This window comes from Methanocalculus taiwanensis, from assembly GCF_024372745.1.
GTDB lineage: Archaea > Halobacteriota > Methanomicrobia > Methanomicrobiales > Methanocorpusculaceae > Methanocalculus > Methanocalculus taiwanensis.
On sequence record NZ_VOTZ01000002.1, the window covers coordinates 1 to 57,671 of the forward strand.

At 48.1% G+C, this 57,671-nt stretch carries 55 protein-coding genes and 2 tRNA genes (1 of these 57 running past the window's edge); 24 read left to right on the forward strand and 33 right to left on the reverse strand.

Annotated features, from left to right (window positions below):
* The first annotated feature begins 222 nt into the window (after positions 1-222).
* Positions 223-1,545, forward strand: coding sequence for an ATP-binding protein (locus FTO68_RS00875; RefSeq protein WP_255331469.1), 1,323 nt, complete (start codon positions 223-225; stop codon positions 1,543-1,545).
* A 91-nt stretch (positions 1,546-1,636) separates the two neighbouring features.
* Here the strand turns inward: FTO68_RS00875 and FTO68_RS00880 are convergent, their stop codons facing one another.
* Positions 1,637-3,232, reverse strand: coding sequence for a tetratricopeptide repeat protein (locus FTO68_RS00880; protein WP_255331470.1), 1,596 nt, complete (start codon positions 3,230-3,232; stop codon positions 1,637-1,639).
* A 237-nt stretch (positions 3,233-3,469) separates the two neighbouring features.
* Here FTO68_RS00880 and FTO68_RS00885 point away from each other — a divergent pair, with 237 nt between their 5' ends.
* Positions 3,470-4,951: a methanogenesis marker 14 protein gene (locus FTO68_RS00885; RefSeq protein WP_255331471.1), complete on the forward strand. Its 1,482-nt coding sequence runs from the start codon at positions 3,470-3,472 to the stop codon at positions 4,949-4,951.
* Between the two features lie 92 nt (positions 4,952-5,043).
* Here the strand turns inward: FTO68_RS00885 and FTO68_RS00890 are convergent, their stop codons facing one another.
* The 6 genes from FTO68_RS00890 to thiC form a co-directional block, all read right to left on the reverse strand.
* On the reverse strand, positions 5,044-8,505 hold the full coding sequence (locus FTO68_RS00890) for a Kelch repeat-containing protein (protein WP_255331472.1): 3,462 nt from the start codon (positions 8,503-8,505) through the stop codon (positions 5,044-5,046).
* Between the two features lie 366 nt (positions 8,506-8,871).
* On the reverse strand, positions 8,872-12,060 hold the full coding sequence (locus tag FTO68_RS00895) for a PAS domain S-box protein (protein ID WP_255331473.1): 3,189 nt from the start codon (positions 12,058-12,060) through the stop codon (positions 8,872-8,874).
* 91 nt (positions 12,061-12,151) lie between these two features.
* Positions 12,152-13,069: a beta/alpha barrel domain-containing protein gene (locus FTO68_RS00900; RefSeq protein ID WP_255331474.1), complete on the reverse strand. Its 918-nt coding sequence runs from the start codon at positions 13,067-13,069 to the stop codon at positions 12,152-12,154.
* 176 nt (positions 13,070-13,245) lie between these two features.
* Positions 13,246-13,674: an Hsp20/alpha crystallin family protein gene (locus FTO68_RS00905; RefSeq protein ID WP_255331475.1), complete on the reverse strand. Its 429-nt coding sequence runs from the start codon at positions 13,672-13,674 to the stop codon at positions 13,246-13,248.
* 18 nt (positions 13,675-13,692) lie between these two features.
* Positions 13,693-16,083, reverse strand: a complete 2,391-nt coding sequence (locus FTO68_RS00910) for a CDC48 family AAA ATPase (RefSeq protein WP_255331476.1) — start codon at positions 16,081-16,083, stop codon at positions 13,693-13,695.
* Between the two features lie 248 nt (positions 16,084-16,331).
* Positions 16,332-17,609, reverse strand: a complete 1,278-nt coding sequence (gene thiC, locus FTO68_RS00915; protein WP_255331477.1) for a phosphomethylpyrimidine synthase ThiC — start codon at positions 17,607-17,609, stop codon at positions 16,332-16,334.
* A gap of 157 nt (positions 17,610-17,766) precedes the next feature.
* Between thiC and FTO68_RS00920 the strand changes: the two genes are divergently transcribed.
* From FTO68_RS00920 to FTO68_RS00960, 9 genes are all read left to right on the forward strand, one after another.
* Positions 17,767-18,513: an anaerobic ribonucleoside-triphosphate reductase activating protein gene (locus FTO68_RS00920; RefSeq protein WP_255331478.1), complete on the forward strand. Its 747-nt coding sequence runs from the start codon at positions 17,767-17,769 to the stop codon at positions 18,511-18,513.
* Positions 18,467-19,015, forward strand: coding sequence for an AAA family ATPase (locus FTO68_RS00925; RefSeq protein WP_255331479.1), 549 nt, complete (start codon positions 18,467-18,469; stop codon positions 19,013-19,015). Before FTO68_RS00920 ends, FTO68_RS00925 begins: the two co-directional genes overlap by 47 nt.
* Positions 19,012-19,782 (forward strand): sugar phosphate isomerase/epimerase family protein, encoded by a 771-nt coding sequence (locus FTO68_RS00930; RefSeq protein ID WP_255331480.1) that lies wholly within the window; start codon positions 19,012-19,014, stop codon positions 19,780-19,782. The genes FTO68_RS00925 and FTO68_RS00930 overlap by 4 nt, the downstream gene beginning before the upstream one ends.
* Before the next feature lie 14 nt (positions 19,783-19,796).
* Positions 19,797-20,714 carry a ribonuclease Z gene (locus FTO68_RS00935; RefSeq protein ID WP_255331481.1) on the forward strand — a complete coding sequence of 306 codons (918 nt, stop codon included), beginning with the start codon at positions 19,797-19,799 and terminating at the stop codon, positions 20,712-20,714.
* Between the two features lie 22 nt (positions 20,715-20,736).
* Complete coding sequence (locus tag FTO68_RS00940; protein WP_255331482.1) at positions 20,737-21,942, forward strand: magnesium transporter; 1,206 nt, start codon at positions 20,737-20,739, stop codon at positions 21,940-21,942.
* A gap of 35 nt (positions 21,943-21,977) precedes the next feature.
* Positions 21,978-23,165 (forward strand): potassium channel family protein, encoded by a 1,188-nt coding sequence (locus FTO68_RS00945; RefSeq protein ID WP_255331483.1) that lies wholly within the window; start codon positions 21,978-21,980, stop codon positions 23,163-23,165.
* Between the two features lie 23 nt (positions 23,166-23,188).
* Complete coding sequence (locus FTO68_RS00950) at positions 23,189-25,030, forward strand: DHH family phosphoesterase (protein WP_255331484.1); 1,842 nt, start codon at positions 23,189-23,191, stop codon at positions 25,028-25,030.
* Positions 25,031-25,101: 71 nt separating this feature from the next.
* Entirely contained in the window at positions 25,102-25,353 is a 252-nt protein-coding gene (locus FTO68_RS00955) for a DUF7123 family protein (RefSeq protein WP_255331485.1), read from the forward strand.
* A 29-nt stretch (positions 25,354-25,382) separates the two neighbouring features.
* Positions 25,383-25,562 (forward strand): hypothetical protein, encoded by a 180-nt coding sequence (locus tag FTO68_RS00960; protein ID WP_255331486.1) that lies wholly within the window; start codon positions 25,383-25,385, stop codon positions 25,560-25,562.
* Between the two features lie 12 nt (positions 25,563-25,574).
* On the opposite strand, the gene FTO68_RS00965 is transcribed toward FTO68_RS00960, so the two are convergent.
* Positions 25,575-26,255: a hypothetical protein gene (locus FTO68_RS00965; protein ID WP_255331487.1), complete on the reverse strand. Its 681-nt coding sequence runs from the start codon at positions 26,253-26,255 to the stop codon at positions 25,575-25,577.
* Between the two features lie 124 nt (positions 26,256-26,379).
* Here FTO68_RS00965 and FTO68_RS00970 point away from each other — a divergent pair, with 124 nt between their 5' ends.
* Positions 26,380-26,634: a hypothetical protein gene (locus FTO68_RS00970; RefSeq protein ID WP_255331488.1), complete on the forward strand. Its 255-nt coding sequence runs from the start codon at positions 26,380-26,382 to the stop codon at positions 26,632-26,634.
* A 6-nt stretch (positions 26,635-26,640) separates the two neighbouring features.
* Here the strand turns inward: FTO68_RS00970 and FTO68_RS00975 are convergent, their stop codons facing one another.
* Positions 26,641-27,441, reverse strand: coding sequence for a CheR family methyltransferase (locus FTO68_RS00975; protein WP_255331489.1), 801 nt, complete (start codon positions 27,439-27,441; stop codon positions 26,641-26,643).
* 141 nt (positions 27,442-27,582) lie between these two features.
* Between FTO68_RS00975 and FTO68_RS00980 the strand changes: the two genes are divergently transcribed.
* The 3 genes from FTO68_RS00980 to FTO68_RS00990 all read left to right on the forward strand — a co-directional run bounded on the left by FTO68_RS00980 (position 27,583) and on the right by FTO68_RS00990 (position 30,056).
* A complete protein-coding gene (locus tag FTO68_RS00980; protein ID WP_255331490.1) occupies positions 27,583-27,933 on the forward strand; it encodes a hypothetical protein in 351 nt (116 codons plus the stop codon).
* A 2-nt stretch (positions 27,934-27,935) separates the two neighbouring features.
* Positions 27,936-29,579, forward strand: a complete 1,644-nt coding sequence (ade, locus tag FTO68_RS00985) for an adenine deaminase (protein ID WP_255331491.1) — start codon at positions 27,936-27,938, stop codon at positions 29,577-29,579.
* 72 nt (positions 29,580-29,651) lie between these two features.
* Positions 29,652-30,056 carry a pyridoxamine 5'-phosphate oxidase family protein gene (locus FTO68_RS00990; RefSeq protein ID WP_255331492.1) on the forward strand — a complete coding sequence of 135 codons (405 nt, stop codon included), beginning with the start codon at positions 29,652-29,654 and terminating at the stop codon, positions 30,054-30,056.
* A 1-nt stretch (position 30,057) separates the two neighbouring features.
* Here the strand turns inward: FTO68_RS00990 and FTO68_RS00995 are convergent, their stop codons facing one another.
* The gene (locus tag FTO68_RS00995) at positions 30,058-31,236 is read right to left on the reverse strand and encodes an argininosuccinate synthase (RefSeq protein WP_255331493.1); all 1,179 of its coding nucleotides are present in this window, start codon (positions 31,234-31,236) and stop codon (positions 30,058-30,060) included.
* A 128-nt stretch (positions 31,237-31,364) separates the two neighbouring features.
* On the opposite strand from FTO68_RS00995, the gene FTO68_RS01000 reads away from it, so the two are divergent.
* Complete coding sequence (locus FTO68_RS01000; RefSeq protein ID WP_255331494.1) at positions 31,365-31,967, forward strand: hypothetical protein; 603 nt, start codon at positions 31,365-31,367, stop codon at positions 31,965-31,967.
* 75 nt (positions 31,968-32,042) lie between these two features.
* Positions 32,043-33,362 (forward strand): hypothetical protein, encoded by a 1,320-nt coding sequence (locus tag FTO68_RS01005; protein WP_255331495.1) that lies wholly within the window; start codon positions 32,043-32,045, stop codon positions 33,360-33,362.
* A 32-nt stretch (positions 33,363-33,394) separates the two neighbouring features.
* Here FTO68_RS01005 and carB read toward each other — a convergent pair whose 3' ends face one another.
* The 7 genes from carB to FTO68_RS01040 form a co-directional block, all read right to left on the reverse strand.
* Positions 33,395-36,556: a carbamoyl-phosphate synthase large subunit gene (gene carB, locus FTO68_RS01010; protein ID WP_255331496.1), complete on the reverse strand. Its 3,162-nt coding sequence runs from the start codon at positions 36,554-36,556 to the stop codon at positions 33,395-33,397.
* The gene (carA, locus tag FTO68_RS01015) at positions 36,549-37,610 is read right to left on the reverse strand and encodes a glutamine-hydrolyzing carbamoyl-phosphate synthase small subunit (RefSeq protein ID WP_255331497.1); all 1,062 of its coding nucleotides are present in this window, start codon (positions 37,608-37,610) and stop codon (positions 36,549-36,551) included. Before carA ends, carB begins: the two co-directional genes overlap by 8 nt.
* Before the next feature lie 165 nt (positions 37,611-37,775).
* The gene (locus FTO68_RS01020; protein WP_438362292.1) at positions 37,776-39,236 is read right to left on the reverse strand and encodes a preprotein translocase subunit SecD; all 1,461 of its coding nucleotides are present in this window, start codon (positions 39,234-39,236) and stop codon (positions 37,776-37,778) included.
* Positions 39,237-39,253: 17 nt separating this feature from the next.
* Positions 39,254-40,126 carry a protein translocase subunit SecF gene (locus FTO68_RS01025; protein WP_255331499.1) on the reverse strand — a complete coding sequence of 291 codons (873 nt, stop codon included), beginning with the start codon at positions 40,124-40,126 and terminating at the stop codon, positions 39,254-39,256.
* Between the two features lie 84 nt (positions 40,127-40,210).
* Positions 40,211-40,282, reverse strand: a tRNA-Arg gene (locus tag FTO68_RS01030).
* A 70-nt stretch (positions 40,283-40,352) separates the two neighbouring features.
* A complete protein-coding gene (gene hypD, locus FTO68_RS01035) occupies positions 40,353-41,372 on the reverse strand; it encodes a hydrogenase formation protein HypD (protein WP_255331500.1) in 1,020 nt (339 codons plus the stop codon).
* Between the two features lie 83 nt (positions 41,373-41,455).
* Entirely contained in the window at positions 41,456-42,181 is a 726-nt protein-coding gene (locus FTO68_RS01040; protein WP_255331501.1) for a radical SAM protein, read from the reverse strand.
* 147 nt (positions 42,182-42,328) lie between these two features.
* Here FTO68_RS01040 and FTO68_RS01045 point away from each other — a divergent pair, with 147 nt between their 5' ends.
* Both FTO68_RS01045 and FTO68_RS01050 read left to right on the forward strand, forming a co-directional pair.
* Positions 42,329-43,036: a sugar phosphate isomerase/epimerase family protein gene (locus FTO68_RS01045; RefSeq protein ID WP_255331502.1), complete on the forward strand. Its 708-nt coding sequence runs from the start codon at positions 42,329-42,331 to the stop codon at positions 43,034-43,036.
* A gap of 294 nt (positions 43,037-43,330) precedes the next feature.
* A tRNA-Thr gene (locus FTO68_RS01050) sits at positions 43,331-43,402 on the forward strand.
* Positions 43,403-43,642: 240 nt separating this feature from the next.
* Here the strand turns inward: FTO68_RS01050 and FTO68_RS01055 are convergent.
* Together FTO68_RS01055 and FTO68_RS01060 are read right to left on the reverse strand one after the other, a co-directional pair.
* Positions 43,643-43,831: a type II toxin-antitoxin system HicB family antitoxin gene (locus FTO68_RS01055; RefSeq protein ID WP_255331503.1), complete on the reverse strand. Its 189-nt coding sequence runs from the start codon at positions 43,829-43,831 to the stop codon at positions 43,643-43,645.
* A gap of 58 nt (positions 43,832-43,889) precedes the next feature.
* A complete protein-coding gene (locus tag FTO68_RS01060; RefSeq protein ID WP_255331504.1) occupies positions 43,890-44,741 on the reverse strand; it encodes an alpha/beta fold hydrolase in 852 nt (283 codons plus the stop codon).
* A gap of 182 nt (positions 44,742-44,923) precedes the next feature.
* Here FTO68_RS01060 and FTO68_RS01065 point away from each other — a divergent pair, with 182 nt between their 5' ends.
* Positions 44,924-45,622, forward strand: coding sequence for a molybdopterin-dependent oxidoreductase (locus FTO68_RS01065; protein ID WP_255331505.1), 699 nt, complete (start codon positions 44,924-44,926; stop codon positions 45,620-45,622).
* Between the two features lie 20 nt (positions 45,623-45,642).
* Here FTO68_RS01065 and FTO68_RS01070 read toward each other — a convergent pair whose 3' ends face one another.
* Positions 45,643-45,912, reverse strand: a complete 270-nt coding sequence (locus FTO68_RS01070; protein ID WP_255331506.1) for a DUF4405 domain-containing protein — start codon at positions 45,910-45,912, stop codon at positions 45,643-45,645.
* Positions 45,913-46,097: 185 nt separating this feature from the next.
* On the opposite strand from FTO68_RS01070, the gene preA reads away from it, so the two are divergent.
* On the forward strand, positions 46,098-47,324 hold the full coding sequence (gene preA / locus FTO68_RS01075) for an NAD-dependent dihydropyrimidine dehydrogenase subunit PreA (RefSeq protein WP_255331507.1): 1,227 nt from the start codon (positions 46,098-46,100) through the stop codon (positions 47,322-47,324).
* Here the strand turns inward: preA and FTO68_RS01080 are convergent.
* Both FTO68_RS01080 and FTO68_RS01085 read right to left on the reverse strand, forming a co-directional pair.
* Positions 47,316-48,023, reverse strand: coding sequence for a DUF4013 domain-containing protein (locus FTO68_RS01080; RefSeq protein ID WP_255331508.1), 708 nt, complete (start codon positions 48,021-48,023; stop codon positions 47,316-47,318). The genes preA and FTO68_RS01080 overlap by 9 nt on opposite strands.
* Before the next feature lie 79 nt (positions 48,024-48,102).
* A complete protein-coding gene (locus tag FTO68_RS01085; RefSeq protein ID WP_255331509.1) occupies positions 48,103-48,645 on the reverse strand; it encodes a hypothetical protein in 543 nt (180 codons plus the stop codon).
* 138 nt (positions 48,646-48,783) lie between these two features.
* Between FTO68_RS01085 and FTO68_RS01090 the strand changes: the two genes are divergently transcribed.
* The gene (locus FTO68_RS01090) at positions 48,784-50,247 is read left to right on the forward strand and encodes an RNB domain-containing ribonuclease (RefSeq protein ID WP_255331510.1); all 1,464 of its coding nucleotides are present in this window, start codon (positions 48,784-48,786) and stop codon (positions 50,245-50,247) included.
* 49 nt (positions 50,248-50,296) lie between these two features.
* Here the strand turns inward: FTO68_RS01090 and FTO68_RS01095 are convergent, their stop codons facing one another.
* The 9 genes from FTO68_RS01095 to FTO68_RS01135 form a co-directional block, all read right to left on the reverse strand.
* Entirely contained in the window at positions 50,297-50,758 is a 462-nt protein-coding gene (locus tag FTO68_RS01095; protein ID WP_255331511.1) for a hypothetical protein, read from the reverse strand.
* Between the two features lie 67 nt (positions 50,759-50,825).
* Positions 50,826-51,098, reverse strand: coding sequence for a DNA-binding protein Alba (gene albA, locus FTO68_RS01100; protein WP_255331512.1), 273 nt, complete (start codon positions 51,096-51,098; stop codon positions 50,826-50,828).
* 8 nt (positions 51,099-51,106) lie between these two features.
* Positions 51,107-52,123, reverse strand: coding sequence for an aspartate-semialdehyde dehydrogenase (gene asd / locus FTO68_RS01105; RefSeq protein WP_255331513.1), 1,017 nt, complete (start codon positions 52,121-52,123; stop codon positions 51,107-51,109).
* Positions 52,124-52,209: 86 nt separating this feature from the next.
* On the reverse strand, positions 52,210-52,383 hold the full coding sequence (locus FTO68_RS01110) for a 4Fe-4S binding protein (protein WP_255331514.1): 174 nt from the start codon (positions 52,381-52,383) through the stop codon (positions 52,210-52,212).
* Between the two features lie 64 nt (positions 52,384-52,447).
* The gene (gene dapB, locus FTO68_RS01115; protein WP_255331515.1) at positions 52,448-53,206 is read right to left on the reverse strand and encodes a 4-hydroxy-tetrahydrodipicolinate reductase; all 759 of its coding nucleotides are present in this window, start codon (positions 53,204-53,206) and stop codon (positions 52,448-52,450) included.
* The gene (dapA, locus tag FTO68_RS01120) at positions 53,199-54,086 is read right to left on the reverse strand and encodes a 4-hydroxy-tetrahydrodipicolinate synthase (protein ID WP_255331516.1); all 888 of its coding nucleotides are present in this window, start codon (positions 54,084-54,086) and stop codon (positions 53,199-53,201) included. The genes dapB and dapA overlap by 8 nt, the downstream gene beginning before the upstream one ends.
* Before the next feature lie 8 nt (positions 54,087-54,094).
* Positions 54,095-54,286 carry a 30S ribosomal protein S17e gene (locus FTO68_RS01125; RefSeq protein WP_255331517.1) on the reverse strand — a complete coding sequence of 64 codons (192 nt, stop codon included), beginning with the start codon at positions 54,284-54,286 and terminating at the stop codon, positions 54,095-54,097.
* Between the two features lie 10 nt (positions 54,287-54,296).
* Positions 54,297-54,851, reverse strand: a complete 555-nt coding sequence (locus FTO68_RS01130; RefSeq protein WP_255331518.1) for a thiamine-phosphate synthase family protein — start codon at positions 54,849-54,851, stop codon at positions 54,297-54,299.
* A gap of 4 nt (positions 54,852-54,855) precedes the next feature.
* Complete coding sequence (locus tag FTO68_RS01135; RefSeq protein WP_255331519.1) at positions 54,856-55,392, reverse strand: HD domain-containing protein; 537 nt, start codon at positions 55,390-55,392, stop codon at positions 54,856-54,858.
* A gap of 93 nt (positions 55,393-55,485) precedes the next feature.
* On the opposite strand from FTO68_RS01135, the gene FTO68_RS01140 reads away from it, so the two are divergent.
* Positions 55,486-55,662 carry a hypothetical protein gene (locus FTO68_RS01140; RefSeq protein WP_255331520.1) on the forward strand — a complete coding sequence of 59 codons (177 nt, stop codon included), beginning with the start codon at positions 55,486-55,488 and terminating at the stop codon, positions 55,660-55,662.
* Positions 55,663-55,714: 52 nt separating this feature from the next.
* On the opposite strand, the gene FTO68_RS01145 is transcribed toward FTO68_RS01140, so the two are convergent.
* Positions 55,715-56,755, reverse strand: coding sequence for a DNA primase large subunit PriL (locus FTO68_RS01145; protein WP_255331521.1), 1,041 nt, complete (start codon positions 56,753-56,755; stop codon positions 55,715-55,717).
* Positions 56,755-57,498, reverse strand: coding sequence for a DNA polymerase sliding clamp (locus FTO68_RS01150; RefSeq protein ID WP_255331522.1), 744 nt, complete (start codon positions 57,496-57,498; stop codon positions 56,755-56,757). The genes FTO68_RS01145 and FTO68_RS01150 overlap by 1 nt, the downstream gene beginning before the upstream one ends.
* Before the next feature lie 126 nt (positions 57,499-57,624).
* Between FTO68_RS01150 and FTO68_RS01155 the strand changes: the two genes are divergently transcribed.
* Positions 57,625-57,671: the 5' end (the start) of an RlmE family RNA methyltransferase gene (locus tag FTO68_RS01155; RefSeq protein WP_255331523.1), read on the forward strand. Its footprint extends 559 nt past the window's final position; the window shows 47 of its 606 coding nt (coding positions 1-47); it begins with the start codon at positions 57,625-57,627; the stop codon falls past the right edge of the window.

Consider the following 57,671-nt stretch of genomic DNA (forward strand, 5'->3'; position numbering starts at 1 on the left):
GAGGGTGTCATCACCATTCTTTGGATGGATGAAACACTCAGTCAAATAATCAGCATGATTCTCTTATGGATGCGGTGAATTCAAGGAGAGGAATAGGATTATGCTTGGTTAATGTGACATTGTAGAGTTACTCACTGTTCATATCGTCTACATACGATAAAATCTCATTTTTTTATCGTTTATAAACGATAAGAATGAGAACCCGGATGACAACGATTGATCATGGATACGGTGGCGAAACTGAAAGCTGCTATTATCGAGTGGCAGGAGAGGGATCTTCCGAAGCTGTATCCCCGGCAATGCAGCATACAGCTTGATCTCCCTCTTATCAATGATATCATTGGCGTGAGGCGATGCGGCAAGACATATTTCATGTTTCAACAGATCGAAGAGCTGATCAATAACGGTGTTCCAAAATCCCAAATCCTCTATCTCGATATCGATGATGATAGATTACAGCCGCTGAATGGAGATGAACTCGACAGATTAATCGATACCTTCAGGGAACTCTATCCGCTGCAAAATGATGAGAGATTGTACTTCTTCCTGGATAAAATACATAATTGTCCCGGATGGGAACAGGGAATAAAAGGTGTCTATGACCGGAAGAAAAACCTCAAGATCATTATAAGCGGATCAAATGCATCACTTCTCTCTGAAGAGGTTGCTAGCCGCCTCACCGGGAGGCATCTTACAACCAGAATGTATCCTTTCAGTTTCAGGGAATATGTTGATCACTATGAAATTGCGATGGATCTCAACACTCTGCCTTATTCAGAGAAGAAGATAGAGATTAAGAGGCTTTTTCACGAATATCTCACTCGTGGCGGATTTCCGGAGGTGATTCTCTATCCCTCAGCAGATGAAACTGTACTTCTACAGTCTTACTTTGATGATATCATCTTCCGGGATATCGTAACCCGGCATGGAGTGAGAAATCCTGCTCTATTCAAGGAACTGGCTATCTTCTGTATTTCCAATGTGGCAAAGCCTCATACATATAATTCGCTCAGAAAGCTCTTCTCCGGATTTCAGACGATCAGTACAGATGCAATTATACGCTATCTCTCCTATCTTGAGGAGGCATTTCTGCTCTTTTCTATCAGGCACTATGATGACATGCTCAAGAAACAGGTGAATAAACCAAGAAAACTCTATTGTGTCAATCCCGGAATGATGAATGCAGTCTCTTTCCGCTTCTCTGAGGATATCGGGCGGCTGTTTGAGAATCTGGTCTTCATCCAGCTATACCGGACAGGCCATGATATCTATTACTGGCAGGATGATAGAGGGCTTGAAGTGGATTTCGTTCTGAAAACCGGTCTTAAAATATTTGAATTAATCCAGGTTTTAATCGATCTCTCTGATCCATTGACACGGGAAAGGGAGATTAAGGGTCTTCTCTCAGCAATAAACCATTTTGGGGTGACTGAAGGTCTTATCCTGACCCGGGATCTGTTTGATGAGGAGGAACAATCTGGTAAAACAATCCGCTACCTACCTCTTTGGTACTGGCTGCTTACAGAGGAAAAACCGGTGGCATGAATTCGCCGGATATCTGAACCCTCTCAACATCCACCAGGGGGGTGATAGGGAATGCACTCCTCCACCATCCCTCACTGCACAGGAATCGGATTTAACCCTGCCTTCTCATTGCCGCCTCGGCTTTTTGTGCCTTTTTCTCACTGCCTGCTGCCCTGTATGCCAGGATAAGGATCGGGTAGGGGTCAACCCCGATACGCTTCTTTTTCAGAAGCTTCTCACAGATTTCAACTGCCTTCTTTGGAGATTCAGTTTGGAGATAGATCCTTGCCAGGAAGAGTTCAGCCTCGTCCGGCTCCATCTCACCTTGATGTATGTGCGCTTCTGCCCGCTTATAATTCCTGTCCTGAACAAAGAGGTAAGACTCGATGAGCGCCAGTGCCTGCTTACACTTATGTTCCATAAACACAGTTTTCTGGTCGAAAACTTCGTCCATCCGGTCAAGATCGAGACCCAGTTCAATGAAGGTTCCGCTCATATTGAGATACTTGCCATCACTGATATGATCCCTGAGAAAGGAGAAGAAGAGTTCAATGTCCCCCAGTTCGATCACTTCTTCGGGGCTCAGTGCAAGTATCTCATCAGGTACCCTCTCCTCCAGCTCTTCTAAAGAGGTGTCTTCGTCATCAGGTTCATCTTTATAATAATCTTCGAGCAGGTCAGCTCTCTTCCTGAAATATTCGGTTTGATATTCTTGGGGTAGATCCTGTAATCTCTCAGCAGGAATCTGGCGAATAATCCAATCTGCAATGATAAGGACACTGGGGTTTGTACTCTGCATGACTCTCTCAAAATCATCAAGGAACCCCTCTTCATGCAGGATTGGATCATCGGCCCGGTTGAGGAGGTGAATTAAGGCTATCGCCTCCTCCCCGGTTGTAACCGCCTCCTCTCGCAGTAATTCGATATACTCCACAAATACCTCATCTAATCGCTCCTCACTGTCTGCAAGAAAGCCATCAATTATCTCGACACTCCCAAAAGCAGCAGCAATCACAACACAGAGAGGATCTTTTATCTCCGCATCTTCAGTATCGGATATGAAGAGCATGATCAATGAGAGGAGATTTTTGAGATACGATGGTATGGCCTCGGAAAAACTGACGAGTTCTACCTCCAGATTATCAGGGATTCCTGCTCGAAGAAGGTATCTGATACCTTCGATCTGCTCCCGGAATGACAGATTGTGGAATACTGAATATCTATAGGAATGATCCAGAATATCGTCTGTTCCGGAAGGTGGACGAAACAATGTTTCCTCCAGCAGACTATGCCATAGCTCTTCTGCCCTCTCATCATCTTTCATGAGAGTAAAACCAAGGAAGGCATATAGCCGTCGCATTAACTGTGGGTCGTCATGCCGTTTCGTGAGCTCTGCCAATAATCTTCGATCATCCTTTTCATTCCATGGACGAAAGAGGAATGCCTTTCGCATCATGCAGAGGGAGGATTCACTAAAAAAGTAATCATCAATCAATGTGCTGTACGCTGATATGCGATCCCCAATGGACTCATAGAGTGATGACAGGGCAAGGGTCACTTCACGGCAATCGGGGTACTCTTCAAAGGTTTCAGCGATGATCCCGATTAATCTGTTCTTCTCTTCTAAGGTGAGATGATCATTGGTGAGATCAAACGCCGGACCATAATAGTGAAAATGATTGGGATCGCTGAAGAAGGATCTGTTCATGCTCAGATTGTATGGGTTTCATGGATTTGCAAATATCTCAGGATATCTCCCATCGATCAACATTAGGATTGGCGTAACTATCGCGCATTCCTCCTGATATGGAGAGGGGCTTCATGCGATTATTTTGGCTACATGCCTCAATATTAGCATAATAGGCTTTATTCTTTTCATATGATAAGAAAAGATCTTATACTAGTCTGGCATCATCACTTTTATTGGATCAGGAGGTGTGTTACCTTGCTCTCAAAGAGTGTAAAACCCCATATTGTCCAGGATATCGCCGTCCCACAGATCATTAGGTTGGGGGGGATTTCTATCCCCGAATATCGTGAAGAGGCATATCATATTGTATTATCGATTGACCTTGGCAATACGACGACAGCCTGTGTAATTGTTGGAACAAATCTTGCATCAGGATTGACATATATCATAGACAAGAAGGTCTGGATGATCCATTCCATCCGACCCCCGAAAAAAGGGGAGGAGATATTTGGCAAATCTCTCGATGGCACTATCCTTTCGAGAAATGCCGTGGAGGAGCATATCCGTGATATTATTAAAGCAACCCTGAAGGAAAGCAAGATAGATCCATCGAAAGATCTGGATTATCTGGTTCATACGACCGGACTGGTGGGCCAATGGGAATCTGATAAGCATATCAATTCATATCTTGGATGCCTGAGCAAGGGGTGCATGGATGCGGGCATTCCTCCCTCGAAGATGCGCCCTCCTATGTCGAAGGATAAACTCCCCTCTGATGACTCGCAATTCAGCCTGATGGACAGGGTGATGTATGACGGTGCCGTTGCCGGGACAATACCTGCGACCGGGCTCTCCGGCAGGGTAATGATTGCAAACGATATGGAGGGCGATCTCTCGCTTGCCGGAATAAAACAAGGTGCCCTATCCACTCCTGTCGATTTCAGAAACCCTTGTGTTGGTATTGATTTTGGAACGATCATTGATGGAAGATTCACCGAGGCGGTGCCGAAAGGGCGTGACGATCCTTATGCCCGGACCACCGGGTGCATTATTGGTCTTGGAGGTGCGATCGCAGACGCACTGACAAGAGGTACAGGGGAGGTTGATCCAATCATTGGAACCGCCCGTGAATTCTTCGGGGACAATATCATCTCCGGCTATTTCTCGAAGAAGGAGTCAAAGAGAATCAGGAACTATGTCGATTCGGTCCATGAACTGATCAAAGTTGAAGAGGTGGCCCATAACCATACACATGTTGGTCTTGTTCCAATAGATCCCTCTATCGCAGAGAATATGAAGATCAAAATATTCGGTGTGGATGCGGGAGAGAACTTCAACGGGCACGATGCATTGATGGAAATCGGCATGGAGGTCTTTAGGAAGGAAGGTCGAAAAGGATTCACCGAACTGGTGGATCGCGTGATGTCGAGGACGGCCCTCCGCCTGATCAGGGTGGCTGCAGAAAAGAAGGTATTCACCGGGGATATGGCGATCGGTTTTTCGGGTAGGGCGATCATGTCCGGGAGAAAACCCGAATATGTCCTCGAAGGGGTGATTAATAGCGAACAGTATCGTGATCCAGTAGATCGAATGGTTTTTGTATCGAGTGCGCTTCCCCGTGGTGCGGCACTCATGGCACGCTGCATGAGTGGTTTGGGCAACCCAAAAAAGCCGATTGGAGGCTGCAGGGGCGAGGCATGCATTCTTGGGAGAAGAAAAAGGTTCCAGAATATGTAAGAAAATCCATAAATCCCCTCAAATAAAAGGAAGCCATATTCAACAATATTTTCTTAACCATATAGAAATTACGAATTTGACATGAGGTGTCATCAGATTACATACAATATGAAATACAGTAATATCCAGGGGATAAATAGCCCCGCCCAGATAATGGCGTTCCATTTCTTGATACTCTTACCATCCATGGGCCTACAAGGGATCATGGAAAATAAACCTTCGATCATATTTGCAATAAACCCAAGCCTCCCTATCATCAGCCATATGCCTCCTACTGGGATCATGAATAGAAAGACCGTTCCGAGCAGGATATTAACGCCAGGTCCGGCTAGCATTGTCAGCCCCTTTTCCGTTTCAGTGTGGGACTCATTTTCCATGACTTTCATATGGAGTGGCTGGCCGAAGACGTTTCCGAAGAAGACGCCAGTGACGATGCTGGCAATCGTTCCTGCGGGATAGATGCGGATGGCTGATTCGATAGCATATTTCCTGGCAATCATCATATGCGCGAGTTCATGGGCAACAAGGGCGATTCCAACGATCAGGAGATAGATAAGAATCAGCATAGGATCTAAACCGATTCTATCGGCAAACATGAACGCAGCGGCATAAATGATCGCACCGGATAGAATGACTATCAGATTATTCCTTGTCATCCCAGGTATAAGGCGGCCACCTGCTTTCTTTGATCCAGGCTGTTCGAAGGTATTTCTCTCGCCGTAAAGTTCTAGCGCCTCCTCCCCAATGAATTCTGAGACAATGTTGCCCAGTCTCTTAAGGAATGATGAGAACCATCCTGAACCAAAACTACTGCCTGCACCACCTCCTCCCCCTGAAAAGAAACCCGCGAGAGACGCTGCGCCCGCACTCGCCATTACACCAGTTGCAACCGCGGCGACGGGAGCCACATCGTGTGGTATAATGCTATCTGCCGGCACTGGAATGTGGATGTGTAAGGGGGCGCCAGAAGAGTCTCTGCCCCCGCTTCTGAGGCTTGACTTCAGTTTGTTTATAGATGATGAGATATCTTCCGAAAATGATTCTGTCATATCGATAACGGGAGCTTCCGTAGGTACTTCGGGTGGAATCTCTGCTTTTTCTTCTGATAGAATCTCCTGAGGTACGTCAGCTGGTTCCTCAGGGGGTGTTTCAACAGGAGTTTCCGGAGCAGCTGGCTGAACTGGTGGGGTAGCAGGTGCCGGAACTGATCCACCACCATTTGATGGTGGTGCCGGTGCAGGCATCATGTTCGTGACCGCCTGCCCGGTGAATGTCGCAAGGATCCCACCATCTCCTGCCGTCACATCACCAGCTGTATAATTAATGGTTATTACGTTTCCATAGGCAATAGCAGTACCATTGCACGTCAGGACGAACTTTTTTGTATCGGCATCAGGAACTGCTATAGAGAAGGTCTGATCACTCCCTCCGTTGATCTGGTACGCGAACTGGCCATGCTTCCCGGCAGGATCAGCCATCGCCTTACTAAATGTAACGGTGATTTGCGATCCGGCGGTGTTTGTTGTAGCGGAACTAACGGTTGGTAGTGATGGAGTTACATTGATGTAATCAACCTTTTCTGTTGTATTACTGCCACCGGCGTTTGTTGCGGTCAGGTTTACCGTGTAGAGGCCAGAAGCGGCATAGGTGTGTACCGGGTTCCGGGTGGTGTTTGTTGTTCCGTCACCGAAATGCCAGAGCCAGGAGGTCGGTTCAGCGGTCGAAGAATCGGTGAACGTGACCTGGAGGGGTGCGGTGCCTTCGGTCGGGGTACCGGTGAAGTTTGCCACAGGCGGGGAAGGGGGAGCTTTGGAAACGTTGATGAACGTTGTCTGGGTTGATATATTGAATCCTCCGGAATTACTCGCATTGAGTACGATTGAGAAGTTTCCTGTTCCAAAAACATGTTCTGGATTATGCTTCTCGCTGAAATACTGTGGAGTATTGTCTCCGGTTACATTGATAAATGACCAGTTCCATGCGGTAGGATTATTGGTCGATGTATCATTAAACTGGACAGCAAGCGGTGGATTCCCTTCTGTGATGTTCACGGTGAAGCTGGCAACAGGTATCTGTGCAGGCATCATGTTCATGACCGCCTGCCCGGTGAATGTCGCAAGTATCCCACCATCTCCTGCCGTCACATCACCGGCTGTATAATTAATGGTTATTGCATTTCCATAGGCAATGGTGGTGCCGTTGCATGTCAGGACGATCTTTCGTGTATCAGCATCAAGAACTGCTGCTGAGAAGGTCTGATCACCCCCTCCGTTGATCTGGTACGCGAACTGACTGTTCTTTCCGGCAGGGTCAGCCATCACCTTGCTGAATGTGACGATGATCTCTGTTCCGGCAGTGTTTGTCGTCGCATTGGTAACAATTGGTGCCACAAGTCCTGTTACTGTGACATAATCTGTTTTTCTTGTACAATTATACCCCACGGTATTGAATGCCTGCAACGCCACTGAGTAGGTACCTGTTGTATTATATATATGGGATGGATTCTGTAAAGATGACCCTGCAGGTTGCATTCGCCAGACATCGTTCTTTCGTACACTATCAAAACCCCCCATGATGACGATACTCCCATCTGGCATTGCGACTCCAGAGTGGCAATGTCGTGCCATCCAGTCTGCACCCGCATTTACCTGAATCCATGTAACGCCATTATCCGTTGATCGCCAAATATCATTCAGGGAATTGCCCTGGCTGTCCATACCTCCCATAATGACTATGCTTCTGTCTGGCATCTCAATACAGCTGAAATACTCCCTCCCCAACCATTCGGCAGCTGCGGTCTGTTCAATCCACGTGACTCCGTTATCAGTTGATCTCCAGACATCGTTCCTTTTTAAGCCATCATAACCCCCTAAAATCACAATGCTATCGTCCTTCAGTACAACACATGAGTGGCCGAGCCTTTCAGTCCATTCAGCACCTGCGGTCTGTTGAATCCACGTAACCCCGTTATCGGTTGATCTCCAGACATCATGTAAAGTCCCACCGTCATAACCACCCAGTATCACAATACTATTGTCAGTTAGTATTACGCTGCTATGGCCACTTCTCGCCGTCCATCCAGAAGCGGCTGTCTGCTGTGTCCATGTAACGCCCTTGTCGTTTGACATCCAGACGTCATTCTTAAGGCTCCCATCGTCCCCGCCCATCAGGAGGATACTGCCGTTTGGCATCACAACGCTGCTATGAACATATCTCGCCGTCCATCCGGCAGCAGCTGTCTGTTGTGTCCATGTAGCACCATTATCGTTGGAAATCCAGACGTCATTCGTATAACCGAGATCATCCTCACCACCCATGATGACAAGGCTCCCGTCTGGCAGCACTGTGACGGTATGACCGTTTCGCGCCGACCACCCGGCACTATTATTCACATTCGTCCACGCCCCAGAATAATCCTCATCGCCAAAGAACCACGCCCATCCTGTGGGTGTGTTTGCAGACAGATCGGTAAATGTGACGGTAAGGGGTGTAGCGCCTGTTGTGGGCGTACCTGTGAAGTCTGCGAGCGGAGCAAGTGCAGACACCGGATACATAAAGAACACTATCAAAAATAGAATTAACAGGATACGCATCGGCCTGCATGCAGTGTATGCACGCACCCCAACCATGAGATAAACCCTCCGCTTCGCCTAACTAATATCACTTCCTTATATTTAATCAAAGTATATATAATTTTTTATGACTTTTTTTGGATGAGAGGGCATCAAAAGAATATACCAGGTGATTTCATGAATTTGTTGGATTCGCATTGATAACTGTGGAAAAAATAGATACCCGAGGCATCACTCTCGTCACTACCAATTCTCAGATTCGATCTGTTATCAACAAAAAAAGAAGATAGGATACTACATTGGAATTAATACACCATGTTTATAGGCCAGAAAGAGGTTGTCGTATCACTATTTCTCTTCCCGCCACCCTTTCTCCGGCACACTGATCACAAACCTCGCACCCTCGCCATAGACTCCATTCTCAGAGATGGTGATGCCGGTGATACCAAGGATCTCCCTGATGAAGAAGAGACCAAGCCCGGTATTCTTACCAAAGCCACGCTCAAAGATCTTCTCCTTCTCATCATCCCTGATCCCAATACCATCATCCTCCCAGATGATCAGTATTGGTCGTGAGTTTCTGTCGGAATCCCCTAGGATGCCATCATCTTTCTTGTCCAGCTGGCAGGAGACTCTGACTCGTGTGACGTCCAATGCATATCGCTCGGTATTCTCCATTAAATTCGCAAAAACCTTTGGAAGGAGTGGATCTGCAAAGATCGAGATCTCACTGGTTTCATTGATAATCGGTATCCTTGAAGAACCAATCTGCCCAATCACATGCGAGAGCTTCTGCCAGTCTGGTGCAGCAATTCCGAGGTTCTGATATTCTCTGGTGAACGCAATCTGCCTCTGGATTCGTAGAGCCGCCATCTCAATCTTCTGTAGATATCCGGAGAGCTTTGGTTCATCTGTGATGTCTTCGGCAAGGGAGAGGTAGCCATTTAGAACCGTCAGCTGATTTGCGATATCATGCCGGGTAATACCGGTCATCAGGTTTAGTTTCCTGTTTGCATCGGCAATGGCTGCGGCACTTCTGGCAAGCTCTTCGTCTGCTTTTTTTGTGGCTGTGATGTCACGGGCGATCCCTTCAATTGATACTATCTCACCTTTATCATCATAGATGGGGACATTCCGCTGCTCCACCCAGATGATCTCACCATCTTTTCGGATATACCTGAGAACCGGATACATCATCCCTTTGTTTTCACCAGTGAGGTCCGGGAGCTGATCATCCGGGTGGATAACCCGCCTGCCAAGATCGGGATCTGCATAGAACTCCTCAGGTGAATATCCGGTGACAGTTTCCATTGCCGGGTTTGCATAGACAAAATGCGGTTCTGGGAGAAGATCAATTCTATAGATGATATCCCCGGCATTCTCGGCAAGCCGGCGGAACCGTTCTTCACTCTCACGAAGTGCCTGCTCGGTCTGCTTCTGATCAAGGATGCCAAAAGCGAGATTGCCAAGCGTAATGAGGGCATCCGCATCATCTTTTGTGTAAGGATCCTGTTTATTGGCAACAGCAAGGATTGCAGAGATCCGGTCCCCGTCAAATATCGGAACCGTGAGGAACCGCTGAATGGTAACATGTCCATCCGGACAGCCACGTTTCATCGGATGATCCAAACCATAATCATTGATGATCACTGATCTCCGGTTTCGGACAACTTCACCAAGGAGTCCGGTTTCTCCTATTATAAATACCCCGGGTGGCCTTGGCATCCTGCATGCATCCATAACTTCCTCGGACCAGGCATGGATTGTCAGTTGCGATTCATCTCCATCAAGTAAACCGATGAAGGAATACTGGCTCTCTGTCATCTCCCGGATCCCTTCAAGGGCATAGTCCAGAACATCCTGTTTTGTCTCCTCACTCTTCTGGTAGAGATCGAGAAGACTGCGTGTCCGCTTGAGGTGAATCTTAATATCCTGCTCGGCTGCCTTCCGATCTGTGATATCTGTCAGAACACCATGTACCCCAACCACCTTCCCATCCTTAATCATTGGCTGTGCGGCAGTCCTCATCCAGACAAAATGTCCGTCCTTTGCGATCACGCGGTATTCAGAGACCTTTCCCCTGCCAGAGACAGTCTTCCTGAATTCTTCTTCCCTGCCCTCTCGATCTTCAGGATGCACAAATTCGAGGAAAGATTTCCCGATCACCTCTTCCGCCACGTAACCTCCCAGCGCCTCGGTATTTGGAGTCACATAGGTCACTTTACCCTCCAAATCCAATGTATAGATGATCTCAGTCAGGTTCTCGACGAGGGCACGGTATTTTCTTTCACTCTCAATCAGGGCATCTTCTGCCAGTTTTATATCAGTGATATCCGTGAGGAGGCCGTGGATACTTCTTATTGTATCTCTCTCCTTTACCGGCCGTGCCTTCAGTTTCATCCAGAGATCTCTCCCTTTCTGATTTCTGACTGGAACTTCTGTCACGATCTCTTCTCCGGAGAGGATCTGGTTAATAAATTGCATAACTTCCCCCTTCACTTCGGGAGCTGCAAAATCTGTTAAATGCTTTCCTTTTGCCTCATACACCGGAATACCAATGACTTTTTGTACATTTGGAGAGAGATATGTGACAATGCCCTCAGGATTTAAGGTGAATATGATATCATCAAGATTTTCTACAATTGTCTTGTATTTCTCGGTATTTTCACGTACTTTGGCTTTCTCCTCAAGCAATCCGCTGATGTCCCTGACAAAGGCAAGGATGTATGCCTTCTCCATAACCACAACACGGGTAAGGAATACTTCGACATCGAAGACGGAATTCTCCGTTGGCCTCCGTGCCTGCCAGGAGAATAGTTGATCCTGCCCGGATATGACCTCCTTCCACTTCTCCTTGATATCATCCACATTGGAAGCAGGACCCGTATAATCACGGAGAGTAAATGTAAGCGCCTCTTCCCGGCCAAGGCGGTACATCCTGAGCATGGTTTCATTCACATCAAGGAGCTTGTCCTCAAGATCATGGATGAAGATCGCCTCAATTGAATGATCCATTAAGGTGCGGAAGAGATCCCGGGAATCCCGGAGTCGGTTTTCAGTTGCAATCAAATCATCAAGCTGCGAACGCATCTCCTCTTCAGCTGCCGCAAGCTCTTCGTTCTTCCTTCTCAGCTCATCCTCGGCTCTCCTCCTGTTGATGGCAAACTCAAGTTTTTTTGCAAGTTCTGCAAACTGCGATTTGGGATCCCCACCCTTCTGGAGGTAAAAATCTGCACCTTCATTAAGCGCCTCGATTACGACATCCTCCCTTCCCTTTCCGGTGAAAATAATAAAAGGGATGGGACTGCCGGCAGCACGGATAGCTTTCAAGAGTTCAATCCCATTCATTTGCGGCATCTGGTAATCTGATATGACAGCATCATAGGATCTATTTAATATATGGTTGAGCCCCTCCTCCGGCTCTGTCTCTATATCTACAATGAACTCACCAGTCTGTTCAAGAAAGAGCTTCCCAAGATCGAGGAGTGCTCTCTCATCATCAATATAGAGGACAGAGGGGGGAGAAGAGCCAGCCATTGTTTGTTTATATAATCTGCTCGTTGATTATCCTTGTGGATAGGGTAGAATGAGTATGGAGCATAAAAAAAGGGGAAGGAGGAAAAGGATGTCACTCAGCAGAATAGATCTTCCATGCCTCGTCTACCGTTGCACCTTCGACTGTGATCGCATAAATTGCTTCAGTAAACCTGACCGCTGCAGCAAGCCCTTTCTGATGGATGTTCCTACCTGTGGCATTTCCTGAGGCGCCGCCGGTATGGATCTGATCATAGAGCTCTTGTATGAATTTCTTTTCATCGATTGATGAGCCGCCGGCACAGACAACCTTTGTCCTCCCTGCTGCAAGCACTGCCTCTTTCAGGAGTTCAGAGGATGGTGTCCCTTCCTTTTTGGGGGCATTCACCTTGACATAATCCGCACCGAGTGCTGCGGCAACCCCTGCGGCACCGGCGATCAGGTGCGGATCTTTCTCATCCTTTACTGCTGCTCCGCGTGGATAAATCCAGAGCACAACAAGCATGCCGTTTTTGTGCGCATCCAGGATCACCTGCTGCGCCTCACGCATCATCTCGCTCTCATATTCTGACCCGATATAGATCGTATAGCCAACCGCTGCGATTGCAAGCCCTGTCCTGTCACGGAGATCAACAACATCCTGCACAGAGACAAGAAGCGGGCTATATGGGTCCTTCTGCTGGGTCTTGACAAGATGTGTCTTCGAATTGAGTTTTACAAGGTATGGAATGTCCGGAAAATCCATTCCATATCGGACTACAAGCCCGTATTGTGTTGCAAAGACCCCGACTTTTCCCTCGGATGCGATCCTGAACAGATGGAGGGGGCTTGAATCATCTTCATGAATCCCATCTCCAAAGAAATCATCATTAAGGTGTTCAACTTTCTGATCTCCGGCAAAGAGCATCAGGCGTCCTGTACCACGGGTTACCCTCTGGTAGTTCGCGATGAAGGTATCAACTGCCGCAAACGGTACATCAAGTGGAATCGAGAAGACATCTTCTGCAGTCATACCCAGAATATCATCCCATGCCTGATTAATGGTTGCGGAAGGTTATCGAAGGCATTCATCTGGCCAGGACATGGGCATTTAATGAAAATACGAATCTATCATCGGCATATGCCCTAAAAAACGAAAGATGTGGGGGATTGCAATAAGCAGGATAACGTGTAATCCTGCGCATTCCTTTATTCAATATGAATAATCTCGTGCCCTTTGTCTGTATCTTTCCGGCAGGTGATCTCCAGAACCCCGTTGATACAGCTCATCCTGATATTATCGGGATCAACCTGTGGGAGGTCGACCACTGCAATCGGTGACCTCCTTTCATGCGAGACAATATGAAGCCGCCCGCTTTCAAAGAAGATCCTGATCTCGTCTGGATCATATCCTGAGACATCGGTTGCGATGATCAGGTCATCATTGATCTCATAGATCTCGACTGCGTGTTCCTCTTCCTCCGATGGCATCTCGGCGATGTTCACAGGGGCGCCATTAATCACCACGCGGAATCCCATGACTCGTGGGTATGTGCCGTCGAAATCCATGGATTCTGCCATGATCTTCCGGACGGCATCGATCAGCTCCCTGTATGCATCTGATGGTTGGTCATTCATCTTTTGTGTCACACTCATCTATTCTGCTATCAGCTTTTCCAGTTCTTCTGTTTGTTGTTTGATCACATCAAACTGTTTCTTTCCTGATGTCACCTTATCGCGGAGCTTCACTGCGGCATCGGCTACTTCCTCACCTTTCTCCTGGAGATGCGCACGCTTTGCCACATTCAGTGCTTTTTCAAGGATCCTCCTCTGTTCTTCATTATAGAGGAACTCCCATGACTGCCGCTCGGCTGACTCAATTGCATCGCTGTCGAGCGAGGGCTTGACCCGTTCCTGGGCACGCCTGACATGCTCCTTTGTGACACGGATATTAGCCATTGCATCTTTCATCTCAATCTCGCTCCTGCCACCCATCTTTGCGATGAAATCACGAATGGCATAGAGCTTTGCTTCACGAACAAGGGCTTCGATATCAGCCCCGACAAAACCTTTCGTCTCTGCAACAAGGATATCCAGATCGATATCTTTGGCGAGCACACCCTCCTCGTCCCTGAGATATACCATAAAGATCTGCTTTCGGCCCTCGTCATCTGGTGGCGGGACAAAGATATGGCGCTCAAGCCGCCCTGGACGCATCAGGGCTGTATCCATCATATCAGGCCTGTTTGTGGCGCCGATCACAACCACATCCTTCAGCTCTTCCAGACCATCGAGCTCAGTTAAGATCTGGCTGACGACACTCTCGGTCACATGTGATGATCCGGTATAGCTGCCCCGTCGAGGAACTAGTGCATCAACCTCATCGAAGAAGATGATCGAAGGCGATGCCTGCCGTGCCTTTCTGAAGATCTCCCTGACACCTTTCTCGGATTCGCCAACCCATTTAGAGAGGAGTTCAGGCCCTTTAATCGAGATGAAGTTGCATTCGCTCTCGTTTGCCACTGCTTTGGCAAGCATCGTCTTTCCGGTGCCAGGCGGTCCGAAGAGGAGTATTCCCTTGGGTGGTTTTGTAGTCAGCCTCTGGAATATATCCGGGAATTTCAGCGGCCATTCCACTGCTTCACGGAGCTCCTCTTTTACATCCTCAAGCCCGCCGACATCGCTCCAGTGGATATCAGGCACCTCGACCAGCACCTCACGCATTGCACTTGGCTCAACATGTTTCAGGGCTTCATCAAAGTCCTCACGGACCACCTTTAGTTCATCAAGGAGTTCGGTCGGGATATCCTCGTCAACATTAATTCTAGGGATGATCTTCCTGAGTGCATGCATAGCCGCTTCCTTGACAAGCAGGGAGAGATCCGCGCCAACGAAACCATGGGTGATATCGGCAAAATGAGAGAGCTCGACATCCTCTGCGAGCGGAACGCCGCGGCTGTGAATCTGGAGGACCTCAAGTCTTCCCTTCTTATCGGGAATTCCGATCTCGATCTCGCGATCGAACCGTCCACCTCGCCGAAGAGCAGGATCAATTGCATCTGGAAGGTTTGTGGCGGCAATGACGATCACCTGCCCGCGGCTTTTGAGGCCATCCATCAGGGCAAGTAGCTGGGCGACAACCCGCCGTTCCACCTCCCCTTTCGTATCCTCACGTTTTGGTGCGATCGAATCTATCTCGTCGATGAAGATGATTGTGGGCGAGTTCTCCTGTGCTTCATCAAAGACCTCGCGGAGTTTCCCTTCGGATTCTCCATAGTACTTGCTCATGATCTCAGGGCCCGAAAGGGTAATGAAATGTGCATCCACCTCGCTTGCCACCGCCCGGGCAATGAGTGTCTTCCCGGTTCCGGGCGGACCATACAGCAGCACTCCTTTTGGCGGTTCGATTCCGAGCCGCTCAAAAAGTTCAGGATGCCGCAGCGGAAGCTCGATCATCTCACGGACAAGCTGAAGCTCACGTCCAAGTCCGCCAATATCCTCATAATGGATGTCAGAAAAGCCTTCTTTTCCTTTTTCTCCTTCATAGGGAGTTTCTTTCAGCTCGATCTCAGTATCTTCGGTAACAATGGCAATGCCCTTTGGACTCACTTTTGAGATGACAAAGGTGAGCGGATTTCCAAGCACATTTACCCGGACCGTCTGGCCTGCGGAGACAGATCTGCCATGAAGCATCCTTTTCAGGTATTGTTCCCCGCCAACAAGCCGGATCGGCTGGGTCGGCTGTATTACAACCTTTGTTGCATATCCTGCATCCAGCTTCTTAATCCTGACCTTATCATCTATCCCGGCACCAGCATTGCTCCTGACATTCCCGTCGATCCTGATGACGGCCCGCCCTGTATCCTCGGGAAAGCCGGGCCAGACGATGGCTGCGGCTTTTTTCCTGCCCGATATTTCAATCACATCACCTGATACCAGGTTAAGCTGTTTCATTACATCGATTGAGAGGCGGGCCATACCCCTACCTGCATCCCCGTGTGCAGCCTCTTTTACAACAAGATCCATGTAGTCCTTATCAGTTGTCATAGTGAATACCTCTGATTTACCATACGTTAGTGTACATAAGTATTTATACTTTTCCAATACCTGATTCAATCGTCAAACATATATGGCTCTGATTGATTGGTAATGCCCTTCGGAAAGAAAAAGATTCTGCTGCTCAAAAAAATGAGTCATTGTGTGGGAAAACATCCTTGTGTTCCGACTATCTTGTAAGGATGTAGTACCGGTTGCTGTGGCACTTAATCTATAAAAAAGAAGGGTATGGAATTATCTTAGAAATTGAAGTGCTTGCTTACGATCTTCAATGCACAGAAGTCACCGCACATTGTGCATGCATCTGTGTCTGCAGGGGATCTGCTGTCACGGATATGCCGTGCCCGCTCCGGATTCATTGCCACAGCAAACTGCCGTTCCCAGTCGAGATCGCGGCGTGCATGCCCCATCTCCAGATCGAGCTCCCGGGTCTTCTTCAGTTTTACCATATCACCCGCATGTGCCGCAATCCGGGATGAGATAACGCCTTCATAGACTTCTTCAGGTGTTGGAAGCGCAAGATGTTCTGCGGGTGTCACATAGCAGATAAAATCTGCACCGGCAGCCGAGGAGGCTGCGGCCCCGATTGCTGCTACACGGTCATCATATCCCGGGGCAATATCGGTCACAAGTGGTCCGAGCATATAGAAGGGCTTGTTATTTGTGACCCGTTTCTGGAGCTGGACATTGGTTGCAATCTCATCAAGCGGAATGTGACCGGGTCCCTCAACGATCGTCTGGACACCAAAGGCATTTGCCTTGTCTGCAAGTTCCGCGTTAATCAGAAGTTCCTGGATCTGGGCGCGGTCTGTGGCGTCATGGACAGCACCTGCACGCATACCGTTTCCAAAGGAGAGCGTAACCTCGTGTTCCTTCATGATCTCTAACAGATAGTCGAAACGGCGATATAAGGGATTCTCCATCTCATTGTGAAGCATCCAGGCGGTCATGAAGGCGCCTCCGCGGGATACAAGTCCGCCATGGCGTCCCTGATTCTGGAGCCGCTTCATTGTCTCCCAGTTGATCCCGGTGTGAATTGCCATGAAGTTTGTTCCAAGCTTTGCCTGATCCTCGGTTGCCTTGAAGAGGTCATCTTCATCCATATGAACAACAGCACCTTTAGTCCGTGCTGCTTCGATGAATGCCTGATACAATGGAACTGATCCAACGGAGAGGGTTGTTTTTTCGATGACCCGCCTTCGGATCTCAAGGAAGTCTCCGCCGGTTGAAAGCTCCATGAGCGTGTCGGCTCCTGCAAGCTCTGCCTGACGTGCTTTCTCGATCTCCTCCTCAATATCAACGATATCAGATGATGTTCCAATTGAGGCATTCACTTTCGTCCTGAGTCCCTGGCCAATCCCGCAGATCTTTATATCGCGGTATGGGCTGATCGGGATGGTGATATGGCCACCGGCAACTCCACGCCGGATGAAGTCTTCTGTTACGCCTTCTGCTTTTGCAACGATCCTCATCTCATCTGTGATGATGCCGCGTCTGGCATCTTCAAGTAAAGTCATAAGGATTATGGTGATGAAATACCAGATAAAACCTTTTATTTCCAAAAATGAGAGCAAAATTACTTTATTTCTTAACAATCAATATTGTTTTATCTAACTCGCATTAAATTGTTTATGCCGGTGAACATACCTTAAAGCAAATTCAGAGCATATACAGTTGAATGGCTGTGATTATGTGCAGGTGAATTATGGTGGTTTTATTCCAATCAGCACAGTAGACTGGCCAGGCCGTGCTGTCTGCACGCTCTTTCTCCGTGGATGTCCCGTCAGGTGTGACTACTGCCATAACGTACATCTGCAGAATGGCAAGGATTATCGCCCGCTTGACTGGGTATTTGAGCAGATACAATCGTCACGTATCGCAGTATCTGCTGTTGTCTTCTCTGGCGGTGAGCCGACACAACAGGGGGAAGCACTCTGTGAACTTGCACGGCGATCCAAGAAAGAGGGGTTTCTTGTCGGCCTCCATACAAACGGTGTTTTTCCTGCGGCAATACAAAAACTCCTTGATGAACGCCTGGTAGATCATCTGGCACTTGATATCAAGGCGAAATGGAACCGGTATGATAACCTTCTCCGGGAGCGGTTTTCTGCCTCTGTTAAAGAAACACTCAATATCTGCAGAAACGCATATCTTAGGGGAGAACTTCCGGAATTCCAGGTTGTAGTCACGCTGTTTAGGGGCTATGAGGATGAGGTCAAATATATATCGCGTGACACGGAGGGGCTTGAATTTGTACTCCAGCAGGGAGTCTTTGGAATGGTCCCTCCTCTCTCCTCAGATGAACTGAAGGCAATTGCAGACTGCCTGTTTCGTCCGGTTATTATCAGGACACGTGAAGATGGAGAATTTCAGTATGAAGGTACTAGGATTGGTCGGGCTTCCGGCGAGCGGCAAGGGTGAGTGCTCAGCGGTTGCAGCAGAGCTCGGCGTACCTGTAATTGTGATGGGGGATATTATCCGTAACTATGCAGAGAGCGAAGGGCTTCCGCATACGGATCAGCATCTTGGTTCAATCGCCCGGCGGCTCCGTGAAGAGCGGGGAATGGCCGCACTTGCAGAACTGACAGTTCCGGCTGTCAGTGCATTACAGGCTCCTGTTGCCATTATCGATGGCATCAGGGGCGATGCTGAGGTAGAGCTGTTTCGAAGGGTTTTTTCGGACTTTATGCTCATTGCCATCGATTGCCCGTTTTCGATGCGCCTTGCACGTCTCCGGGCACGGAAGAGGTCAGACGATATGGTGCATGAGGATGATCTTAGATCCCGTGATGAGCGGGAGTGCGGTTTTGGGCTGAAAAACGCAATGGATGGTGCGGACATCCATATAGAAAACACTGGGTCGCTCGAAGCCTTCCGGGATGAGATCAGGTGCATCCTGAAAACCATTGGTGGTGTTCGATGATTGCCGGGTACTATTTCTCATCATCATCAAAGGTCTGGGAAGATCCGGAATGGATCCTGGGGATAGAAGAGCTTGGGTATGATGGCTGGGAGATCTCAGCAGATGGTAATTATCGTCTTGACGACCCTAAAAAAAGGGCACGTATTGACGAGGTACTCAGCAGTACTACTCTGGATATTACGGTTCATGCACCCTATGGCGATCTGAACCTCGCTTCGATCAACTATCCGATCTGGCGTGAATCCATACGGCAGATCTGCCTCTGTATCGAACATGCCGCAGATCTCACTGACAGGGTCACACTCCATCCGGGGTATCTCTCTCCCCTCTCCAAACTTGATCCAGGACGTGCATGGGCGCTCCAGAAAGAGGCACTTGGCGAGATTGGTGCTGTTGCAGTAGATTGTGGTGTGCTTGCATGCCTTGAGAACATGATTTCGATAAAGGAATTCCTCTGCCGCGATCCCGGTGAGCTGTTTGGGATGATTGACGGGATCGAAGGCATTGGTGTCACAATAGATATCGGGCATGCAAATACCACCAGTACAATCGATGAATTTTTGCACCATCTCCCTGCAGCCAATCATCTTCATATTCATGATAATCATGGAAGAACAGACGAGCATCTGGCTCTGATGAAAGGCACTGTGAACTGGAAGAAAGTCTCACGTGCAATTCTCGATACATATACCGGCATCGTCGTCGTGGAAGGGCGGAATCTGAAAGAAGCAGAAGAGAGCCTTACAGTTATCAGGGGGTGGCAGTAATCGCCGGAGAAACATTGCATGTTCATTTCCTTGGTACTGCCGGTGCCCTTCCAACACCCCAGAGGAACCCCTCATGCATTATGGTCAGGAGGGGATCGGATACACTTCTATTCGACTGCGGAGAAGGGGCACAACAGCAGATGATGCGTGTTAGGACCGGTTTCACCGTCGATGCTATCTTTATCTCCCACTGGCATGCAGATCATTACCTTGGAATATTCGGACTTCTTGAAACGATGGGGTTCAATGGGCGGCGAGATCCGATCAGGCTCTATGGCCCGCGCCGCATCTATGAGATGGTCTCGATCATCAGGCAGCTAAACCCGGGCATTTCTTTTCCAATCGAAGCCGCTGAGCTACGGGATGGCGAGGCGATTCTCTTTGACGGGTACCGGGTAATCCCATTTGCCACCCGTCATGGTTGTGAGAGCTATGGCTTTATTCTGGAAGAGGATCAACGCCCCGGCCGGTTTGATCGCGAGGAGGCGATCTCTCTTGGAGTGCCCCCGGGCCCGTTCTTTGGCCGCCTCCAGCGCGGCGATTCCATCTCCATACTCGTTGATGGAGAAGAGATGACAATCACCCCCGATCAGGTGATGGGACCTGCGCGTCCCGGTAGAAAATTAGTATATACCGGAGATACGCGTCCATTGAGAATATGGCCTGATGCAGCATATCGTGCCGATCTGCTCATCCATGATGCAACATTTGATGATGCTGAATCTGCACGTGCGGATGAGGTCTTTCACTCTACTGCCGGAATGGCTGGCTTAGCTGCACGGGATACCGGTGCAGAGCGGCTTGCACTTGTGCATATCAGTTCACGATATACCCAGACAGCAACCCATATACAGGATGCAAAAAGACATTATCAAGGCGAAATTCTTTTTCCAAATGACTGTACAATGATTGAGATACCATTTAAGGACTGATGTACCATGGAGGGAGGACCTGATGAACCAAACGATAGAGGAAGTCGCCCGCCGTTACCGCGACTTCCTGACCGGGTTTATCGCCCTCGTTATAAGCGCCCTCCTTGCGTCAGTCGCGGGCATCTATCTTGGTTCTGTTAATGAACTGCTGATACTGATACCCGGGCTTATGATCCTTGTCCCTTCATCCATCAATATGAGAGGGGCAATAGCCGGCATACTCTCTTCACGGCTTGCATCCTCAATGCATCTTGGGGCATTTGATATCAACTATTCGAGGGGCTCGGTTCTTGGGGACAATCTTCGGGCAACCTTTATTCTAACTGTACTGATCGCCGCAATTGTCGGCATTATCGGATACGTCATCGGCATTTCAGCAGACCTTGAGATCATCTCGGTTCAGGAGATGATCCTGATATCGGTTATCTCAGGATCAATTGCCGGACTTATTGTTACATTAATCACCCTGATTGTATCACTGGGCACCTACCGCTATGGACTGGATCTCGATATTGTCGGTGCCCCGACTGTCACGACGGCAGGGGATGTGATCACCCTTCCTCTCCTCGTTATATCTGCCGTGATCATCGTGAATCTCCCACCATCCATGCAATACGTACTCTTTTTTGTGGTACTACTGCTCGTCGCTGTTGCTCTCTTTGGGATAGTGAGGGGGACTGTGATGATTCGGTCTATCGTCAGGGAAGGCCTGCCCCTCCTCGCTCCACTCTGCATTCTTGGAACAATTACAGGTGTCATCTATACGGAGGGGCTTGAGGAGCTCGTTGCCACTGCTGCGCTATTAATTATAATCCCGCCATTTATGAACGGTTGTGGAGCAATTGGAGGTATCATCTGTTCAAAACTTGCTACCGGAATGCATATGGGAGAGATCGAACCAACAATAATCCCTGGACGGGAGGTCCTTTCTGGTTTCCTGACTAACTATATTTATGCACTAATCATCCTTCCAATAATGGCAGGGATTGCGCATGCTGCAGCAGTCCTGATGCATCTTGATACTCCCGGCATAATGATGATGACCCTCATCACCACCCTGTCCGGGCTTATTGTAGTGACTGGCCTGAATCTTCTTGCATATCTGACGGCCAGCGTATCATTCTCCCTTGGCTATGATCCTGATAACTTTGGAATCCCTGTTGTCACCAGCAGTATCGATCTGATCGGAGCAAGTGTTCTTATCCTTGTCATCTACCTGCTACTATAGTGATAAGTAGTGAAAGACAAAGTAGTAATGAAGTTATGTTCGATCTTGATCGTCAACCCGTCAACTTCAAGAATGTCCTCATTGAGATGAAGGATGTCTCAGAGTTAATGGTAGATCTGGCTTATTCTGCGATCCTCTTTGAGAGCAAGGAAATTGCAAATGAAGTTGTCAACCTGGAAGAGACAATGAACCTCCTCCTCTACCAGGCTCGTATCACAAGTATTCTCGGAGCCCGTAGATTGGAAGAGGCCGAGTCAATGAGCGGTCTGCTTCAGATAGCCGAGGGTGCCGAGCGGATCTCAAATGCTGCATCTGAGATAGCAATGGTGCTTTTAAAGGATATCCGTATACCGGCTAAGATGCGGCTTGCACTTCCGGAGGCTGAAGAAGTGACAATCCGTGCTGAAATTGAGCCGGGATGCGATCTTGATGGCGTCATAATCGGAGATATCCGTCTTCAGAGCACTACAGGTATGCGGATTATCGCTATCAGGCGTGGCCGTTTCTGGACATATGATCCAGATAAAGAGACCTCTCTTAAGAAGGGCGATATTATCCTTGCAAAGGGTCCAGAAGATGGTATTGGTCCATTATACCGGTTATTAGGCGTTCCTGAGCCTTCAGAGGAGGAGGAGATTGAGCAGGCGCTTGATGATCTCGATCGGGCCGTTCTCCTGATAGTCGAGATGAAGAATATCAGTGAACTTGCAGTTGGCCTTGCATACACCGCCCTCCTCTTTGATAGCAGGGATATCGCCGAGGAGGTTGTCTGGCTCAATGAGCGTATGGATTCCATGCGCCTTCAGCTCGAACTCTGGGTGCTGGAGGCTGCAAAGCGGGTGGAGCACGTGGAATATCTCCGGGGGCTTCTTCATATGTCCGCCTTTGCTGATGCAATCTGTAGTTCAGCCTTCTCAATTGTCGACGTTATCATGCGTGATATTGAGATTCCCCCCATATTCCAGAAGATCATCCGCGAGTCTGACGAGATAATCTCCCGGATCGAAGTGAAAGAGGGATCATTCCTCTCAGGCAAGACCCTGAAGGAGGCGTCACTTGGAGCTGTGACCGGGATGGTTGTTCTGGCAATCAAGCGGGGAGATAAGTGGATCTATCGTCCAAAGAAGCATGTCCGCCTATATGAAGGTGACTATATCATAGCAAAGGGCCGCCGCGATGGAGAGTGCCGGTTGCTGGCACTTTGTAAGCCGGAAGATGAGTAATACTCAATATTGGAGTTAAAACAATGAGCAGTTCAACAGAAGTGGTTTTAAAACTTGGCCCGGGTTGCGAGGTTGAGGATGTACAGGAAGGAAATATCTATCTTGGGAAAGTCCAGGGGTTTGCCAACTTTGGCACCTTTGTTCAGCTGAATAATTCAGTAAAAGGGCTAATCCATAAGAGCAATGCCCTGACACAGCACAGGGAGCGAACAGACATTCTCGTGATGGTTGCACAGGTCCGCCCAAATGGTAATATTGATCTCCGTGAAGTTCTCCTTGATAACTATAGTACAAGAATGGTGAACAGGGCGGTTAGAACCACACATCTCTCTGATATCGGAGATAAAATTGGCAGGCGGGTTACCGTTGAAGGTGAGCTGGGACAGGTGAAACAGACGAGTGGCCCGACAATATTCACCATCATTGACGAAACCGGGGTTGAAAATGCTGCCGCCTTTATTGAGGCAGGTGTTCGTGCATACCCTGAGGCAAATACTGGCGATATTGTCCAGATCTCCGGAGAGGTGATGAAGAGAAATAATCAGCTTCAGATCGAAGTGTCAGCTCTCCATCGACTTGATGGGCAGGAGGCAGCAGATGTGCGGGAACGGATTGAAGCGGCACTTGAGCAGAGGGCTGAACCAGCTGATCTTCCCTTCCTTGTGGAGAGCGAGGTCCTGACAAAACTCAGGCCTGAGATGAGAAAGCTGGCAAAGATCGTCAGGCGGGCTGTCTTTACCCAGCAACCGATTATTCTCAGGCACCATGCAGATGCTGATGGTATTTCTGCTGCTGTGGCAGTTGAGACTGCTGTCGTTACCCTGATTCGCGAACATGCATCAGATGCCGACTCCGATTATTATCTTTTCAAACGTTCCCCTTCAAAGGCTCCCTTCTATGAGATAGAGGATATTACCCGTGATCTGGATTTCATGCTTAAGGACAGTGTCCGGTTTGGGCAGAAGTTCCCGCTCATCTTCTTAATGGACAATGGCTCAACAGAAGAGGATATGCCGGCATACAAGCTTGCCCGTGTTTATGATCTCGATCTCATTGTCGCCGACCACCACCATCCTGATGCTATTGTGGATCAGTTCCTAAAAGCCCATGTTAATCCCTACCATGTTGATGGTGATTTCGGGATAACTGCAGGGATGATCGGGACAGAACTTGCCAGGATGATTAACCCGTCTGTTGAAGAGAGGATTCGCCATCTGCCTGCCATAGCCGGAGTCGGGGATCGAAGCGACTCCCTCGAACTGCCTCAGTATCTCAATCTTGTTGCAGATGAGTACCCTCTTGAAGAATGTAAAAAAATTGCACTGGCACTTGATTATGAGCAGTTCTGGCTCCGGTTTAATGATGGCCGTGAGATCGTTAAAGACATTCTCAACCTGAACAATAATCCTCTTCGACACAAAAAGCTGGTCGATCTCCTTGTTGAAGAGGCAGAAACTGCAATTGCAGAACAGGTAAAGACATTAATGCCGCATGTTGAACGCCGGACTCTTCCATCAGGTGCACACCTCTTCCTGGCCGATGTTGAGATGTACGCACATCGGTTCACCTTCCCACCCCCGGGAAAGACATCCGGGGAGATCCACGATCGTCTCTGTAATGAACATATGGGAGAACCGGTTGTCACACTCGGTGTCGGTCCTGACTTTGTTGTGCTCCGTTCACGTGGAGTGATGATGAATATCCCTCAGATGGTCAGGGAGCTCCGTGATGAAATCTCAGGAGGCGGCGTCAATGGCGGCGGACATCTTGTTGTTGGTAGCATCAAATTCGTTGAAGGGATGAGGGATGTGGTTATTGAGAAGCTTCTTGAAAAGATTGGTACAGCCGCAGTTGTTAAAACTTGATTATTTGTATGTATTGAACCATAAATGATTTATATTATGATAACCCAAAACTATCACCAGAGGTTAGCCAGATGACTGTACCAGATAGCATTCGTGACAGGTATAACGAAACCCAGGACAGGATTCTGAAATATCTGCGTGGGGGACTGCAGATAGGCAGGCATTTCTTCAAGTCGAAGTATATTGCCCGGGATCTTGGCCTCTCCTCCAAAGAGGTCGGAACAAACCTTGCCATTCTCTCAGAGATCTGTGATGATCTTGAGATCAAGCGCTGGAGCTATTCAAACAGCACGACATGGATGGTAACGGCAAAAGCCATATAATTATTACACTTTAACTCCCTTTTTTTAGTATGTCAAGTAAGATAGTAGAGATAACCGAGACTATCGAGTTTGTCGCTCATATTGATGAGGATAAAGATTGCCTGATGTCGCAGGATCCACCAGAATCTCTCTGGTTCAATATCGATGTTCCAAAAGGTCATGGATTACAGGCCGGAGATCGTATCAAAGTGACAATTGAAAAGGTCTGAAAACCCTTAATTTCAGAGATATTCTTTCGGCACTTCAAGCGTAAGTGTATAGTAATCGATATTTTTTGCTGAGATTATCAGATACATCTCTTTTTCACTTGAAAGTACGATACTTCTCATGCTTCCTCTTCCGGTTACTTCTCCTCCATCAAGGAGTGCCCCGGTCTGTGCGTCACAGAGTATATAACGAAAGACTGCCTGACCTGGGAACCTGTCTGCGGTTACTTCTGTCTTTATACGCCAGTAAGGAGTTTTTGGAACCCTGAAAATGGTTGATACTCCGCCTCTCCTCTGTTCAAGTATACCGACAGGTATCCATTCGATCCCGGTTATACCTTCATAGTGCTGGGTAGTATGCGGAGCCATCCCAAAAAGGGGGAAGACCTCATATCGGTCACCATCTATGATCCGATAGGTCACCCCTTTGAATGTGTCAGATTCAGGCATATACATTCGCGGATAGCCAAACGGGTTCTCTACCAGCTGGATGGTGAATACCGGATAAGAAAAAGGTTGTTCTTCTTTTTCAAATGGCATAAGATAGAGGATTTCAGACAGCCCGCCTCTGCCATTTGGTGCTCCACCTTCCTGGCTGATCCAGGGTATATTCATTGATGGCTGCTGTACTACAAGGCTGATGATCAACACAACTGCAATAGCAGCGACAACTATGATCAAATCGGATCTGCCCATAATTCTACTGTGGTGAGGATTTAATAAAATGTGTTGATGCAAAGAGACTAATCATAGCCTATGTATATCCCGTTTCTTGCAGAGAGGGAAAGATTCTTTTATGTCTATGGTATAATCAGATGCTATGGATATCCCGATGCTCAGGACATGGGCAATATTTTACCTGATATCGTTTGTTGTCCTGCTCTTCGCCCTCTTTCTGTCCACCCAGGGTGTCCTCCTCTGGGTAAGCCTGTTTCTTGTTTTTATATTGATAGGAGTGAATCTCTTTACACTTTCACTGGAGATTAAAAGAAGAGGTATGAAGAAGGAAAGGTTACAAAAACTCTCGAAAATTGATGATCCCGAGTATCTCCTCGATCAGAAGAAACTCTGGTGATGGCAGTTATTTGATATCGTTTTTAATAAGTATCTTCTGAAGAGCATTGTAATGGGAAAAGAGCCCTTCTACCTCACGCCCCAGGTATTCGGTCTTGCCCATGACATAGAATCCGCCGCTGTTTAATGCACTATGGATGGTTCTGGCAAGATCATTCTTCTGCCCTTCGGTGAAGTAGATGGTGACATTCCGGCAGGTAACAATATCCACGTATCTGGCTGCGGGAATGCCGCTCATCAGATCATGTTTTCGGAAATGAATCATATCTTTTAAGTGTTGTTTGACCCGGTACCTGCCGTCGGGGAGCTCATCAAAATGCCTGCGTATTATTGCAGTATTCAGCTTCTCTACGGCTTTGCTCTCATAAATTCCATCTTTTGCTTTCTGAAGGATATTTTCATCAATATCGGTTGCATAAATTGTACTGGAGATACCGCTTTTTCGGGTCGTTAGTTCTGAGATGATCATCGCCAGCGAATAGGGTTCTTCGCCCGAAGAGCAACCGGCGCACCATATCCTGATGCGATTATGCTCCGAGATGAACTTTGGGATAAGTTCTTTCCTGAGAATTTCAAAGACCTCGGCATCCCGGAAGAATTCTGTGACATTTATAGTGAGGGCATTCCGGAGGAGTTCCCATTCAGCAGGATGGTTATTCAGATACCGGGTATATTCTTCATAATTGCCAGATCCGGTCGTTCGCATCCTTGAGAGGAGCCTCCGTTTGATATATTCTTCTTTATATTGTGAACACCGGACTTTGAGGGTTTTTTCTATGAGAGCCTTAAGCTGTTTGAGATCATCCATACTTGCTATCTAATAAACATTGTTTCAAACGGATATATAGGTGCTCTTAAATCATAATTCTCTACAGGGCAAACGTATTTTGAGAAATCCGGGATTATTGTATCGGAATCTTTATCTTTTATCCTCTGCTATGTTCACATAATGAAAACCATCGGTTACCTTCTCGGTGGGATAGTGATACTGTGCCTGTTGTCAACAGGATGTATGACCACAGGTATCGGAGATATCACCTATGAAGAGTCGGCTTTTTTGATCCGAATCGATGATGCGGCACTGGACGAGATCCTGGTGCAGATTCTCATTTATGAGGTAAGTGGACTTCATCAGGAGGAAGAACAACTAATCATCAAGACTATTGAGCTGATACCTGGAGATAATGTCATTACACTATCTGCCCCTCTCCCTGATGGAAACTATAAAGCACATATTACGCTCTTCTCAGATGGAAAAAGGGTTGCTGGAAGGATATTGGATTTTCACATAAATGAATGATTATGACTCCCGATTCATGCTTTGCTGATACCATTATAGAGAATGCCTTAATCTACAATCCATTCGCCTGTGATTGGATCGAGGATTCTCTTGCTATTAAGGATGGATGTATCCTTGGATTTGGTCCGGAATACCGGGGAGATCGGGTACTTGATCTGAAAGGATCGCGTATCATCCCGGGACTTATCGATGCCCATCTCCATATCGAAAGCTCCCTTCTCACACCTGCTGAATATGGAAGGCTGATTTTATCACATGGGACCACCACGGCTATTGCAGATCCTCATGAGATTGCAAATGTCGCAGGAATAGCCGGTATCCGGGCGATGATGAATGATGCAGGGAGGACACCCCTTGACATCTTCTTTATGCTCCCCTCGTGCGTTCCTGCAACACCCATGGATTGTGCCGGTGCCACCCTTACAGCAGGCGATCTGATGGATCTTATTGGGGATCCAAATGTTCTGGGCCTTGGAGAGATGATGAACGTCCCTGGCGTCCTTCTAAATGACCCTGATGTTGTTGCCAAACTTCAGCTCTGCAAAATTGTTGACGGGCATGCGCCGATGCTTTCAGGTGCCGCCCTCGATCACTATATCAGATCGGGCATCCAGAGCGATCATGAGTGTATAACGCTCAAAGAAGCAGAGGAAAAGCTCAGAAAAGGGATGTATATCTTTATGAGAGAGGGTGCTGCCGCACGAAACCTTCGGGATCTTTCCCCGCTTGCGAACTGCCGGACAGCACCCAGGTGTGCATTTGCTACCGATGACCGACATGCGGATATGCTTAATACTGCGGGATCCATCGATGACTGTATCAGTATTGCCATTGAATCAGGTATCCCGCTAGAAATAGCTCTCAGAATGGCAACTCTTACTCCGGCAGAGCGGTTTGGCCTGCATGACCGTGGCGCACTATCTCCCGGTCGGATAGCAGATTTTATCGTTCTTGAAGACTCCTCACTTTTTTCTGTGAAGAGATTTTTTAAGAATGGAATTGAGATCACTCATCTCCCCTATTCTCCGCCAGCTCCTCTTGTAACAACCTTCAATTGCCGCCTTCCGCAAAAAGAAGATCTGGCTATAAAAGGAATTGGGCCTGCACGTGTGATCGGAATCATTCCCGGGCAGATCATGACCTGCGAGGAGATTCACGATCTGATCGGACATGATCTTCCCAATACCAGATCCGATATTCTAAAAGCCGTAGTCTGCGATCGCTACCATGCAAGCGGCTTTGGGCTTGGTCTCGTCCGCGGCTTCGGACTTACTGATGGAGCGCTTGCTGTCAGCGTTTCACATGACTCGCATAATATCATAGCAATCGGTGCTGATGATTCCGATCTTATTTGCGCAATTCATACAGTTGCAGAACAAAATGGTGCTATGGTTGTTGTTTCAGGTGGTACAAAGACCATCCTTCCACTCCCCTGGGGAGGGATTATGTCAGATCGGCCATATCCTGAGGTTGTAGATGCTCTTGAGCAACTGGATCAGCATACCCGCTTACTTGGCGCAATAGAAAATCCTTTCATGTACCTCTCGTTCCTTGCTTTAACCGTTATTCCAAAGCTAAGGCTTACCGAGCGGGGCCTCTTTGATAATACCTCATTTAATTATACGGATTTGTTTGTACAGGAATAGTTGTGGAGTTGTATTACACAACTCTTATCTATATGTATTGTTTATCATTTCAACAGAACGGAGTTATCAATTATGGCAATTATTGATGAGAAACTCAAAGAGGCAATTGCTGCCGTGGGCATCCTTCCCCTGGCTACCGCATCAAAGGATGGTATTCCAAATGTCGCACCTATGGGAAGCGTCTGGATTATTGATGAGAAGACAATCTGGATTGGCGATAATTTCATGAAGAAAACGCTTCAGAATGTCCTTGAGAATCCTCATGCTGCTCTTTATGTCTGGAGCCGTGAGATCGGTGGATGCACTCAGCTCAAATGTGATGTCATAGTCGAAAAGAGTGGGGAAAATGTAGAGAAGATGCGGGCGATGCTTCATGAAAACAAGCCCAACCTCTCTGGAAAGTCCCTTCTTATCCTCACTGTTACTGAGATTTATGACTGTGCCCCGGGACCGAATGCCGGAGCACTTAAACAGTAACCTATTTTTTTGGGATCATTCGTGCCTGAAGGCCGAAGAAGACCGAGTATCCCACAGCATGTGCCTGATCAAGGGTTGTACTGTCAAATGAGACGAGATCATCAGAGTAGATCGCATCTGGAGATGAACGCCCGAGTATACGGATATTGCCTTTGAAAAGTTCAAGATCGACAATCCCATTCACACGAATCTGGGTTGTGTCAATAAAGGCATTCAGTGCGTGATAGAGTGGCTCGTGGACAAGGCCCATATATGCAAGTTCCGACCATTTCTCATCGACTGAGACCTTAAATGCAAGTTCCTGCCGCGTCAGACAGAGGCGTTCGAGATCCTTGTGTGCTGCTAAAATCACAGTGGCTGCCGGATGCTCATAGTTCTCCCGTGCTTTCAGGCCGAGGATACGGTCTTCCACCATGTCGTTCCTGCCGATCCCATGCCTGCCAGCGATCACGTTCATTTTCCTGATAAGAGATATGCCGTCCATTGCTTCGCCGTTGATTGCAACCGGCACTCCTTCTGCAAACTCAATTGTGATCGCCTCAGGAGTATCGGGGGCATCACGGGGATTTGTTGTCCAATGGTAGATTTCATCCGGGGGATGGTATGCCGGATCTTCAAGCCGTCCTCCTTCGATGCTCCGGCTCCAGATATTCTCATCAATACTCCATGGCTTATCTTTCACAACAGGTACCGGGATATTATGCTCTTTGGCATAGTCAATCTCCCATTCACGGGTGAGGTTCATCTCCCGCATCGGGGCAATGATCTCATATCCATGCAGCCTGAAGATGAAATCAAACCTGAGCTGATCGTTTCCTTTCCCTGTGCAGCCATGGGCGACAGCAAGCGCCCCTTCTTTCCTGGCAATCGCCACCGTCTCCTCGGCAATCAGTGGGCGTGCAAGGGATGTTCCCATCGGATAGCCTTCATAAGAGCCATTTGCCTTGATTGCCGGGAAAATATGGTTCTTAACAAACTTTTCAGTTGCATCGATGGTATAGTGGCGATCAGCAATCAGCTCGCCTTTGTCTGTTGCCATCTTCACTTCATCTTCCGGTTGGCCGACATCTACTGCGACGGTAACGACACGATCATATCCATACCGCTCCTTTAACAAAGGAACGCAGATGGACGTGTCAAGACCCCCGGAAAAGGATAATACTACAGTTTTCTCTGACATGGTAACACATTGATCCTTTCCAGTATAGTAATCTTTCAAAAGCAATGAGCCTTCTTCTTCGGAACCCCGGCAGGCATACTGTTCTGCCACAAAAGCTTTCTTTACATTCGATCACTACTACTAATCAAATGACTGTAGCCACTCACAAGATTGGAGCAATTCTTCTATTGACGCTTGCAGCAGTACTTGTCTCAGGGTGCACTTTCGGTACAACGCCGCTCGATGAGATACAAAAGCATGTAACTCTGGCAAATGACGCACTTGAGGAGCTCAGCATTATTGGGGGACAGACAAGTACTTACACTCTGGAAGATGAACTCTTCCTGATCGATCAGATCTTTTATGAAATGGAGGAGATCCCGGAAGAGAATGAGGAGATGATGGCACGGTATGCTGCATACCGCATCTGGACAGATGCTCTCCGATCAGCCAGCTCAATCATTGGTCGTGATTACCAATCCTATACCGCACATCTGAAGAGGGCAGCCCAGCATTATGATTCATTTAACTATATCGGGTGGAGGCAGGAGCTTGACGAAGCTGGAAATGTTATAACAACGATGGAGAGGAATGCCCTTTCTGCCGCCTACAGCCTTGATGAGATCCCTGATGGGATATTGTCTACCAAAGAGCAGACAGAACTTCTGAGGACGCGGGCTGCGATCATGAAGATATACCAGGAGTTGCCAGTACTCAGAAACGAACTCTCTTCAGCGATTCAGGCAACCTAAATATAATCTTTACTGACCATCTTTCGATCACTATCTTAATCGCAACTCATTTACCTTTAGCATCAGAATACCTGTATGCTCAAGGATGAGATTGTTATCGTTATTGCTGGCATAGCAGTGGTTCTGATCATCAGTCTTGTCGTACAGCAGCCATCACTTCCCTGGCAAATGAAATCGGAGGAAAATGGTGTAATCCCAACGGATATATACTACGAAACTCCTGGCACTCCAGGTTATGTGACACAACCCCCTGGCCAGCCCACCTGGGTTGTCAGCCAGCTGCCGGTTGATGATGAAACTCCTCCTTATAGTCCGAAGGAATCTATCCAGCTAAAAACCCGTGATACCGCCGAGACGTATCGCTGGTATTCAGGAGGTTCATACTATACCTGGACAATCCAGATTCCGGCAAGCCGATATAACTATTTTGCCATTTTGCCTCGTGATAAGCCGGGTCCGGAAGATTATGTCATGTCAGATCGGGGAAGAGCAGAACTCCATCTGATTATTGAAGATTTTATCTCACTTGCAGCGTCACGGAAACTGAATGAAAACCAGAGGCGCGATCTCATCATCTCATTTGTACAATCTCTTCCCAATAACCACTGGGGGGCGGTGAGGGATTATGATGATTATCCAAAGTATCCATTGCAGACTCTCTATGATGGCGGTGGTGACAGCCAGGATACAACCATTTTACTTGCTTCACTCCTCAATCTTCTGAATTATCAGGCATCACTCTTTGAGACACCGCGCCATTATGCAGTTCTCCTCCCATTGACTGAAGCGGATAAAGCAAATAATCTGGTCTATGTGTATCAGAAGGATGCGAATACTATTCTAAAAGGAAATTATCTGGATGAGGATAACAATATCCGCGATTATTATCAGAACAGGCCGGATGTTATCAAGAGCAGCTATGTATATATCGAATCAAATATCCCGGGTTATCCGATCGGGACACTCCCCGCTCAGTTCAGGAGTGTCTTCGTACAAAGCCTCTACGATGTTAATTACCACCCAATGCGGCCTATCGAGGGTGCTGCTATACTTAATCCTATCAGAACCCCTGATGCCGATCTACGTTTCAATGCCCGCCTGATACATTATGACCAGCTATATGCCTATTACCAGATCTATTGTACAATTACAAGCACCGGAACCGGGATTGCCCGAGATCTCAACGTTGCGATGACCGCTCGTCCGGCACACAGGACTGATACGTCATGGATATTCAGCTACCCTGTACCAGTTCCGGCAATCCCGGAAGGCGAGACCCGCTTTATCGAAGGTACCGTGCAGATACCACGAAATTCGGTGGCTGAGATTGAATGTATACTAAGCGGACCCGGCATCACCCCGAAAGAGCGGGTGAGTGAGACATTTTCAAGCTGATAGAAAAAAGAATGTAGGCAGATTTGCCCTTTCTATCGAAGATAGAATCCAAGCGGTTCAATGGTTGTTTCATTCTTTTTATATGCCTCAATTGCCATTGCTGCAGCATCGGCTGCGGGTATAGTTGTGATGTAGGGAATCCCATAATCAACAGCAATACGCATGATCTGATAATGATCCTGGCGTGAACTTTTATCTGAAGGGGTATTGATGATCAGCTGGATCTCACCTCTCCGCATCATATCAATGGCATTTGGCGATCCTTCCTGCACTTTCCGGACAAGGTTCATTCTGATGCCGGCCTGAGTGAGGAACTGGACTGTGCCTGAAGTGCCGTAGAGTTCAAGCCCGAGATCCTGTAGCTTTTGTGCAATTGGTATACTGACCTCCTTCTGGTCATCATTAACAGAGATGAAGACCCGGCCCTGGAGGGGAAGTGTATTCTCTGCAGCAAGGCTTGCTTTGAAGAAGGCACGGCCAAAGTCATAATCAATCCCCATTACCTCTCCGGTACTCTTCATCTCCGGGCCAAGTACCGCATCAACGCCCGGAAGTTTATTGAAGGGGAGAAGAACCTCTTTTACTGCCACATGACGGATTTCTCGTTCTGCAATCCCGATCTCATTTATCGTTTCCCCGAGCATGATTCGTGCAGCGATCTTGGCAAGTGGAATGCCGGTTGCCTTTGAGACGAATGGTACCGTTCTGCTTGCACGCGGATTGGCTTCAAGAACATAGATCTTGTTATTCTGTATCGCATACTGAATATTGATGAGACCGACTACTCCAAGGCCAAGGGCGAGTTTCCGTGTGTATTCCCTGACTGTGGCAATTGTTTCTGTATCGAGCGACTGTGTCGGAATGACACAGGCCGAATCTCCGGAATGAACGCCTGCCTCTTCGATATGCTCCATTATCCCGCCGATAAGCACATCGTTTCCATCACAGACTGCATCAACATCGAGTTCGACGGCATCCTGGAGGAATCGGTCAATTAAAACAGGATGCTGCCTGCTGACACGCACCGCCTCCTTGATGTAGGTTTTCAGCTCGATATCATCATGCACAAGCTCCATTGCCCGTCCTCCAAGGACATATGAGGGGCGTACCAGAACCGGATAGCCGATCCTGTTTGCGATAGAAAACGCCTCCTCTTCAGAATAGGCAGATCCATTTGCCGGGCTTGGGATCTGTAGCTTCTCAAGGAGGATACTGAACCGGTCACGATCTTCTGCAATATCCATTGCATCAGGGCTGGTTCCAAGTATGCGGGTGGAAAGGCCCAGCCGTTTGATCTCCTCATGAATTGGAATGGTGAGGTTAACTGAGTTCTGCCCGCCAAACTGAACCATCACACCAAAATAGTTATCTTTCCTGAGAATGTTCATCACATCCTCAAGCTGCATCGGCTCAAAGAAGAGCCGGTCAGAGGTGTCGAAATCTGTTGATACAGTTTCAGGATTGTTATTGACGACATGCACTTCAACACCGCGTTCCCGGAGTGCTACAATGGCATGGACTGTACAATAATCAAACTCTATCCCCTGCCCAATCCTGATAGGGCCTGAACCAAGGATCAGGATTTTCTTCGTATCATTCCGTGTGAGTTCACATCCGGTCTCCCATGTAGAATAATAATATGGGGTGCTTGCCGGGAATTCCGCTGCACATGTATCGACCATCTTATAGGTAGGATCCCCGCATATTGCCTCAATCTCAGGGATAGTTTTTCCGGTGAATCCTGAGAGCTCGGTATTTGAAAAGCCATAGATTTTGGCCTGCTGTAATTCTTTGTCCGTTGATACAGGAGTGAGGGACTGTTCAATCTGAACAATATGCCTGATCTTTTCAAGGAAGAAGGGTTCAATTGCGGTGAGTGCGTGTATCTCATCAATTGAGAGGCCGATCCTGAATGCATCGAAGAGTGCCGCGAACCGCTCATCGGTCGGGCGTTGGAGGATCATGCGGATCTCGTCGGGGTTGGTGTGTGAAATGATATCGGTATCAATCGAACGGAGTGCTTTTTTAAAGCTCTCCTCAAGTGTGCGCCCTATTGCCATAACCTCCCCGGTGCTCTTCATTGCTGTTGTGAGTGATCGGTCTGCGGTCTTGAATTTATCAAATGGCCAGCGCGGAACCTTGACTACCACATAATCGATCGATGGCTCAAATGATGCAGGCGTACATCCTGTGACGGTATTTATGATCTCATCCAGCCTCATGCCGATTGCAATCTTTGCGGTTACACGTGCGATCGGGTAACCGGTTGCCTTGGATGCGAGGGCAGATGAACGCGATACCCGGGGATTTACCTCGATAACCCGATAATCTCCATCTTTAAAGGCAAACTGGACATTACAGCCGCCCTGTACCCCAAGGGCCCTGATGATCTTGATCGACGCTGTCCTGAGCATCTGGTACTCATCGTCACGGAGTGTCAGGATGGGTGCGACAACAACGCTCTCTCCGGTATGGACGCCCATCGGATCGACATTCTCCATACCACAGATGATGATGCAGGTATCTGCGGCATCGCGCATCACCTCAAATTCGATCTCATTCCATCCTTTGACACTCTCTTCAACAAGTACCTGCCGTATTCTGGAACGGGATAACCCCATCTCAACGATCCGTCGAAGTTCCTCTTCATTGGTTGCAACGCCCCCGCCAGAGCCACCAAGCGTATAGGCAGGACGGATGATGGCAGGGAGCCCCACAACGTTGAGCGCTTCATCTATCTGGCTGAGATCTGTCAGGATCATCGATTTTGGCACAGGCTCGTTGATCCGGTTCATGAGGTCGCGGAACTTCTCCCGGTCTTCACCCATGTAAATGGCATCGAGCGGGGTTCCGAGGATCTCAACACCTTCAAGTGCCCCAATCTCTGCAAGCTCGGCGGTAAGGTTCAACCCTGTCTGTCCGCCAAGACCGCTTAATATTCCGTCAGGCTTCTCCTTCTGGATGATCTTTGCTATAATATCAGCTTTCAATGGTTCTACATAGACGACATCCGCTGTCTCCGGATCTGTCTGAATTGTTGCAGGATTGGAGTTGACCAGGACAACCGAGAGCCCTTCTTCCCGAAGTGCCCTGCATGCCTGTGTTCCAGAAAAATCGAACTCAGCTGCCTGACCGATCTGGATAGGGCCTGATCCGATCAGCAGCACTTTGTGAATATGAGGTAATTTAGGCATCCGGAATGCTCCTGTAGATCATATCAAAGATTGGTTTTTCCGTATCGTGAGGGCCGCCATGGGCTTCCGGATGGAACTGTACGCAGAAGATGTTTAAATGGCGGTCAATGAACCCTTCAAGGGTGTTGTCATTGACATTTGTGTAGCTCACTTCGCACCCCTCCGGGAGTGAGTCGCCATCCACTACATACCCATGATTCTGTGTTGTGATGGATATTGATCCATCACTGCATCGGACCGGCTGATTTGATCCCCTGTGCCCGAATTTCAGCTTGTGGGTCTCTCCTCCGAGTGCAAGCGCAAGGATCTGGTTGCCCATGCAGATGCCGAAGATTGGGATCTCCCCGATATATGATTTGACCGTGTCAATTGCATTGGTTGCCCTTTTGGGATCACCCGGCCCGTTGCTGATAAAGAGTGCCTGGGGCCTGCAGGCATCAATCTCCTCCCGTGTAGCAGTATAGGGGAAGATATATACATCTGCATCCCGCCGCCGGAGGCTGACGACAATATTCTTCTTCACTCCAAGATCCAGGATTGCGATCCTTTTTCCCCGTCCACGGACATGATAGGGATCTGTGCATGTGACTGATTGAATGAGATCCATCTCAGAGATCTGCGGCGCATTTCTGGCCTTCTCAACTGCATACTCCCCATTATCGTCGCCGACAATGAGTGCTGACCTGAGTGTTCCATGAAGACGAGTGTTGATCGTCAACATCCGTGTGTCGATACCTGATAATCCATGCAACCCTCGATCTTCAAAAAATGTAATGAGAGAGGGGTTATGTTTGGGTGATCTGCATACCTCATGGGTGATGCATCCACGTGCATGGACGAGAGGGTTCTGAAAGTTTTTGAAGTCAACACCATAATTGCCGATGAGCGGATATGTGAACATGAGGAGCTGTCCCGCGTAGCTGGGATCGGTCAGCGCCTCCATATATCCGGCCATCTGCGTGGTAAAGACCAGTTCTCCTGTGCTTTCCCCTTCAGCACCAAAACCATCTCCTACAAAAAAGGTTCCGTCTTCAAGCCCCAAAACCGCCTTCATGAATGACCATAATCATTCTGTTTCTATTATTATTAACAGTGAGGGCAGATTCTTTTATTGAAAATACGATTCTTATCCCATTCTTATTGATATATGAAAAATAGAGAGTATTTTGTATAAACGGCATATAAAAGCCGTTTATTTTTATGCGCGATCAAAAAAGGGTTATCGGGAGAGGATCGCCATGATGATCTTTCCATATGCCGGCCGTGTGATCACAACGCCAATCAATACCCCGAGTATGGTGATAATTGCAAATCCACGAAGTGATGAGAGATCCATCACGGCAAGTGGGAGCATGGCAATGATCATGGTCGAAGCAGCAACGACGATAATCCCAAGCGCCCTTGAAAGCCGCTTCAGATAGACATTTGGCGAAGGCACTTTTCCTTCATGCAGCACTTCATCGGTGATGACGACTAGCTGATCGATGCTTGTACCGAGGACGGCGATTAGACCTGCTATTGCTGCGAGGTCGAGCTGGGTGAAGTATCGTGCTATTCCAAGGAGGATGATGATCTCGGAGGTATTAATCAGGAGCATCGGAATAACGATACTTGGCTCACGGTACCGGTAGTAGACAACCAGTCCCACAGTGAGGAGGGCGATGATGCCTGCGATGATGCTCATCGTCTTGAAATGTTCTCCAAGGGCTGCTGAGACCGATCCTGATCCGGCGATTGTGACATCTACAGGGAGTGCGCCTGCACGTAGGTGAATCTCCAGGATCATCGCCCTGTTCAGAGCATCATCCCCGACACCTGTTGAAGCGACAAGGTTTCTGACCTCCTCAACCTTCAGCCGTGCTGCAAGATCGGCGGATAGCGGTGCACTGTACACGACCTCATCGTCGAGGAGCATCATCAGTTCATGATCCGTGGGCCTGTCTGTTGCACCGGTCCTGATGGCAGATTCCCGTAATGCACGTGCGCCATCATCGCTGATGGTGAAAGGGACACCCCAGTTATTGCTCCCGATTGGATGCTGTGCCGGGTTGCCGACACTTGTGATGGCATCACCATAGAGGACATGCTCTGTCTCATTCCCGGTGGTCTGTATCCTGATATCGAACCTCCCCTGTTGTCCGACAATCTCCTGTGCCGTGGTCATGTCAACACCGGCAAGCTCCACGCGGATGTACCGTGAGGCGCCACCGAATGTGGTGAGGGTGTTCACCTTGGCATCGCGTGTGCCAAGGCGGTTGATCTTCTCTTCCAGAATACGCTTGACTGTCTCTGCAGTTTCAGTTCCGACGCCGATCTCATATCTGGTGATTGTTGCGCCATATTGTGCGAATGCCTGTTCCAGCTCTTCCCGGGTGAATGGTTTCCGTATTTCGATGGTGTTTGTATCAACGAGCGAAACCTCGGCATCCAGATCTTCAGAGAGCCCGATGAGGAGTTCCTCAACAGAGCCTGTGGTCTCAAAGGTGACAAGTTCAGCTTTGTATTCGAGCTGTATCCATGAACCGCCTTCAAGGTCAAGTCCAAGCTGGACATTGCCCTGGATGCCTTTGTCAAAGGCAGGTGGAAGGAGATAAATTGAGACGACTGAGAGGATAACTGCAGCTATTAACACAAGAATACGCCAGTCTTTCATCAAAGGATGGGTTTCATCCTTTCTCATCTTCTCACTTCCTTTCCTCATCTTCTCACCTCTTTTGCAGCTCTTCCACTCTGAACATACCATTTGAGCAGACCTGCATTGAACATCCAGGTATTTATCAGGTCAACAATCAGCCCGATTAAGAGAACGGTTGCGATCTGCAGGATTATCTCGATTCCGCCGATCCATGAGACGATAAGGAGCGCCAGAACCGCAGAGAGGGTAGTGGTTGTCATGATGAACCCTGTCCTGAATGCATTCGACAGTTTATCTTCCAGCTTCCCCTGCCTCTTCAGGATGCGTGTTGTGAGCAGGATGTCGCTATCCACCGAGTAGCCGATGAGCATCAGGAGTGCGGCTGTTGTCCCAAGTGAAAGGGGTAGGCCGATTATGTCCATGATAGCCGCAGTGATGAGAATGTCGGCGAATGCGGCAAAGACGACTGCAATGGATGGAATAACAGTTCTAAAGGCAATAAAGACGATGACTGACATCCCGATAAATGAGATGAGGAGGGCAAAAAGTGCCTGCTGCTGGAGTGTCTCACCGAATGATTCGCCGATCTGATCCACTTTTGCATCAGGATAACGGGCTCCGATATCCTGTGAGAGCAATCGGAACTGGTCATCCGACATAGGCCCGAATCGGAGATAGTTCCCGCGGTTCAATCCTTCCCCGATGCTGATCAGAGGGTAGCTTGCAAAATAGCTCTCAAGTTGTTCAGGTGTATCATCAGTAATTATCGTTACCGCGGTTCCCCCGGCAAAATCGATCCCAAGACTAACAGGAGCACCGGTAAACATGAAATTGACCCCAATTATCATGAGCCCGATAACAAAGATGGCTAGTGGAATCGCCATCATCTGCTGCGGGGGATATTTATTTACAAGATCGTACAGGTCAAACGCCATATAGGATAAATTTACGATCTGATCGTTTAAAATGATGGCTGTAGAACATTGCCATCGTATTTTTTTATCTGATGAAAAAAACGACGTCCCGGCCGGGACTTGAACCCGGGTCAAAAGCTCCGGAGGCTTCTAGGATGTCCACTACCCTACCGAGACAATTGCTGCAAGAGCCCGATTGTGGGATTTGCGTCTAGATAGATCTGTGTAAAAACAGATAAGGATATCGTTATCTGTGATACTGGTGCCAGATTTTACAGGCACCTTCATGTGAAACCATACATGGGCCAACCGGGGAGCGGGGTGTGCATGCAGTTCCAAAGAGCGGACAGTCGGTTGGTTCGGCAAGGCCGCGGAGGAGCTGATCGCAGATGCAGGCTGAGCGCTTCTCTATGTGAGGAATTGTCTTATTGAATCTCTTGAGCGCATCGTACTTTTCAAATTCCCGTTTTAATTCAAGGCCTGAGCCGGGGATGACCGGGAAGCCCCGCCATTCGATGTCGCAGGGGGTAAATACGTCATACATAAGGGCTTTTGCCTTGGTGTTTCCTTCTCTGGTGACAGCCCTTGGGTAGGCATTCTCCACCGTTGCTTCACCATTGTTGATCTGTTTTATGAGCATATACAGGCCAAGCAGGAGATCTTCTGCTTCAAAACCTGCAACAACCTGAGGGACCGGGAACTGCTCGTATTCATCATATCCCATCACAGCGCAGACATGGCCCGGCAGGATGAAACCATTGAGGTCTGCTTCCCCCTGATCAAGGAGCCACTGCATCGCCGGGGGGACGACACGGTGGCAGGAGAGGATGCTGAAATTTTCAGGCGGGTTCTGGAGGATGGTTGCTGCAACGGTTGGAACTGTTGTCTCAAAACCAACAGAGATGAAGACAACCTCTTTGTCGGTGTTCTTTGCGATTTCAACTGCCTTGTGAATGCCCTGGACGATCCGGATGTCGCCGTCTGCTGATTCGAGGGAGCCTTTTGATCCCGGGACCCGGAGGAGGTCACCATAGGTGGTGATGATCTTTCCTTCTGCTGCAAGATCCATTGCACAGTCGATCTCGCCGGCAGGCGTGATGCAGACGGGGCAGCCGGGCCCCATAACAATCTTTAATTCTTTGGGGAGGACACTGCGTATTCCGTGTTTTGCGATTGCTGCTTCATGCGTGCCGCAGACATGCATGATCCTGAGGTTTGATCTGATCTCCTCGTGTATTGCTTTGATGATATCCTTTCCAACCGCCATATCAATTCTCTACTAATAGTGTATCCTGCCAGCCAGAAAAGGTTATATGATCAAGGCAGGGTTGGAATCTGATCAGCTCTGCTTCAGATGATTGTGGTATTTGCAAACTCTTCGGTGAAGAAATACAGTATCCTCTTCTTCTCATCTTCTGTGAGAGGGGATACCCAGGGTTCTGCTCCGGGGCGGCTGAGCGAATTGATATGAATTTGATCGGGGTTGATCCGGACTGCTGCATCCCGCAGGAGGTGGAGTTCCCCTTCTGTTGTATTTATGCCCGCAATGAAGAATATCTCAAGCCAGATCTCTCCTTTAAATTCTGTTCTGAGTTTGACCAGCCCCTCGATCATCTGTTCTGTGGTGATGCCGGTGATTGGCCGGTTAATCATTCTGAGTTGGGAATCGCTGACCGCATCAAGGGAGGGGAGGATGAGGTCGGCTGTGTGGATCTCCTTCCTGACTTCCGGGTCTGAGAGGAGGGTGCTGTTTGTGAGAACAGCCCTTTTGTATTCAGGATGGTGTTTTCGGAGATACTCAAGGATGGTGCTGATTCCCGAGTGGAGGGTAGGCTCACCGGTTCCGCCGAGGGTGATATGATCGATATCTCTCTTTCTTCTGAGGTAGTGATCGAGTTCCTGCTGGATTCTGCCCACGGGTGCATACTCACCCCGTTTCTCTGTGAGGCAGGTTGTTTTCCCGCACTCACAGTAAACGCAGTTAAAAGAACAGATATTGCCGGGGACGAGGTCGATGCCGAGCGATCTCCCGAGGCGGCGGGAGCGGACCGGGCCGAAGAGATATTTGTATTCCATCTTCTTTGATCTGTATGTTCTGATGAGGGATACGTCTTTTTAGCGGGTGGAGCTCTGGTATTGGCGGCGGTATGTTCATCTGAAACACGATGTGGGGCTCATGATTCGGATCAGATCTTTTATCGTCTGATCCTGCCGATTGAGTGTATGTTTGCAGTCTCAACCTATTGCCTTCATCGTGAGCCGCTCGGAACAGCCCTTGAGAAGCTTGCTTCAATCTCCGGTTCTGTTGAGGTGATGGATGATGGCCTTCATTACATTGATACTCCTGAGATACTTCTCTCCTATTCCTTCTCGTATTCGATTCATGCGCCATCACGCGGAGTGAATATCGCCTCCCTTCTTGAGCCGATCAGAAAGGCGAGTGTCCAGGTAACAGACGAATGCTTTGCAATTGCCGCTGAGGTTAATGCCCCGGTGATCGTCCATCCCGGTTATTTTACCTGGGTAGAGGAGCGGGAGATGGCTGAGCGGCAGATGCTGAAATCCATAGCCGAGCTATGCTCGCTTGCAGACGATCGTGGCGTCCGGCTGACTATAGAGAATATGGGAAACTGGGATTATTTCTTCCTCAGGAGGCCGGATGAGCTCCCGCTCATCGACGGGGCAGGCTTCACCCTCGATATTGGCCATGCACACCTGAATGGCTGCCTGCCCGAGTTTCTCATCCACCCCTTCGATCATATCCATGTCCATGACAATGATGGGACAACTGATTCGCACGGGGCTGTTGGGATCGGCACCATCTCGTTTCCACCGGTAATGGCGGCGATTATAAGGGAGAGGGTTACCCCGGTTATTGAGGTGGAGACGCTTGAAGGAGTGATGGAGAGCGTGCGGGCGCTTGGGCTGTGAGCGGTTGCCATGCCAATCGCTCTCTTCATACGTATTAACTAATTATTGGATGATGTCTGGCTCTCGTGCGTGCGAAGGCCAGAAGAATACTCAATGAATATATAAAGATGAGTGCCGGATTTCTTCGTACTATGGGATTCATTCCGGAAGGTATTAAAACAGCGCTGGCTTACGATATAATGCAACTTTTCATGAATTTGGAGGTTGCTGCCGGATTCACGGGCTCAGATCTCCGGAATGCGGGCAGATTAATCTGGTAGCATATATCAGCTAACATATAATCAGAATATGTTCGCCTCGGTGGCATAGCGGTATCGCGCTTCCTTGGTAAGGAAGAGGTCGCGGGTTCGATTCCCGCCCGAGGCTTAATTTGGGCTTCATTTCTATTTTTAAGATAATTAAGGCGTTTTTGAAAATCTTGATAATTTCCATTCACACTAAGAAGTCGCAGGTTCAATTTTCGCATGATGCTTAAAATCGTTTCAATTCTATTTTTACGATATTTAAAGTGTTTTTGAAAATCCCGATCGCTTCCTGGTACAGGAAGCGCTCTTTAGGGATTGTGGTACCTACAGTCGCATTGTTGAAGAATAGTATCAATAACCTTCAACCATCCTCCTCCAGCCCTTCAAGGTGAAACGCAATCGCCTCACGCATCTGTTCTTCTGCCTCTTGACGGGTTTTTCCCGTTGCTATACAACCAGGGAGATCCGGGGAGTATGCAGAGAAGTTTGTTTCAGACTCCTCTATGATAATCAGATATTTTCGCGAGTTCCCACTATCTCGGCCGCTCATCTCTAACCATCCCAACTCATTTTCATCCATCCCCATCCATCCCTCCTCATCCCCCCACTCACTCAATAAATTCCTCGATCATCCCGGCAATCCTCATCGGCTCGCAGAAGATCATCCCGTGTGCCTGCCCTTTCAGTATATGCAGCGTGGCATCCGGTATGGCTGCGGCCAGGATTTTGGCATTCTCCGGAGGGATGACAATATCCTGATCGCCTGTTATGATAAGGGTCTTCGATCTGATCGTATGAAGCTCCGGGCAGACTCCTTCCCACAGGGCCATCGCATCAAACTGCTCCTTCACTGCATGGGGGTCAGCCACTTCCCCATAATCCACAAACCATGTCAGGGGATCGGGGTGTTCACAGCGGTATGATTCCGTGAGGAGAATTCGTCCGGCACGCTCAAGAAAAGCTTCAGGAGTTGAGAGCTCTTTTGCCATCTCTTCTGTGACCCATTCCTCGGCCGGAACTCTCAACACTCCGCCGCAGTCGGCATTCAAAAGCACAAGGCGGTCGACTGAATCAGGATATAGAATGGCATATTCAAGTGCGATCATCCCGCCCATCGAATATCCAACGAGATGCACAGGCCTCTCTTGTTTTCCATCATCTTCTTTCTCTTCTTCCTCCCTCTCTTCTCTCTCCCTTTCCCCGCCTGAAAGCTGAGTTATTATTTCATGAAGATCCCGTGCTGCCTGGGGAATTGTAAACTCAATCGCCGGATTCCGTTCACCGGATACTCCGCGGTGGTTGTAGAGGATCACCCTGTGCGATCTCGCAAGGTGCGATACCAGCCGGGACGGCCACTCATCAAGGGTCATCCCATACCCAAGCACAAACACTATAGTAGAGCCATCCCCATGAACTGCATACCGGAGGGAGATGCCATCGGGCATCATGATCACTGGCATACCCTTCAGATGGATATAATACGTGATGAGACTTTCTGAATTTGGCAAAAATATACATGACGACGTCTGTCAGATATACCCTGGATTAGAAAGGAACTATCTCCGGACTCTATCCATAACAACATGCCAGATGCCAGTTCCCATACATGAATTTATCAACCCTTCCGCCCACAACCCCTCTCATGCAGAAACCATCGCCACGAATCCTGATCATCGCTCTTATGATTTTCCTGTGTGCCGGGATTCTCATTCTCCCCGCTCTCATTGGAGCAGATAGCAGAACTGGCAGAAGCGATCCACAAACCCTTGCCGCCGTTGAGATCAGATCATATCAGGGATTGGATCTCTCATCAGTCAATGACTTCCGTGAGAACTCAATTCTTGGACCAAGATATGTCGATATCTCCCGGTACCGGCTGATTATCACAGGGCTTGTTGCAGAAGAGACTGTCCTGACATATGATGAGATCCTTCTCAAATACCCGCACTATTCAAAAGTCGTCACGCTGTACTGTGTTGAAGGATGGGACGCCACCATCCTCTGGGAAGGCGTTCTGGTCAGGGATCTGATTAATGACGCAGGAGCAGACCCCCGTGCAAATACTGTCATATTCCGGGCAGATGACGGATACACCACATCACTTCCGTTGGAATATATCATGGATAAGGACATCCTGATGGCATACCGGATGAACAATGTCACGCTCCCTGCTGAGAGGGGATACCCGTTTCAGCTCGTTGCCGAGGACAAATGGGGCTATAAATGGATCAAATGGATCGAAACAATTGAGCTTTCAGATGATCCCTCCTACCGCGGATACTGGGAGCAGCGTGGGTATTCAGATAGTGCCGATACCTCTGAAAGTTTCTATAACCGGTAATCTGAGCCGAAAAATCACAGCTATTCATCATTTTTTCCTGCAAGCATCTTTCTGGTAGTCGAGAAGATCCATGCCCGGTTCATATACAGGTGCAGGGCAACCATGAACCCGAGAAGAAAACCTCCCCAGTCATGGATATCACTCATCAACGCAATTGGCATTACCAGATCTGTAAGACCAAGTGTCCTCATCAGGAGTGTCCATTTGAACAGCCCCGTCACAAACGTAACAAAAAACAGAACTGCCATTCCAAAATCGACACACCACCGGATCAACTGCATATCAGCCATAACCTGAACCCTTGATGCACAATATGCAGTCAGAGAAGATGGATGTTACCACAAAAATGGACTGAAACATTCGCAGTTATAAGGATAGCATCTGAATGTATTCTCGAAGGTCTCTTCTCAGCACAAGGGATTGAAATACAATAGCGGAAAGTTCTTTTCATAAAGAAAGGTAACTAACCCCTGCTGTGATTGTAACCATGTATGACTCCCCGCTCCTGAAAACAACACTCGGCTCCCTCACCCTTGAGAACCCCTTTATTCTCTCATCAGGCCCCCCGACATCGACTGGAAAGATGATCCGGCGCGGTTTGAAGGCTGGATGGGGGGGTGCTGTCATCAAAACGATCACCCCCGACGATATGCCGATTCGGGATGTATCTCCCCGTTTTACTACCTGGAAAGGCGAATGCAATGAACTCTTCGGATTTGAAAATATCGAACTGCTCAGCAAGCACAGCCTCTCATACTGGATAGAGGAGATCCGGGCTATCAAATCTGAATATCCCGATCAGATCCTGATCGCAAGCATCATGGGGTCTCCTGATCCTGCCACATGGCAGGATCTCGCAGAAGATGTACAGAATGCCGGATGCGATGCGATCGAACTGAATGTATCCTGCCCCCATGGTATGCCTGAAGCGGGTGTCGGCTCAGTCATAGGGCAGAACCCCCGTATGGTTCAGGATCTTACACAGATGGTGATAAAAGTCGCAGATGTTCCTGTCTATGTCAAACTGACCCCTAATATCACAGATATAAGCCCTGTCGCCCTCGCTGCTGCACTTGGCAAAGCAGATGGCATATCCGCAATCAATACGGTTGGCTGCATGTTTGGATTAGATATCGAGACCTTTGAACCTCTTCCAAATGTAGATGGTTATTCAACCTATGGCGGGTATTCAGGCCCGGCAATCAGGCCTATCGGCCTTAAAATGGTTTCGCAGATCGCAAAAACCGTTCCTCTTCCAATCATGGGAATCGGCGGGATCAGCAGGTGGCAGGATGCTGTTGAATATCTTCTTCTTGGTGCCTCAGCCCTTCAGGTGTGTACCGCTGTCATGTGGAATGGCTATGGTATCGTCAGGAGGATGAAGAAAGGACTCGCCAGTTATCTTGAAAGGAAAGAATATTCTTCTCCCGATGAACTCAGGGGACTGAGCCTGGAGAGGCTGACCAGCCACCAGTCGCTAGATCGTAAAATCCGTATCCATCCGGTTATCAGCAATCCCGGATCCTGTATCCGGTGCGGCCGTTGCGTCGTCGCCTGCCGTGATGGAGGATACCAGGCGCTTGAACTGAAAAATGATGGCATTACAATTAACACTGATTTCTGCGATGGCTGTGGCCTCTGTATCCAGATATGCAGTACCGGAACGCTTAAACAGAAGTCTTATCTGGTTGTTTCAGACTGAACTATCCAGGAGAGTCTCATAAATCATCGTTATGTACCGGGCTGAGAAGACTGCCAGAACAGGAGTAAAGATGGTCAACAGAGCCCACCCGATATCCGGCACCTGAAGAAGCAGATACTCAATCAAACCGATAATGATTGCAAGGATGAAGAGGGCGAGGATATAATTCAACCGTCCGATCTCCCCGATTATCTTCTGGATATCAAAGAACCTGAATGCCTCTCTCATCAGGCCGGTACGTGAGAATCGGATGAGGGCTATTGGCAGATTGATCCCGATCAGGAAGGTATACACGATGATAGCAAGCCCGGTTACAAAACCAAAGGCAAAGAGTACCTCCTCAGGCACAATGCCTGTTCCGGATACAATCGTCGAAAGGGCATCTTCATCCCCAAAGATAAGCGTTATTAGAAGGGGTGCAGCAATTATGGCGATAGGTACCGTATAGATCAGCTTGATTATGAAGAGTTTCAGGCCGTCAAAAAAGAGGGCGCCAAAGACCGGCTCATTCTCGATGAATTCATAGGGATTATCTGACTTAGATGGCATTTTCCCCCGGTATATTTCAACCAGATAGCCGAGAAAAAGCGGATAAAGGAGATACTTTGAGATGATAAAGAGGATCCACCTGCTCCGCTTTCCAAGGAATGCATCCTTTGTATAGAGAAAGGAATTGATAAGCAGCCGGTCAAAATCCACAAGAGTCCCTGATTAATTACGGTACCTCAACACAGATTAAACCGATGAAAAGATTAGATGCTGTTCTCCAGTGCTTCGTTCATCTCATCCTCTTCATTTCATCAATCTCCCTATAGAGTTGATGTACTTCTCTTCTCTCTGTCTCAATCTCGCAAAAGCCAAAACCAACGACGATCACCATCACCGAAACCAGGAACAATGTCAAAAGAGCGATATAAATCATATACATCACCTCATCACTCATCGTCTTCAGATTCTGGGAAAGGGATTTCATATCATCAGCCGTGTCAATCAGATCGGCTCCTGTTGCGTTCAGCTCGACACCAACCCGATACATCCGCTCTCCAGCATCAATGAGCGGATCTCCTGCCTGGACGAGCGGTACAAGGTTCATAAGAACTCCCGCTTCACGAATCGATATCCCCATCTGTTCAAATGAGGGAGCAGCTTCCTGTACCGTCTCACCCATCGAACGCGTGGAGATCTCGTGGCGTTTAAGGATTGAGCTGACATCCTCCTGGGCTTTCCGTGCATCAGATGCAACGCCGAGTGCCAGGCTGTACCCTGAGATGATGATACCGATGATCCCAAGGATAATGAGGATCGCCCCTATTCCTTTCAATCTTCTCAAAAGACATTTCCCTCCCATAAATAAGGCTATATTAATCAAAAAAGGTCATCTCTGCTCATAAACGTATCGTGTACTAAAACCGGATACCAGCCCACATATTCATCACGTTCGACGCTAACACCACTTATTATGCATTTCCAGAAACCTCCTGATCTAAAAAAGATCGCTGACAAGGCAATGGAGCGGTATGGCTTCAGGCCAACATTTCCAGAGCCGGTTCTCCGGGAAGTAAATACTATACAAGACGGCATATCCCCGCAATATAAGGGGAGTGCACGGGATCTTTGTTCTCTCCTCTGGATCTCAATAGATAACCATGACACCATGGATATCGATCAGATCCAGTTCTGCGAAAAGAAACCTGATAACAGAATACTGGTAAAGATCGCTATTGCCGATGTCGATTGCCGTGTGCCAAAGGGATCTGCAACCGATCGGTATGCAGCAACACATGGGACCTCTATTTACACCGGGGTCGTCACCTACCCGATGCTCCCTGTCCGGCTCTCTGAAGATATCTCCTCTCTCCACCCGGATCGTGACAGGATGGCAATGGTCATTGAATATATGGTTCTTCAGAATGGATCCATTCAACCCGGTGATATCTATCCCTCAATCGTCCGCAATAAAGCAAAACTTGTCTATGAGACCGTAGGGGAATGGCTTGATTCCGGGGGGGATTTCCCCTATGAACACCTGGAGATTCCCGGGCTCTCCGAACAACTCCTCCTTCAGCATGAAGCAGCACAACGTATGAAAGAAGCACGATCAAGGCAGGGATTCCTTGATCTTGAGACAATTGAGGCATCCCCGATTATGGAGGAGGGTATGGTTAAAGGTCTTGTTGTACAACAGGAGAGCCCTGCCCACTCCCTCATTGAGGAGTTCATGATTTCCGCAAACAGGACACTGGTGACCTGCCTGAGGGATGCATCATTCCCGATGATACAGCGTATTGTGAGAACTCCAAAGAACTGGGACGGGATTGTTGAAGAGGCAGCAGCACGCCACGCAAGACTCCCGGCAGATCCAGATGTGCAGGCTCTTGCTGCCTTCCTCCTCGATCAGAAGAGAAGAGATCCCGAGACATTTCCTGATCTATCACTGACGGTCGTCAAACTCATGGGACCAGGCGAATATGTGGCAATTGCACCCGGAGATGATTCAGTCGGACATTTTGCTCTCGCTGTAACAGATTACACCCATGGAACCGCGCCTAACAGGCGATATGCCGATATCATCATCCAGAGGCTGATTAAGGCGGCAATTCAAAAGAAATCTCCTCCTTATGAAGACGATGAACTTACAAGAATCGCCACTAATCTCTCTGCATCTGAAAAGGCTGCAAAGAAGGTCGAGCGTTTCATGAGAAAAGCAGCTGGAGCCGTCCTTCTCATGGACAGGATAGGAGAGACATTCAACGGGCTGGTGACAGGCGCTTCAGAGAAAGGAACCTATGCCAGGATCATCAATCCCCCTGTTGAAGGAAGAATTGTACGGAACGAAGGAAGGCTGAAGGTTGGACAGAAGGTGAATGTCCGCCTGCTGAAGACCGATCCTGAGAATGGTTTCATTGACTTTGAGAAAATCTGACGTTAATGGATTTTTATCTCTTCAGCCGTTTTAGATCTCAAGCAGATGCTTATAATTGTGACGGGGTGTCAAAATACCCGATTCCATCATTCATCTGCTGAAGCAGGTAAAATTTCCTGGCGGACTGGGGTGTCTGTATAGTAACTTCAGGTATTCTTACAAGGAATGTGTGCTGAGGGAACCAGTATGATCTGTCTCCATAATCAAATGAAGCGGAATCGACATGAAGTATTGCCCGGTTAAGGTCTGCATATTGAATTGACGCGTCCTCAAAGTTCATGGAGCGCAATATCTTGTATCGGAGGTCGTGATTACCAAGAAGCATAACCAGTACCTGCACTCCTGTATCAACTGTGTAATCCACCGTCACAACAGCCTTTGTTCCATCGAGAGTGATATTAACTGACTCGAAGTTGATATAGCTATAACGGTTGTCTGGCTCTTCAGCTGCAACAGGCATACAGCATAGGGCGATTAAAAGGAGAGACGCAATGATTATGCCTGTTTTCATTGGATATTATCTGTCGTATATAATTATAGTGTTTCTGGTCGGATACCGCGAAAAAAATAGGATATCATTATATTTTTGTAAGGATGATTTCGATGCTTGAGACATTTGTTCTGCCTGTGTCAGTCTCAATCTCCTCGGTCGATGTGCAGATATCTTTCTTTCCCACACCTTCAAGAAAACGGTTCAAAGAAATCTCAGCAGTGTCGACTGCACGCGAGATTGCCTTTCCGCGAGCCTTGATTGCTACCATGTCCGCGCCATTATTGAATTGTGTAACCACTGCCAGTACATAATTCATGACCGGCTTGTTTCCAACGAATACTGTGTTGTCTGTCTGCATATGATCCCTCAAATATATCCCTTTGTTTTCAACAGCTCGGCATTGAGTACTGAAGAGCCGGCAGCCCCCCTGATGGTATTATGCCCCATAGCAGTATACCTGATACCTTCCCGGATTCTGCCTACTGAGACGGTCATGCCACCACCCCTGTTCCGATCAAGGCGTGTCTGCGGGCGGTCAGGCTCTTCAAAGATATGGAGGGTCTCCTCAGGCTGGGTTGGAAGCCCTGAGAATGGAGCTCTCCACTCTGCATATGCCTTCTTTGCTTCATTGAGATCGCACCCTGCCTTAACCCAGACAGAAAGCATATGGCCATCAATAACCGGTACTCTGTTACAGCTCGCACTAATCGAAAAGTCCGCCTGCTCGATCTCAGCACCATTAAATGAACCCAGGATCTTCCTTGGCTCGCTCTCCATCTTCTCTTCTTCGGATCCAATATATGGAATGACATTATCGCATATCGCCATTCCGGGAATTCCATCAAATCCTGCACCGGATATCGCCTGGAGCGTTGCAACGGTGACGCTTTCAATCTGTTTTGGGAGAAGGGGGACAAGTGAAGATGAGAGCATTATAGTCGAACAGTTTGGATTTGTTACAATACATCCATCACGTCCGCTGTCATGCTGAAGTTCAATCATGCCGATATGATCAGGATTGATCTCGGCAATCAGCAGAGGTACATCCGGATCCATCCTGTGGGAGGAGGCATTGCTGCAGACGATAACGCCTGCCTCGGCAATCTCAGCCTCCAGTGTTCCTGCAATATCAGCAGGAAGCGCTGAGAAGACGATATCCAGATCTTTCACAGCCTCAACAGTTGTAGGGCTGACGATACGATCTGCTACAGCCTCCGGAAACGGGGCATCCAGCCTCCAGTTAACGATTCGTCCATAGGGCTTACCAGCACTCCGTTCTGACGCTGTGAGTGTTGTAAGTTGAAACCATGGATGATTCGCAAGTAACTGGACGAAACGCTGACCGACAGCACCTGTAGCACCAAGCACTCCAACATTTATCATGGGTTATTGAGAAGTAAGGGTTAGAAGATATATAAGGGTTAGAGTTTTAATCCGGCTCAAACCCGATCTGTTCAAGAAAAAAAGGCTTATTCCATGTGAATGGCTTCAGAGGGGCATTCATCCACACAGGTTTCACAATCTACGCAGGTGTCTGCATCGACAACAGCCTTTCCATCATCCATTGAGATCGCTGCTGTAGGGCAGATATCAACACATGTTTCACAACCTGTACATTTCTCCTTATCAATAACGGCTACCAATAGGATTCCTCCATTATTTAATGTTAAAAATGATGAGAAATAGGTTTCGATATCAGCACGTAGATCAGAGGCCGAGAACCTCTTTCATCGTGTACATGCCCGGGGGCTGGTTCGGCACCCATTTTGCCGCCCTGATCGCGCCGCGTGCAAAAACCGAACGATCATATGCGCGGTGTGAAAGTTCGATTGTTTCAAAGTTCCCGGAGAAGAGCACTGAATGATCCCCGACAATATCACCGCCCCGGATAACATGAACGCCTATCTCATTTCCACGCTCAGTCATGCCCTCGCGGCCATATAATTTCTCGCGTGCCCCCATCTCCTCATCGAGGATTGATAGGATGGTTTTTGCAGTTCCACTTGGGGCATCTTTCTTGTACCTGTGATGAGCCTCAATCACTTCACAGTCATAATCGGGAAGGAGTATTGCTGCCTGCCGGATCAGCTGCCAGAATATATTCACACCGACACTAAAATTCGTCGTCTTGACAATTGGTACAATACCCTCAGTCGCCTTTCTGATCCGCTGCTCCTCCTCTTCGGAAAAACCGGTTGTACCAACGACAAGTGCGACCCCGGCAGATGCAGCCACTTCAATATTGTTTACTGATGCACTTGCTATTGTAAAATCGATAAGGCAGTCGGGTTTGTTCTCAGTGAGATACTGTTTAATCTGACCTGCCTCAACAACCGGCTTTCCAAGCACTTCGCCTGAGCGGACATCGATCCCGCCAATAAAATTGAGGTTTTGATCTTCATCAACCATCTTACCGATGATTGTACCCATACGGCCAAGTGCCCCGCATATTGCAACATTAATCATAATGACTCAAAATCTCCTTCAATACAGATTCTTTCTGCAAATCCAGCTCTGTAAGTGGCAGCCTGAGCGGTCCTGCTGCTCCACCCCTCAATTCAACACCTTTCTTCACAGGAATCGGGTTTGTATCAATGAACATCCCCCTGAAGAGCGGGGAGAGCTCATAATGGATCTGCTGTGCCCTCACAAACGATCCGGTCCTGCATGCATCATAGAGGCTCCCCATTCTGGAAGGCTCAAGATTTGCAGCAACAGAGATAACACCTGTTCCACCAAGCGAGATGATTGGGAGTGTCATATTATCATCCCCGGAGAGTACTGAGAAGGGAATGTCCCTCTCCAGCTCACGTGTTGCCTCAATAATCTGGGATATCTGGCTGATATCTCCGCTTGCTTCTTTTACACCGATGATATCCGGGTTCTGAGCAAGCTCAACGATCAGGTCGGGCGTGAGGTTCTGTCCGGTGCGTGATGGCACATTATATACGATAATTGGAATCCCACAATCCGCAAGAAGAGTGTAGTGCTTGATCAGCCCTGCGCGGTTTGGCTTGTTGTAATAGGGGCTGATCACCAGGGCAGCATCCGCACCAATTTTCTTTGCGGCTTTTGTGAGTGTCAATGCTTCTTCAGTGTTATTCGAACCGGTTCCAGCGATGACTGGGATCCTGCTACCAACGGCTGAGACAACCTCTTCGATGATCTCTTCATGTTCCGCAAAATTTAATGTTGCTGACTCCCCGGTCGAACCACAGGGGACAATTCCATCGATTCCCTCAGAGAGGAGATATTCGATGTTTGAACGAAGTCCGTTGATATCAACGGGCATCGTTTCTGTTCTTTGAAAAGGAGTGATGATGGCGGGTATTATTCCATGAATCATACGGTAGCTTATCTACGTCTTCTGGTATTTACTTTTCTGGTAATGTATCCCGCCACACGGTTTCGAACACACTTGCTCTCGATCGTGGTCAGGTTTGATACGGCCTGCTTATTCTCATCAAATTCATTAGAGAAGTAATTGCCATGCTTTTCCAGAAGCCCTGTTCCGATTGATTTGATGTAATTTGGTTTGATTCCCATTATATCGTCCTCAAATTTCCATATTAGTAATGCGCGATGACAACATAATGATTGTGTTTGCAACCGAGAGCGGATCCGGCCCGAGGATTCTGATCATGGGCTCTTTTCCAATAGCCCCGCGATCGAGGATCATGTCAGGCACCTCCTCTCTACAACAGGATGCCACCCCCCAATCCATCGTTTGTATGCCCGGGGGTTCCTTCTCACGGTCAAACCAGCAGATATTATAACTCAACATATCAAGAAGCGCGGCCAGATCTTCTGAAAACCTGATATTTGCAGCAGATCGGATCTCGGGATCAAACCTCATGGCTGTCAGGACGATCCGGGCCACATGATCGCTTCCCCCAAATGTACATTCTCCAACAGGATGGACAGCACCCCGGAGTGATACGATCCTCCCCTCAACCGCTGCGACATCCAGTGGAGTTTTGGCACTTTTTCGGGCATACACAATATTGCTTCCAACCTCGGGGATGAGACGGGGATCCATTTTATCCTGAAGCTCCAAAACTGCATACCGGAGCGAATCAAGGATCTCAGTCTTTTCATCTGTTGCAGTCATATTCTTATCGCCTCCAGATGGATGCAACACCCTCGATACCCGCTACAATGAAGAGATCGAGATCCATCATCGGCTCTATAGCCCGTATCCTGTCGCGGTCACATCCTGCTGCAAATCCCTTATCTTTCATCTTCTTTTTCACGGTTTTTACCGTAACATCTCCAATAGCACCGCCTTTTACAAGCGCACATGCGATGATAAGGCCGGATATGCTGTCGGCTGCCTGAAGAGCGCAATCGAGAGGTGTTGTATAGCCAGAGAAGAGATGATGATTATGTTTTCTGACAGCATCAGCGATCTCATCTGAGACACCTGCTGCAAGAAGTATAGCTTCACCTTCTATTCCATGCCGGTTCATATCTCCGGACACCTCCTCAAAATCTATGTCATGCAGGATTCCAATTGTCTCCCAGAGATCGGGATCACCACCAAGGTGGGGAGCAGCAGCACGCATAATCGCACCGGTAGCTACACAATGCTCGATTAATGTCTCGGATCTGACATGCTCTTTTAGAAACCCGAGGGGATCGTCTGGTATCATACAGTATGGATATGCCCGATAAGAGATAGATTCTATGGTTGAGCTTATGAATGTGAGAAAAGCATTAAACCTCTTTCCTTCCAGAATATCTGTATGCAAAAGTGGCTCATGGACATTGCCATAGGGATTACAAGCCTTGTTATATTCCTTGTTCTTCTCATCGGACTGCCTGCGGTTATGGATCCGGGATACGCATTTCTTCTCGCACTGTTTATCTTCATATTTATGCTTATTGGAGCCGGTTACACAGTTATAGAGAAAGCGATATGAACATATTATGCATATTTGGGTGTTTGCTCAGGCAGAATTAGCGCAGTGGAACTCACATGCCCTTATGTATCTCATCTCCGGACGGCTTTTTGACCGTCTTTGAACTTCCCTTCTTTTCTTTCCGGTAATAGGAAAGCGGATGGCTGATCAATTTACATTTTGCGTTCTTACCAAAACAGATGCCATGCGTCATCATCGTCGCGCAGGATGGTGTGGTATAGCCATCGTTTCCCTGGCTGATGATATGATTTACCTGATAGGATGTTACATCAATATTAAAGTCGCTACCCTGTGAGAAGATGCCAATGATCCCTGTTGTTTCCATGCCGATTGTATGGAGGAATGTTGTCAATGCGAACCTGCCTGAATGAGTGAGATATTTACCGGAAACTGCGGCATCATAGAGTGACTGTATGCATGGAGGAAACCGCGACTCTTCGACTTCCCCATATTCTTCAACAGTTCGTTCGGCGAAGATCTTCTGCACCTCCGATATGCTTTCAGAGAAGGTTTCGCAAATCGTTTCCGGGAGATCCAGCGGTAGTTGTTCAAGGAGGAGGATTCGTATCCGTTCGCGAAGGAGAAGATTCTCTTCCTCTCCGCTCAGCGTAACCATGCCATGTATGAGATCCCTGTTGACGAGCCTGAAACTCTCTTCACGGAGTGTCTGTGTGATTTCGATGTAGCGGACAAATGACATCTCCTTTCCTGATAGGGGCATATCAAGCTCCCTGAAAATATGGCGCCGAATATTCTCGTTCTCTTCAATTGCCTGAAGAAAATATAAAGCACGTTCGGCCTCATATCTGGCAAGGGAGCCATTAGCTGATCGGTTATGAATGCATGAGACAAGCACCCGTGCAAGACCATAACTTATGATATCAAGAAACGGATCCTCGCTATCCATCCAGGTCTGTCCTTTCTTATAGAGGGCAGCCTCACGTATCCGTTCAATGGCAGCCTGAAGATATAGTCTGCTCTCAGGAGTTCGGGTGATGGTGGCAAGTGATAATCCGCGTGACGCGATCACTTCCTGCGCTTCTTTTAAAAAAGGGTAATGGGCAAGATCCTGCAGTTCAAGCCTTATCTTCATCAATCTGCCTCAATACGGGGCGCAAGGAGATAGGTGACACGCCCGCTGTCCTGGGCGATGGTAAAGAGGAACTGGACAGGATGATCAATCCCAAGCTGAATCTCAATAAGATTGGATCGTCCGATCACCTTCCCCATATCTTTCAGATAATCAAGTGAGAAGAGCGAACGAGCTTCGGCAACCTGAACAAACTCAATCTCATCTTTTCCAAGTTCGAGTTTGATGTTGTCAGTATCGCCTTCTGCAATCATTGTAAATGCGGGCTTTGTTGGATCTATTTTAAATGCGATCTTATCTGAGACTACAGAAGCAGCTTTTATTGCATTGTTGAGGACTTCTCCAGTGACCTTTACCACTGCCGGCAGGTTCAGGGTGGGCGGGTTTGGATCTTTTCGGATCGTTTTTGTATCAAGAAGTGATATCGAATAACGATAGCTTTTAAAGCTGACAGAGAGCTTCCTTCCTTCAGCATCCAATTCAAGATCGATTGGATCGTTCTTTCCAACCATCCCGAGGATATTCTTCATCTTTGCAATATCGAGCCCTATCTCAGTCTGCGTTGCACTGTATGTCTGAAATGCGGCTGCATCCAGTTCAAGTGAGATCATGGCGACATTTGAGGTGTCGACTGCCCGGGTAGCAATTCCGCTTTCACTTACGTGGAGGCGGCATTCTCCAACAAGGGCAGATATGGCGTCGATCAACTCTCTGAAGGTATCTGCATCAATAGTTGCTTTTAACATCACAAACCCCTTAACTTACTGTTACGAACTAAATACGGATAATTATATTGTTCTAATATCAACATGTCCAATGATAAATGATTTGTTTCTGCACCATCGGCATGAAATTCTTAGGAGAAGAGAGATATGGGTTCACAATGGTCACGAGATCCGACGTATACCAGTGCAATAGG

Coding starts and splice junctions, on each gene's coding strand:
- FTO68_RS00875 (WP_255331469.1), top strand. CDS start 223: ATGGATACGGTGGCGAAACTGAAAGCTGCTATTATCGAGTGGCAGGAG.
- FTO68_RS00880 (WP_255331470.1), bottom strand. CDS start 3,232: ATGAACAGATCCTTCTTCAGCGATCCCAATCATTTTCACTATTATGGT.
- FTO68_RS00890 (WP_255331472.1), bottom strand. CDS start 8,505: ATGTATCCGGTGTCTGCACTTGCTCCGCTCGCAGACTTCACAGGTACG.
- FTO68_RS00895 (WP_255331473.1), bottom strand. CDS start 12,060: ATGGCTGGCTCTTCTCCCCCCTCTGTCCTCTATATTGATGATGAGAGA.
- FTO68_RS00900 (WP_255331474.1), bottom strand. CDS start 13,069: ATGACTGCAGAAGATGTCTTCTCGATTCCACTTGATGTACCGTTTGCG.
- FTO68_RS00905 (WP_255331475.1), bottom strand. CDS start 13,674: ATGAATGACCAACCATCAGATGCATACAGGGAGCTGATCGATGCCGTC.
- FTO68_RS00910 (WP_255331476.1), bottom strand. CDS start 16,083: ATGACAACTGATAAGGACTACATGGATCTTGTTGTAAAAGAGGCTGCA.
- thiC (WP_255331477.1), bottom strand. CDS start 17,609: ATGACTTTACTTGAAGATGCCAGACGCGGCATCATCACAGATGAGATG.
- FTO68_RS00925 (WP_255331479.1), top strand. CDS start 18,467: ATGAAGGTACTAGGATTGGTCGGGCTTCCGGCGAGCGGCAAGGGTGAG.
- FTO68_RS00930 (WP_255331480.1), top strand. CDS start 19,012: ATGATTGCCGGGTACTATTTCTCATCATCATCAAAGGTCTGGGAAGAT.
- FTO68_RS00940 (WP_255331482.1), top strand. CDS start 20,737: ATGAACCAAACGATAGAGGAAGTCGCCCGCCGTTACCGCGACTTCCTG.
- FTO68_RS00945 (WP_255331483.1), top strand. CDS start 21,978: ATGTTCGATCTTGATCGTCAACCCGTCAACTTCAAGAATGTCCTCATT.
- FTO68_RS00950 (WP_255331484.1), top strand. CDS start 23,189: ATGAGCAGTTCAACAGAAGTGGTTTTAAAACTTGGCCCGGGTTGCGAG.
- FTO68_RS00955 (WP_255331485.1), top strand. CDS start 25,102: ATGACTGTACCAGATAGCATTCGTGACAGGTATAACGAAACCCAGGAC.
- FTO68_RS00960 (WP_255331486.1), top strand. CDS start 25,383: ATGTCAAGTAAGATAGTAGAGATAACCGAGACTATCGAGTTTGTCGCT.
- FTO68_RS00965 (WP_255331487.1), bottom strand. CDS start 26,255: ATGGGCAGATCCGATTTGATCATAGTTGTCGCTGCTATTGCAGTTGTG.
- FTO68_RS00970 (WP_255331488.1), top strand. CDS start 26,380: ATGGATATCCCGATGCTCAGGACATGGGCAATATTTTACCTGATATCG.
- FTO68_RS00975 (WP_255331489.1), bottom strand. CDS start 27,441: ATGGATGATCTCAAACAGCTTAAGGCTCTCATAGAAAAAACCCTCAAA.
- FTO68_RS00980 (WP_255331490.1), top strand. CDS start 27,583: ATGAAAACCATCGGTTACCTTCTCGGTGGGATAGTGATACTGTGCCTG.
- ade (WP_255331491.1), top strand. CDS start 27,936: ATGACTCCCGATTCATGCTTTGCTGATACCATTATAGAGAATGCCTTA.
- FTO68_RS00990 (WP_255331492.1), top strand. CDS start 29,652: ATGGCAATTATTGATGAGAAACTCAAAGAGGCAATTGCTGCCGTGGGC.
- FTO68_RS00995 (WP_255331493.1), bottom strand. CDS start 31,236: ATGTCAGAGAAAACTGTAGTATTATCCTTTTCCGGGGGTCTTGACACG.
- FTO68_RS01000 (WP_255331494.1), top strand. CDS start 31,365: ATGACTGTAGCCACTCACAAGATTGGAGCAATTCTTCTATTGACGCTT.
- FTO68_RS01005 (WP_255331495.1), top strand. CDS start 32,043: ATGCTCAAGGATGAGATTGTTATCGTTATTGCTGGCATAGCAGTGGTT.
- carB (WP_255331496.1), bottom strand. CDS start 36,556: ATGCCTAAATTACCTCATATTCACAAAGTGCTGCTGATCGGATCAGGC.
- carA (WP_255331497.1), bottom strand. CDS start 37,610: ATGAAGGCGGTTTTGGGGCTTGAAGACGGAACCTTTTTTGTAGGAGAT.
- FTO68_RS01020 (WP_438362292.1), bottom strand. CDS start 39,236: ATGAGAAAGGATGAAACCCATCCTTTGATGAAAGACTGGCGTATTCTT.
- FTO68_RS01025 (WP_255331499.1), bottom strand. CDS start 40,126: ATGGCGTTTGACCTGTACGATCTTGTAAATAAATATCCCCCGCAGCAG.
- hypD (WP_255331500.1), bottom strand. CDS start 41,372: ATGGCGGTTGGAAAGGATATCATCAAAGCAATACACGAGGAGATCAGA.
- FTO68_RS01040 (WP_255331501.1), bottom strand. CDS start 42,181: ATGGAATACAAATATCTCTTCGGCCCGGTCCGCTCCCGCCGCCTCGGG.
- FTO68_RS01045 (WP_255331502.1), top strand. CDS start 42,329: ATGTTTGCAGTCTCAACCTATTGCCTTCATCGTGAGCCGCTCGGAACA.
- FTO68_RS01055 (WP_255331503.1), bottom strand. CDS start 43,831: ATGAGCGGCCGAGATAGTGGGAACTCGCGAAAATATCTGATTATCATA.
- FTO68_RS01060 (WP_255331504.1), bottom strand. CDS start 44,741: ATGCCAGTGATCATGATGCCCGATGGCATCTCCCTCCGGTATGCAGTT.
- FTO68_RS01065 (WP_255331505.1), top strand. CDS start 44,924: ATGCAGAAACCATCGCCACGAATCCTGATCATCGCTCTTATGATTTTC.
- FTO68_RS01070 (WP_255331506.1), bottom strand. CDS start 45,912: ATGGCTGATATGCAGTTGATCCGGTGGTGTGTCGATTTTGGAATGGCA.
- FTO68_RS01090 (WP_255331510.1), top strand. CDS start 48,784: ATGCATTTCCAGAAACCTCCTGATCTAAAAAAGATCGCTGACAAGGCA.
- FTO68_RS01095 (WP_255331511.1), bottom strand. CDS start 50,758: ATGAAAACAGGCATAATCATTGCGTCTCTCCTTTTAATCGCCCTATGC.
- albA (WP_255331512.1), bottom strand. CDS start 51,098: ATGCAGACAGACAACACAGTATTCGTTGGAAACAAGCCGGTCATGAAT.
- asd (WP_255331513.1), bottom strand. CDS start 52,123: ATGATAAATGTTGGAGTGCTTGGTGCTACAGGTGCTGTCGGTCAGCGT.
- dapB (WP_255331515.1), bottom strand. CDS start 53,206: ATGATTAATGTTGCAATATGCGGGGCACTTGGCCGTATGGGTACAATC.
- dapA (WP_255331516.1), bottom strand. CDS start 54,086: ATGATTCATGGAATAATACCCGCCATCATCACTCCTTTTCAAAGAACA.
- FTO68_RS01125 (WP_255331517.1), bottom strand. CDS start 54,286: ATGGGAATCAAACCAAATTACATCAAATCAATCGGAACAGGGCTTCTG.
- FTO68_RS01130 (WP_255331518.1), bottom strand. CDS start 54,851: ATGACTGCAACAGATGAAAAGACTGAGATCCTTGATTCGCTCCGGTAT.
- FTO68_RS01135 (WP_255331519.1), bottom strand. CDS start 55,392: ATGATACCAGACGATCCCCTCGGGTTTCTAAAAGAGCATGTCAGATCC.
- FTO68_RS01140 (WP_255331520.1), top strand. CDS start 55,486: ATGCAAAAGTGGCTCATGGACATTGCCATAGGGATTACAAGCCTTGTT.
- FTO68_RS01145 (WP_255331521.1), bottom strand. CDS start 56,755: ATGAAGATAAGGCTTGAACTGCAGGATCTTGCCCATTACCCTTTTTTA.
- FTO68_RS01150 (WP_255331522.1), bottom strand. CDS start 57,498: ATGTTAAAAGCAACTATTGATGCAGATACCTTCAGAGAGTTGATCGAC.